The sequence below is a fragment of the Streptomyces sp. NPDC051987 genome (assembly GCF_040680735.1).
GTDB lineage: Bacteria > Actinomycetota > Actinomycetes > Streptomycetales > Streptomycetaceae > Streptomyces.
This window is the reverse complement of sequence record NZ_JBFAXI010000008.1, coordinates 1-56400: the sequence shown is the minus strand read 5'-3', so window position 1 is coordinate 56400 and position 56400 is coordinate 1. Positions and strand designations below refer to the sequence as shown.

Sequence of the window (56400 nt, the reverse complement as noted above, 5' to 3'; positions counted from 1 at the left end):
TGCCCACGTATGCGGCGCACAGCGCTCGGGCATCGCCGGTGGCAATCGGCCGCAATATCACGCCCGGGACGAGCAGGCTTTCTTTAATCTTTTCGAGAATCATGCGCGCACCCTAGCGCGGGTGTTATGCGGGGGCGAGAGTCATGCCGAAAGCAGGGAAGGATCTTTCTTCCACTTGAGGATCTTGTCGAAGCTGACCACGGTCCCGCCGCGGCCCGGCTTGTTGCCGATGTGGACGTGGTCCGCGAGTTCTCGGATGAGACAGAGGCCTCTCCCGTGCTCGGCGTCGGGACGGGCGGGCCTGATGTCCTGGGTGCGGGCGAACCCAGGCCCCAGCCCCGGCCCCGAATCGGCCACCTCGATACGGCACTTCTCGCCGTCCAGGTAGGCGGTGACCCGGTACGCCTCCGAGGTGCGGCCCGCCCCGCCGTGCTCGACGGCGTTCGCACAGGCCTCACTGAGGGCGACGGACAGGTCGTAGGAGATGTCGGGGTCGACGCCCGCCGTCTCCATCGTGCCGATCAGCAGCCGGCGGGCAAGCGGCACGCTCGCGGCCTCACGCCGCAGATGGAGTGACCACCAGATGCTCATGCTCCAGCCTCCTGGCCGCGGCTCGACATACCGATACCTATTGCCAGCCGTGCGCGGGTGTAAGCACTCCGTTCATGTGAGAACGCCCATCCGGGGGATGCGCGGTGGGAGGTTTCGGTGTATGAGCGGGTGGTTCGGTACAAGATTGATCTTTCGGTTCTTTCCCGCGATCACCTTCTGCAACCCACTGCGCCCTTTCCTGTTTCCGCACGTACCGGAATCTTCTGAACCTGCCGTCAAGCGGGTGCGGGTCCAGTGCGATGATGAGCGCGCCATGACTGCCCCCCACCCGCGCGCGGCGCGCACCGGAAGCGGACTGCGGCTCCTGCGGGCCGCGGTGTTCGCCGCGCTCTGCGTCGTGCTGGCCGCGGCGGGGCACACCTTCGCCTCCTGCGCGACCGTCCCGCTGTGGACGCTCGGCGCGGGCTTCCTGGGCACCCTGGTGCTCGTCGCCCCGCTGGCCGGCCGAGCCCGCTCGCTGCCGGGGATCGTGGCCCTGCTGGCGGTGGCGCAGACCGTGCTCCACACACTGTTCGAACTCGGCCAGCACAGTGGCTCCGCGCTGACCGGCGGCTCGACGTCGATGTCCTCGATGTCCTCGATGTCCGCGATGCCGTCCGCGTTGTCGACGTCTCCGGGGGACGCGTCGCTGGTGGAGCGGGCCGCGCGGCTGATGTGCGGAGCAGGGACGGCGCAGATCAGTCCGGCCCGCGCCTACAAGATCCTCACGGACGCGCATCTCAGTGCCTCCGCCCCGTCCACCGGCGCGAGCGGGGCGGCCCACACCGCGGACGCCACCGGAGCCTCCGGCTCACTGCTGCCCTCCGTGCCCATGCTGCTCGGGCACCTCCTCGCGGCCGTGGCGACCGGGTGGCTGCTGCGCCGGGGCGATCTGGCGCTGCTACGGCTGATCGAGCTGTCGGCCGACTCGGCGCACGGGGTCGCCGAGGGGGCGCTCGTTCGTTCCCTGCACAGGGCGCTCGCGCTGGCGTGCGCCCTGTGCGCCGGGCTGGTGGCCGTACCGGAGGCGCCCGCGCCCGGCCGTCGGAGCGCCTGGGGCATTCGGGTCGCCCCACGTACCGTTGCCCTCCAGCACTCCGTGATTCGGCGCGGGCCGCCCGCGGCCGCCGCCGTACTCGTTCTCGCCGCCTGACACGGCGCGACCAGCGCACTCCCCGGGATCTGCCCGGACCGGAGGGGGCCGGCCGCCGCCGTACGGCACGCGCGTGCGCTTTCCGATGACCACCATCGCTTTTCGACTGCCGTCTTTCGGCTGTCAGCTTCCCGCTGCCGGCTTATGGCTTTCGGCTTTCGACCTGCGGTTTTCGACCCGCAGCTGTCGGCAGTCGGCCATCGGCAGTCGCTCTCGGCCATCGGATTGCCCCGCGCCCCTCGACGACAGAACTCACTCGGAGTGGAGTGCTCCCTGCCATGAAGGCTTCCGCCATGTCCGCCAAGTCCGCCGTGCCTGCCGCGCCTGCCCTGCCCGTCGTGCGTGCCCGCAAGGCCTCGCGCGTCGCCGCCGTCACCGCCGTCGCGGGTACGGCCGTACTGGCCGTCTGCTCGCCCGCGTTCGCGCACGTCAGCGTGCAGCCCGAGGGCACCGCCGCCAAGGGCGGTTACGCGGTCATCGACTTCAAGGTGCCCAACGAGCGTGACGACGCCTCGACCACCAGGGTCGAGGTCGACTTCCCGGCCGACCACCCGATCGCGTCCGTGATGCCGCAGCCGATGGCCGGCTGGAAGATCGAGGTCACCAAGTCCAAGCTGGCCAAGCCGTTGGAGATGCACGGCCAGAAGTACGACCAGGCGGTCACCAAGGTCACCTGGACCGCCGAGGACAAGGGCATCGAGCCGGGCTACTTCCAGAAGTTCCCGCTCTCCGTGGGCACCCTGCCCGAGAACACGGACGAACTGGTCTTCAAGGCGATCCAGACATACTCCAACAAGGAGATCGTCCGCTGGATCGAGGTCCCGCAGAAGGGCCAGGACGAGCCGGAGAACCCGGCCCCGGTCCTCGCGCTGTCCGCCGCCACCGACGACCACCACGGGTCCGCCACGGCCCAGGGCACCGCCGAGGACGCCGCCGAGGAGACCTCCGCCAAGACCGAGACCACCGCGTCCGACGACTCCGGCGCCGCGGACGGCAGTGACACCACCGCCCGCGTCCTCGGCGTCGTCGGCATCGTCGTCGGCGCGGCCGGGGTCGCCTACGGCGTCCTCGCCGGCCGCCGCCGGTCCACCACCGGTACCGAGGCCTGAGTTCCGCGTCCGCTGCGCGCACAGGGGCCGTGCGAGGCTGTCGTACTCCCCCGTCCGTCGTACGACCCCGGTGCGCGCCGGATCTCTCACATCTGGGACATTTTCCTATGCGCAAGAAGACGTTCGCCGCGGCCGCGCTGCTCGCCGCCGCCTCCCTGACCCTCTCCGCCTGCGGCAGCGGCGACGACGCGAAGTCACCGGTCACCGTGGTCGCCGGGGACACCTCGAACAAGGCCGCGACCATCCTCGACACGCCCTTCGAGAAGCCGGACCTGGTGCTCACCGACACCCAGGGCAAGAAGTACGACCTGCGCGCGGAGACCAAGGGCAGGCCGACGCTGATCTACTTCGGCTACACGCACTGCCCCGACGTCTGCCCGCTGACCATGAACAACCTCGCGGTCGCCAAGAAGGCGCTGTCCAAGGCCGACCAGGCGAAGCTGCGAGTCGTGTTCGTGACCACCGACCCGGCCCGCGACACCCCGTCCGAGCTCGGCAAGTGGCTCAAGGGCATCGACCCGAGCTTCGTCGGGCTGACCGGCGACTTCGCCACCATCCAGGCGGGCGCCCGCACCCTCGGCATCTCCATCGAGCCGACCCACAAGGACAAGAAGACCGGCAAGGTCGTCTCGGTGCACGGCACCCAGGTCATCGCGTTCTCGCCGAAGACCGACGGCGGATACGTGCTCTACGGCGAGGACGCCACCGTCGACGACTACACCAAGGACCTCCCCAAGCTGATCAAGGGGGAGAACCCGTGAAACGCCTCGCCGTGACCGGGGCCGCGATAGCGGGGGCCCTGGCCCTCGCGGGCTGCGGCACGTCGAACGCCTCGAAGGCCTCGGACTCCGCCGGCGCCTCGCGCGCCGAGCTGTCCGTCGGCGCCTCCTACATGCCGCAGCCGGTCTCCGCCGACATGGCCGCCGGATTCCTGACGATCACCAACAGGGGCGGCACGAAGGACGAGCTGACCTCGGTCACCAGCGACTCCGCCGGTGAGATCACCATGCACGAGACCAAGGGCGGGGCCATGGAGGAGGTCGACTCCTTCGAGGTGCCCGCGCACGGTCAACTCGTGTTCAAAAGTGGTGGCAACCATCTGATGTTCGAGAAGCTGAAGCGCCGCCCGGAACAGGGCGACACCATCACCTTGAAACTCAAGTTCGCCGAATCCGGTCCGCTCACCGTCGAGATGCCGGTGAAGTCCGCCACGTACAACCCTTCGACCGGACACTGAGGGAGGGACCGACCTTGACGCGGACCATCACCCCCCGCCTGCGCACGCTGGTGCTGCTGTTCCTCGCCGTCACCGGCGCGCTGCTGGCCGGGGCCGGGCCGGCCTCGGCGCACGCCGCGCTGACCGGCAGCGATCCCGCCCAGGGGGTGGTGGTCCCCAAGGCACCCGACCAGGTCGCGCTGACGTTCTCCGAGAACGTGTCGCTGAACGACAACTCGATCCGGGTCCTGGACCCCAAGGGCAAGCGGGTCGACCTGGCCAAGCCGGACAACCTGAGCGGCACGACCTACGGCGTGCAGCTCAAGAGCGGGCTGAGCAAGGGCACGTACACCGTCGCCTGGCAGGTCGTCTCGGCGGACAGCCATCCCGTCGCCGGTGCCTTCACCTTCTCCGTGGGCACGCCCTCCAAGACCGTCGCCTCGGTCGGGGACCAGGACGTCGGCGGCGGCGTCGTCGGCTGGCTGTACGGGTTCGGGCGGTACATGTCCTACGCCGGGTACATCGTGCTCGTCGGCGGCGCCGCCTTCGTCCTCGCCTGCTGGCAGCGCGGCTCCGGGGTGCGGGCCATGCAGCGCCTCGTCGTCGGCGGCTGGCTGACGCTCACCGCCGCCACCCTCTGGCTGCTGCTCCTGCGCGGCTCCTACACGACGTCCGGCAGCGTCGGTGACATCTTCGACCTGAACCTCCTCGGCCAGGTCCTGCAGACCAAGGCCGGCGCCGCTCTGGTCTCCCGGTTGCTGCTGCTCGCTGCGGGCGCGCTGTTCATCGCCGTCCTCTTCGGCGCCTACGACAAGCGCGAGGATGAGGAGAAGCGCGACCTGACCTTCGGGCTCGCCATCGGCGGCACTGTGGTGGCCGCCGGGCTCGCGGCGAGCTGGGCCATGGCCGAGCACGCGTCCACCGGGCTCCAGCCGGGCATCGCGATGCCGGTCGACGTGGTCCACCTGCTCGCCGTCGCCACCTGGCTGGGCGGCCTCACCGCCCTGTTGGTCGCCCTCTACCGGGCGCCCGCCGACACCCCGGTCGAGTCCGCCGCCGTACGCCGCTTCTCCCGCGTCGCCTTCGGGTCCGTGCTCGCCCTGGTCGCCACCGGCGTCTACCAGTCCTGGCGCCAGCTCGGCTCCTGGTCGGCGTTCACCGACACCACGTACGGCGAGCTGCTGCTGGTCAAGATCGGGCTCGTGGCGCTGCTCGTCGGCATCGCGTCCATCTCCCGACGGTGGACGGGGCGGCTCGCGGACACGGCGGTGGCGGCGACCGAGGCAGAGGCGGAGACAGCGGACAAGAAGGAGAAGAAGGAGGCGGTGAAGGAGACAGTCAAGGCGTCCGCCGCCACCCAGGAGGCAGCCGCGAGGTCGGGCCCGTCCGTCTCCGGCGTCTCCGGCAAGGTCGGCGCCCCCGGCGAGGCCGGGTCCGCGGAGGACGACCCTGAGCGTGCCGCGCAGCTGGCCCGGCAGCAGTCCGCCATGGACACCGCCCGGCAGAAGCGCGTCCGGGACGCCGACCCCCACCGCTTCGGGCTGCGCCGCTCGGTGCTCGCCGAGGCCGGGGTCGCCGTCGTCCTGCTCGCCGTCACGACCGTGCTGACGCAGACCGAGCCCAGCCGTACCGAACTGGACGCCAAGGCCGCCTCCTCGTCGTCCTCGTCGTCCTCGTCCTCCTCGGCTTCGGACTCGTCCTCGGGCGCGCTGACCCTCGACATGTCCTTCGACACCGGCGGCAAGGACGGCAAGGGCGTGGTCCGCGTCGACCTCGACCCCGCGACCGTGGGCAGCAACGAGATGCACGTCTACGTCCAGCGGCCCAACGGCCGCGCCTTCGACATCCCCGAGGTGAAGGTCGCCTTCACTCTCGCCGCGAAGAAGATCGGGCCGCTTCCGGTGGCCCCCGACCACATCACCACCGGGCACTGGGCCGCGAACGGCGTGCAGATCCCCATGGCGGGCGACTGGCAGGTCTCCGTCACCGTGCGGACCTCCGACATCGACCAGGTGACCGTCTCCAAGAGCGCGCAGATCGGCTGAACCGCACCATGCCCGAACAGTCCCAGTCCCTCACCGAGTCCCGTACCGCAGCCGCCGAGGCACCCCCGGCCGGGGGCGTCAGCCGACGGGCGCTGCTCGGCACCGCCGGGGCCACCGGGCTCGTGCTCGGCGCGGCGGGCGCGGGCGTCGGCTACGCGTCCGCCCCCGCCCAGGGCACCCCGCTCAGCTCCGTGGGCTCCGACCGGGCGATGTTTCACGGGAAACATCAGCCAGGCATCATCGAGGGCCTCCAGGCGCGCGGCCATCTCGTCGCCTTCGACCTGGCGGCGGGTGCGGGCCGCACGGAGGCCGCCGCACTGCTGCGGCGCTGGTCCGCGACGGCCGAGCGGCTGATGGCGGGCGAGCCGATGACCCAGGACGACACGGATGTGGCCCGGGACGCCGGGCCCTCGTCACTGACCATCACCTTCGGCTTCGGCAACAGCTTCTTCGGCCGTACCGGCCTGGAGAAGCAGCGGCCGTCATCGCTGGATCCGCTGCCCGACTTCTCCTCCGACCACCTCGACAGGTCGCGCAGCAACGGCGACCTGTGGGTGCAGATCGGCGCTGACGACGCCCTGGTCGCCTTCCACGCCCTGCGCGCGATCCAGAAGGACGCGGGCGGCGCGGCCAAGGTGCGCTGGCAGATGAACGGCTTCAACCGCACCCCGGGCGCCACCGCCCACCCCATGACGGCCCGCAACCTCATGGGCCAGCTGGACGGCACGCGCAATCCGAAGCCGACGGACTCCGACTTCGACCAGCGGATCTTCGTGCCGGCGAGCGGTTCGAGCGATCCGGCGTGGATGGCGAACGGCTCCTATGCCGTCGTGCGCCGGATCCGCATGCTTCTCGACGACTGGGAGAAGTTGTCGCTCACGGCCCAGGAGAACGTGATCGGGCGGAGGAAGTCGAACGGTGCGCCGCTGTCCGGTGGCACCGAGACGACGCCGATGGACCTGGAGAAGGCCAAGGCGGACGGGGAGTACGTGGTCCCGGTCAACGCCCATGCCCGGATCACGCGGCCCGACCAGAACGGGGGCGCGGCGATCCTGCGGCGCCCGTTCTCGTACCACGACGGCATCGACGCGGACGGCACGCCGGACGCGGGGCTGCTGTTCGTCTGCTGGCAGGCCGATCCGCTGCGCGGTTTCGTGCCGCTGCAGCGGAAGCTGGACCGCGGAGACGCGCTGTCGCAGTACATCCGGCACGAGGCGAGCGGCCTCTTCGCGGTGCCGGGCGGCGCGGCCGCCGGGGAGTATGTGGGCCAGCGGCTGCTGGAGGGCTGATATGCGGTGGTCGCAGCGTTACCACAGTGGTTTCTGATCACTATTGGCGCGTTTTCGAGTTTCAAACCACACGGTCGAGTGGATCCGATGAGACAAGCGAGCCGCGCCTCCCTGCGCCCATTAGGGTGAGGGACATGCCCGCCAGCTATGCGTATCTCGGTCCTGAAGGCACCTTCACCGAAGTCGCCCTGCGCACTCTTCCGGAGACCGCCACCCGGGAGCTGGTCCCGTACGTCTCCGTGCAGTCGGCGCTGGACGCCGTGCGGGTCGGCGAGGCCGAGGCCGCGTTCGTCCCGATCGAGAACTCCGTCGAGGGCGGCATCACCACCACCCTGGACGAGTTGGTCGCCGGCGAGCCGCTGATGATCTACCGCGAGGTGCTGCTGTCGATCACCTTCGCGCTGCTGGTCCGGCCCGGCACCAAGCTCTCCGACATCAAGACGGTCACCGCCCACCCGGCCGCTCAGCCGCAGGTCCGCAACTGGCTGCGGGCCCACCTCCCGGAGGCCGTCTGGGAGTCCGCCGCCTCCAACGCGGACGGCGCCCGCCTGGTCCAGGAGGGCCGGTACGACGCCGCCTTCGCCGGGGAGTTCGCGGCCGCGCGCTACGGCCTGGAGGCCCTGGAGACCGAGATCCACGACGCGGAGAACGCGCAGACCAGGTTCGTGCTGGTGGGCCGCCCGGCCCGGCCCGCCGCCCCGACCGGCGCGGACAAGACCTCGGTCGTGCTCTGGCAGAACGACGACCATCCCGGTGGGCTGCGCGATCTGCTGGGCGAGTTCGCTGCCCGGGGCATCAACCTCATGCTGCTCCAGTCCCGGCCGACCGGGGCCGGCATCGGCAACTACTGCTTCTGCATCGACGCCGAGGGGCACATCTCCGACCGGCGGGTGGCGGAGGCCCTGATGGGGCTGAAGCGGATCTGCCGCCAGGTGCGGTTCCTCGGCTCCTACCCGCGGGCGGACGTCAGGCCGGGCGAGGTCGCGGAGCCCACCCTGCCGGGGACGTCGGACGAGGAGTTCGTGGCGGCCTCGGACTGGGTGACGCGCTGCCAGGACGGCCGTTTCTAGCCGGTCCTACCCTCGTATCTTCGTTATCCACAGGAGTTATCCACAGGTCCTCATCTCGACCTGGGGACAAGTCGACAGTGACGCATGAGCCTGTCGACAAATCGCCCTACAGTACCCGGATGCCGCCCCGCGCCGCCGCATCACCCTTCGTCCACTCGTTTCCCTTGGTTCATCTTTTGGAGCGACGCCTTTCCACTCGAAAGAGGGTGTTGTACCGGTTTGGGGCGGGAATTCCTCTCTCTGTTCATCACTTACGGAGTGATCAATTCCGAAGTCCACACCCCATCCACACACCCTGTGGATAACTCTCGGCGGGGCAGGGATTCCTGTGGACAACCGCACCCCCAAGTGCCGTTCTCCACAAGGAAATCCAGTCAACCGCAGGCCGCACGCGTGCCCCGTCCCGAGGGGTGAGACACTTTTTGTTGACACGCTCGGCATTTACCCCATAACGGAACGTAAGCCGCGATTCGGAACGCGTGTCCATAGTGATTCGTGGGGGGCAACCCCGCACCGGTAGCCTTGGCTCCGTGATTGACCTTCGCCTGCTCCGTGAGGACCCCGACCGTGTGCGCGCGTCCCAGCGCGCCCGTGGAGAGGACGTCGCGCTCGTCGACGCCCTCCTCTCTGCCGACGAGCGGCGCAGGTCCTCCGGCGTCCGCTTCGACGAGCTGCGCAACGAGCAGAAGTCGCTCGGCAAGCTCATCCCCAAGGCCTCCGGCGACGAGAAGGCCGAGCTGCTGAAGAAGGCCGGTCAGCTCGCCGCCGACGTCAAGGCCGCCGACGCCGAGCGCGACGCGGCCGACGCCGAGACTCAGGAGCTGCTGCTCAGGCTCGGCAACCTCGTCCACCCCGACGTGCCGGTGGGAGGCGAGGAGGACTTCGTCACCCTGGAGGAGCACGGCACGATCCGCGACTTCGGCGCCGAGGGCTTCGAGCCCAAGGACCACCTGGAGCTGGGCCAGCTCCTCGGAGCGATCGACGTCGAGCGCGGTGCCAAGGTGTCCGGCTCCCGCTTCTACTTCCTGACCGGTGTCGGCGCCCTGCTGGAGCTGGCGCTCGTCAACGCGGCGATCGCCCAGGCCACCGAGGCCGGCTTCACGCCGATGCTGACCCCGGCGCTGGTCCGCCCGCAGTCCATGGCGGGCACCGGCTTCCTCGGCCAGGCGGCCCAGGACGTCTACCACCTGGACAAGGACGACCTCTACCTGGTCGGCACCTCCGAGGTGCCGCTCGCCGCGTACCACATGGACGAGATCATCGAGGCGGAGCGCCTGCCGCTCCGCTACGCCGGATTCTCGCCCTGCTTCCGCCGCGAGGCAGGTTCGCACGGCAAGGACACCAAGGGCATCTTCCGCGTCCACCAGTTCGACAAGGTGGAGATGTTCTCCTACGTCGCCCCCGAGGACTCGGAGGCGGAGCACCAGCGCCTGCTGGCCTGGGAGAAGCAGTGGCTGACCTCGCTGGAGCTGCCGTTCCGGGTGATCGACGTCGCCACCGGTGACCTCGGCGCCTCGGCCGCCCGCAAGTTCGACTGCGAGGCGTGGATCCCGACGCAGGGCAAGTACCGCGAGCTGACGTCGACGTCGGACTGCACCGAGTTCCAGTCCCGCCGGCTGTCGATCCGGGTCCGTGACGGCAAGCAGGTCAGGCCGCTGGCCACGCTCAACGGCACGCTGTGCGCCGTACCGCGCACCATCGTGGCGATCCTGGAGAACCACCAGCAGGCCGACGGTTCGGTGTACGTGCCCGAGGTGCTGCGCCCGTACCTGGGCGGCCGGGAGGTCCTGGAGCCGGTGTCCCGGTGAGCTTCCCCTACGGGCTCATCGCCACGGACCTCGACGGGACGCTGCTGCGCTCCGACGAGTCGGTCTCCCAGCGCACCCGTGACGCGCTCGCCGCGGCCACCGCGGCGGGCGCCGCGCACATCGTCGTCACCGGCCGCGGAGTCCCGTGGACCCGGCACATCCTCGATGACCTCAGCTACGACGGCCTCGCCGTCTGCGGCCAGGGCGCGCAGGTGTACGACGCCGGAGCGCACCGCCTCCTCACCTCCGTGACGCTGGACCGGCAGCTGGCCGGGGTGGCCCTCGCGAAGATCGAGGCGGAGGTCGGCCCGCTGTACCTCGCGGCGAGCCGCGACGGTCTCGACGGGGACGTGCTGGTGGGGCCGGGGTACGCGGTGAGGGGTCATCTTCCGTCGATCCCCTTCACCGACGCCGCCGATCTCTGGTCGGCGCCGCTGAACAAGATCTACATACAGCATCCGGAGCTGTCCGACGACGAGCTGGCGGAAGCGGCCCGGCAGGCGGCCGGGGGGTTCGTCGGTGTCGCCATGGCGGGCGAGGGCATCGTGGAGCTGCTCCCGCTCGGTCTCTCGAAGGCGACGGGCCTGTCCCTGGCCGCGCGTCGGCTGGGTCTCAGGTCCGCCGACACGATCGCCTTCGGCGACATGCCGAACGACATCCCGATGTTCGCCTGGGCGGCTCGGGGGGTGGCCATGGCCAATGCTCATGAGCAGCTGAAGGCTGTGGCGGGCGAGGTGACGTCCTCCAACGACGAGGACGGCATTGCGGTGGTCGTGGAGCGTCTGCTCGGCTGAGCTTGTCGATGTGCCGCGGGTCCGGTGGGGGCCGGTCGCGCAGTTCCCCGCGCCCCTGAGTGGGACCACTCAGGGGCGCTTGCAAGTTCGGCTCAGTCACAGTGACACCGTCTGCGGAGGATGCACGGATCGAACGTGCGCGGGCTTTCCAGGCCCGACCATGGCTTAGCAAGCCAGTGCCTTACCACTCGGCCAATCCTCCGGGTGGGCGGCCCACGCGAGAGCGACCATCGCGTGCTCGAAGCGGCCGCCCCGGGCAGCTACACGGCGATCCTCCGACGGCTGCCCTGACGGGAGCGGGACGTACTGTCGTGCAGGGACACCGTCCGGCTCCTCTCCCAGCTGGTGGGGTGACACAACCACTGTGCCTGTGAGCCGAGTTGGGTGCCAATCAATTAACGCGAGGCGGGCGTCCCAAGGGGTCCCCGAACCCTCACCGGCGCCACCACTTGCGCCGCCCCTTGCTGAAGAACCACCCGGCCGGCGGCTCGTCCGACCGCCACGGCTGCGGTTCCGGCGACTCCGCGCGCCAGCGCGCGGCCAGCATCCGCGCCCGCGCGGACGGCTCGGACGTCTCCGCGGACCGTATGAACTCCTCGTCCAGCGCGACACCGTCCCAGTCGGCGTCTCCGAAACCCTCAGCCATCCCCGTTCCTCTCCACGGAACATCCCCTTTGCCCAGTGTGCCCGGACCCGGGTGAAGCCCCCGTCAATAAAGCGGGTGTCTACTCCTCGCCCGCCAGCGTCAGCGAGCGCAGCTTCTGGCCGGCGTACCAGGTGGCCAGGACGGTCACCACGACCAGCAGCACCGTGCCCGTCGTCAGAGACACGTCGGACGTGACCAACTCGCCGCCGGTCACCTTGTGGGCGACGGCCAGGGACCACTGCTGGACGCTCAGCGTCCGCGCCCCCGGGACCAGGGAGCCGAACAGGGCCTCCCAGACCAGGGCGTAGACGAGCCCGAAGACCACCGCGTGCCGGGAGACCGTCCCGAGGAGCAGGAAGAGCGCGGCGTAGGCGATGGAGGCGACGAGCGCGGCGACCGTGTAGGCGACGGCGATCTGCTGGCCGTTGCCGTTGAGGACGAAGCCCGCGATCAGGGTCGGCAGGGCCGAGAAGACCATGGTCACGGCGATCGCCACGATCAGCTTGGTGACGATGATCGTCGGCCGTTTGATCGGCTTGGACAGCAGGTACACCACGGAGCCGTCGTCGATCTCCGGACCGATGGCGCCGGTGCCGGCGATGACGCCGATGATCGGCACCATGGTCGCGAGGGCGAGTCCGCCGAGCAGGTCGGAGGCGGTCTGGTCGTCGGCACCGGCGAGGCCGCGGACGACGACGGAGATCGCGATCAGCAGTACGGGCAGCGCGCCCAGGATGAGGGCACGGCGTCGGCCGAGCAGAGCCCGGTAGGTGAGCCGGGCGACTGTGGGGTCGTACATCTTCGGCCTCCTACGCCGCGACCAGATACGAGAACACGGATTCGAGGGACTCGTCGGACGGCGAGACCGTGAGCAGCCGGATGCCCTGGTCGCGGGCGACCTTGGGCAGCAGGGCGGTGAAGCGGCCGAAGTCCACGGCCTGGATGCGCAAGGCGCCCTCGGTGAGGTCCACCTCGATGCCCGAGGTGGACGGGTCGGCGATGAGGGCGGCCGCGAGGGCGCGGTCGTCGCTGGAGCGGACCAGGTAGCGGTGCGGGCGGTCGGTCATCAGGCGGCGGATCTTGCGGAAGTCGCCGCTGGCCGCGTGCCGGCCGGCTACCACGACCTCGATGTGCCAGGCGAGCTGCTCGACCTCCTCGAGGATGTGGGAGGAGAACAGGACGGTGCGGCCCTCGTCGCCCATGCGCCGCAGCAGTTCCATGAGCTGCATGCGCTGACGCGGGTCCATGCCGTTGAAGGGTTCGTCGAGGAGGAGCAGGGACGGCTCGTGGACGAGGGCGGACGCCATCTTCACGCGCTGGCGCATGCCCTTGGAGTACGTCGAGATCTTGCGGTCCTGCGCGTACTCCATCTCGACCGTGGCGAGGGCCTTCTGCGCGGCCTTGGCTCCGAGGCCCTGCAACTCGGCGTTGGCGACGACGAATTCGCGGCCGGTGAGGAAGTCGTACATCGCCTCGCGCTCGGGGACGATGCCGATGTGCTTGTAGATGGCCTCGTTCCGCCAGGTCGGCTGCCCGTCGAGAGTGACGGTGCCGGTGGAGGGGGCGAGGAAGCCGCCCATCATGTTGATGAGGGTGGACTTCCCGGCGCCGTTGGGGCCGAGGAGGCCGGTGACGCCGGGACCGATGGTCATGGTGACGTCGTTGACGGCGACCACGTTGCCGAACCAGCGGGAGACGTGGTCGATGGAGAGCGTGGTCACAGTCCCACCTTCTTGTAGCGGCGCAGCAGAAGGCCGTAGCAGGCGGCGATGAGGCCGACGATGACAAGCAGGTACACCGCGCCCTGGGCGTGCGAGGGTCCGTCGCCGCCCGGGAAGGTGTTGGTGCCGCCGAGCAGGGCGGTGCTCACCCCGCCGATCAGGGTGACCGGCGAGAACAGGCCGATCCACGGGATGGCGCCGGCGCTGCCCTGGGAGTCGGCGATGGCCTGGAGGGTGGAGACCGCGCCGTAGGAGATGGTCAGGACGGCGATCACGGCGGCGATACCGAAGCCGCGGCGCGGGGTGACCGCGGCGATGACCAGGCCGATGCCGGCGAAGAGGAGGGACAGCAGGGCCACCGAGAGCAGTCCCTCACCGAACCCCTTGGTCTGGTGGGCGAAGTCCATCTTGGAGAGCAGTGCGCCGAGGTACAGCACGACCAGCGGGGCGCCGGTGAGGATGAACAGCGCGGAGGCCAGGGCCGCGAACTTGGCCTGGACGTAGTCGGCGGTCTCGATGGGCCGCGAGAAGTACAGCGGGATGGTCTTGAAACGCAGGTCGCGGGAGACGGCCTGGGGGGCCTGGGAGGCGACGTACAGGCTGATGACGGCCTGCATGATGATCGCGTACCGCGTGTAGGACACCGGCAGGTCGTGAGCCTTGGTGGCGACGGCGACGGCGACCATGATGGCCGCCGGCACGCAGATCACCGCGAAGAGCAGCATCGGCAGCACCTTGGACTTCACCGACCGGCCGAGGCCGTAGGAGCCGCGCAGGGTCTGCGAGTACAGGGACAGGCGGGCGTACGAGCGGCCCAGGCGCGGGCCGTCGTAGCCGCGGTAGCCGATGTCGTGGATTCTGGACTGGTCGCCCGTGGGAGTGGCCAGGGGGTGCTCAACCGCCATGGACGGTCGCCTCCTTCCGCTGCTCGTCGCCGTTGGTGAAGACCTCGGAGATGTGGTGCCGGCGCTGCTCCATGCGCACCAGGCCGAGGCCGAGGTCGGCGACGACGTCACGGACGAGGTCGTAGGTCTCCTCGCCCTGCGCGGTGAGCAGCAGGATGTGGCCGGCGCCGGGGAGACCGCCGCCCTCGTTGTCGGTCTCCACCCCGCGCGCGTGGAGCGCGTCGCGCACCGCGCGGGTGCCGTCCGGGTGCTCGTCGCTGTCGGTGACCTCGATGGCGAGGGTGGTCGTGGTCTGCGTGAAGTCGGTGGTGGAGCTGGAGCGCAGCAGCTTCCCGCCGTCGACGACGACCACGTGGTCGCAGGTGCGCTCCAGTTCGCCGAGCAGGTGCGAGGTGACCAGGACCGAGATGCCGAAGTCGGTGTGGATGCGGCGGATCAGGCCGAGCATCTCGTCGCGGCCGACCGGGTCGAGGCCGTTGGTCGGCTCGTCGAGGAAGACCAGCTGAGGGTCGTGCACCAGGGCCTGGGCGAGCTTCACGCGCTGCTTCATGCCGGTCGAGTAGCCGCCGATGGGGCGGTACCGCTCCTCGTAGAGGCCGACGTGGCGCAGCGTGTCGGCGGTGCGCTCGCGGGCGGCGGTGGGCGGCAGGCCGGACATGCGGGCCATGTGCACGACGAACTCGGTGGCCGAGACGTCGGGCGGCAGGCAGTCGTGCTCCGGCATGTAGCCCACGCGCTCGCGGATGGCGGCGCCCTTGGTCGCGACGTCGAGGCCGAGCACTTCGGCGCGGCCCTCGGTAGCGGGGGACAGACCCAGCAGGATCTTGATCAAGGTGGACTTGCCGGCGCCGTTGGCTCCGACGAGGCCGGTCACACCGGGTCCGATGTCCACGGACAGCCGGTCGAGCGCGGTCACCCGGGGGAACCGCTTGCTCAGGCTTTCGGTCGCGATCACAGTCACGCCATAGAAGGTAGTGACCCGGGCCACTGCGGTCGTCAGACCTCGGAGCCGTCTTCTCGTCAGCCTCCAGTATTACGGGGCCCTAGGGGATCCCCCTCCTTGAGAGCTACCCGGAGTTGTCCACAGGCCTCACCACCCCTGTTGACGTCACCTCTAACAACTGTCACATTCACCTTGTCACGTTACGGGCACGTACCGCAGTCGACGGGGGTGGAGCGGATGACGACAACAGTGGCACCGAAGGAAGAACGCGCCGCGCGGCTCCAGAGTTTCCGGCGGGTCCGGCGGTTCGCGTACGAGTCCGCGGCGAGCCTCGTGGCCGACGGCTCCCGGGATCCCGAGCAGAGCGCCTTCGGGCCGGACGACGATCTGCCGCACGCGCGGCGCGGAGCGGAGGACAGGTGACGGGCATCGACGGCGCGCGCGAGCGGCGGGTGCGCACGGGGGGAGTCGACCTGTGCGTGGCGGAGCTGGGCGACCCGGCCGCCCCGACCGTCGTGCTCGTCCACGGCTACCCGGACAGCAAGGAAGTGTGGTCCGAGGTCGCGACCCGTCTCGCCGGCCGCTTCCACGTCGTCCTGTACGACGTCCGCGGCCACGGCCGCTCCACCGCCCCGAAGCCCCTGCGCGGCGGCTTCACCCTCGCCAAGCTCACGGACGACTTCCTGGCGGTGATCGACGCGGTCAGCCCGGACCGCCCGGTGCACCTCGTCGGCCACGACTGGGGCTCGGTGCAGTCCTGGGAGTTCGTCACGGTGGCGCGTACCGAGGGCCGTGTCGCCTCCTTCACGTCGATGTCCGGGCCGTCCCTTGACCACTTCGGGCACTGGATCGACGCGCGCGTGCGGCGACCCACACCCCGCCAGGCGGCCCAGCTCATCGGCCAGGGCGCCAAGTCCTGGTACGTGTACCTGCTGCACACCCCCGCCCTGCCGGAACTGGCCTGGCGCGGCCCCCTCGGCAAGGCGTGGCCGAGGATCCTGCGACGGGCCGAGGGACTCTCCGGCGGGGACTACCCGACCTCCTCGCTGCCCTCCGACGCAGCCCACGGCGCCTGGTTGTACCGCGACAACGTGCGGGCCCGGCTCCGCCGCCCGCGCGAGGACGAGTTCGCGCACGCGCCCGTCCAGCTCATCACGCCCCTCGGCGACGCGTTCCTCTCCGAGCGTCTCTACGACGACCTGGAGCGCTGGGTTCCCCGGCTGACCCGCCGCACCCTGCCCGACCGGCACTGGGTCCCGCGCACCCGGCCGGACCAGGTGTCGTCCTGGATCGAGGAGTTCGTGGTGTCGGTCGAGGACGGGCGGGAGGCGCCCTCCCGTGCCGACCGTCATGCCCAGCGGTTCGGCGGCCAGTTGGTCCTCGTCACCGGAGCGGGCAGCGGTATCGGCCGCGCGACGGCGTGCGCGTTCGCGGAGGCGGGCGCGCGGGTGGTGGCGGTGGACCTGGACACGGAGGCGGCAGCCCGCACCGCCGAGCTGTCCCGGCTGGCCGGCGCGGCGGACGCGTGGGCCGAGACCGCCGACGTCTCCGACGAGCAGGCCATGGAGAAGCTCGCGGAGAAGGTCCACCGCGAGTACGGCGTGGTCGACGTGCTGGTCAACAACGCGGGCATCGGCCTGGCGGGGTCCTTCTTCACGACCACGGCGGAGGACTGGCGGCGCGTCCTGGACGTGAACCTCTGGGGTGTGATCCACGGTTGTCGTCTCTTCGGGGCCCGGATGGCCGAACGCGCCCAGGGCGGCCACATCGTCAACGTCGCCTCGGCCGCCGCCTACCAGCCCTCCCGCGCCCTGCCGGCCTACAGCACCTCCAAGGCGGCTGTCCTGATGCTGTCCGAGTGCCTGCGCGCCGAACTCGCCTCCCAGCGCATCGGGGTGACGGCGATCTGCCCCGGCATCGTCAACACCAACATCACGTCCACGGCCCGCTTCACCGGAGTCGACGAGGAGGAACAGCACCGACGGCGACAGCGCTCCGCACGGCTCTACGGCCTGCGCAACTACCCGCCGGAGAAGGTCGCTTCGGCAATCCTGGAGGCGGTGGAACACAACCGAGCGGTGGTACCGGTGACCCCGGAGGCGCGGACGGCGCGAGTGCTGTCTCGGCTGGCACCGGGGATTCTGGGCCGACTCGCGCGCGTGGAACCCAGGTTGTAGCGAGCTGACGTGCAACTGCGGTGTTCTGGCGGATGATCGAGCAAGACACCCGTCCGACCGTGGCAGTTGTGCCGCTGGGGCGGGGCGGCCGGGGTGGACACGCGGGCGGCATCCTGCACGCGCCACTGAGCATCAACCGCCTCGCCCTCACGGTGGACGTCCAACTGGTCTGTGCGATGCGTCTGTTGGTGCGGACGGGCAGCGGCGCTCTCGGGCGGGACACGCTCGACGGAACGGCCCTGCCTGCCGACACGATCCGGGCCGTGCGCAACCCCGTTGGCCAGGACCGCACTGTCGAGTCCACCTCCGTCCCAGCCGAACGCGGTGTGCGCGCACCGTGCTTGGACGACCTCACCACACATCACCTTGCAGTGAACGATCTTGACGAATCACCGTGAACTGACCAGCACTTGTCCACAACTCGGCGAATTCCCTTGTGGATAACCGCACTTGGTTGTGGATCAAACCTCCGGCGAAAAACAACTGCGTGATCCGCGTCTCGCCCGGCACGCTGGTGACATGAACGCGCGACACAACGACGGAGCACAGGACGAGCGGCGCACCGTGAAGGTGTCGAAGTACCTCTCCAAACACCTGCGCCACCAGCCCGAACGCATCGGTCTTCAACTGGACGACGCCGGCTGGGTGGAGATCGACACGCTCCTCGCGGCAGTGGCGGCACACGGATTCCCGGTCACCCGCGAGGAACTGGACCACGTCGTCGCCACCAACGACAAGCAGCGGTTCGCGATCGAAGGCACCCGGATCCGCGCCAGCCAGGGCCACACCATCGACGTCGACCTAGGACTGCCTCCGGCGACCCCGCCGCCGTACCTCTACCACGGGACCGTCGCACGGAACCTGGACGCGATCCGGAGCGAGGGACTCAGGCCGATGAACAGGCACGACGTGCATCTGTCGGCGGACCGGGAGACCGCCACGCGGGTCGGCGCCCGGCGCGGGCGCCCGATCGTGCTGGCGGTCGACGCGGGCGCGATGCACAGGGACGGACACGTCTTCCACCTCAGCGCGAACGGGGTGTGGCTGACGCAGGCCGTACCACCGCGCTACCTGCGCTTCCCCGATCCGCACTGACCTGGGCGCCGGTGCACTGCCGCACGGGGCGTTCGCCGAGTTCGGCGCCCTGCCGGGGAGTGAGCGCACGTCGGCCGGGCAGCCGCGCACGGTGACCGCCTGATCCGCTGCCGGTGAACGTTTCGTCCCCTGTCAGGGGGTCCCCTTAGTCTCGGACCCATGAGTCTGCGTCTGAGCACCGTGATCCTCCCGTACCGCCGCTGGAGCGAGGGCGGCCGTTCCGCCTGGACACGCGCGGAGGAGCTGGGCTTCCACACCGCGTACACCTACGACCACCTGTCCTGGCGCACCTTCCGGGACGGCCCGTGGTTCGGCGCGATACCGACGCTGACCGCCGCCGCCTCCGTGACCGACCGGATGCGGCTGGGCACGCTGGTCACCTCGCCGAACTTCCGCCATCCGGTGACGCTGGCCAAGGAGCTGATCTCCCTCGACGACGTCTCCGGCGGCCGGGTGACGCTCGGCATCGGTGCGGGCGGCACCGGCTTCGACGCCACCGCGCTGGGCCAGGAGCCGTGGGCCCCGCGAGAGCGGGCCGACCGGTTCGCGGAGTTCGTGGCGCTGCTCGACCAGCTCCTCACCGAGGACGCCGTGACCCACGAGGGCGCGTTCTACTCGGCCACCGAGGCGCGCAACATCCCGGGCTGTGTGCAGCGGCCCCGGCTGCCCTTCGCGGTGGCCGCCACCGGCCCGCGCGGGCTGAGGCTGGCCGCGCGGCACGGCCAGGCGTGGGTGACCACCGGCGATCCCAAACTGTACGAGTCGGGCACCCCCGAGCAGTCCTTCGAGGCACTGCGCGGACAGCTGCGCAAGCTCGTCGACACCTGCGCGGCGACCGGCCGGGACGCGGCGGAGCTGGACAAGGTCCTGCTCACCGGGTTCACCCCGGACCGCGGCCGTCCGCTGGAGTCCCTGGACGCCTTCGTGGACTTCGCCGGCCGTTGCCAGGAGCTGGGCTTCACCGAGCTGGTGATCCACTGGCCCGTCCCCGACTCGATGTTCGCCGCCGAGGAGAAGGTCTTCGAGCTGATCGCCATGGAGGCCCTGGCCCAGCTGGACTGAGCGGGGAGTCGTCTGTGTCTCATCTGGGCGCCCGCCCGGTCGGCCGTGCGGGCATATGCGCGAGAATGGGCCGGTGACCTCAGCGACCCGACAGCCCGAGACCCCTGCCTTCGCGACCCCGCCCCGGCTGATCGCCACCGATCTCGACGGCACCCTGCTGCGCGACGACAAGTCGGTCTCCCCGAGGACGGTCGCCGCGCTGGCCGCCGCCGAGGAGGCGGGTGTCGAGGTCTTCTTCGTCACCGGCCGCCCGGCCCGCTGGATGGACGTCGTCAGCGACCACGTGCACGGCCACGGCCTGGCGATCTGCGGGAACGGCGCGGCCGTGGTCGACCTGCACGGCGGCCCCGGCGCCCACCGCTTCGTGAAGGTGCGCGACCTGGCCCGGCATAACGCGCTGGACGCCGTGCGGCTGCTGCGCGAGGCCGCGCCCGGCACGGTGTACGCGGTCGAGCAGACGTACGGCTTCCACCAGGAGCCCGCCTATCCCAAGCTGCACCTGGAGATACCGGACCATCTGCTGCCGGCCGAGGAGATCCTCGCGACCGACGGTCCGAGCGCCGGTGAGCCCGTCCTCAAGATCCTCGCCTACCACCCCGATCTCGACCCGGACGCCTTCCTCACCCTCGCCCGCCTCGCCATCGGCGACCGCGCCACCGTCACCCGGTCCAGCCCCAGTGCCCTGCTGGAGATCAGCGGCCCGGGGGTCTCCAAGGCCAGCACGCTCGCCCTGGAGTGTGCCGAGCGCGGCATCTCGCACGAGGAGGTCGTGGCCTTCGGCGACATGCCCAACGACGTCGAGATGCTGACCTGGGCAGGTCAGTCCTACGCCATGGGCAACGCCCACCCCGCCGCCGTCGCCGCCGCCTCGGGCCGTACGGTCGCCAACAACGAGGACGGGGTGGCCGTCGTGATCGAGAAGCTGCTGTCCGCCCGCGCCTGAGGCCGCCCGCCGCGCCCGGCTACCCCGCTGCCACCAGCGCCCCCGCCGCAGCCTCCCGTCGCGCCATGTCGCGCAGCGGTCCGGCCGCGGCGGCCAGTTCCGCGTAGCTGCCGCGCTGCACCACGCGGCCCGCGTCGAGGACGATCACCTCGTCCACGGCCTCCAGGCCCGCGAGCCGGTGCGTGATGAGCAGCGTCGTACGGCCCTCGGTGGCGGCCAGCAGATCCGCGGTGAGCGCGTCCGCCGTGGGCAGGTCGAGGTGCTCGGCGGGTTCGTCCAGCACGAGCACCGGGAAGTCGGCGAGCAGCGCCCGGGCGAGCGCCAGCCGCTGTCGCTGCCCCCCGGACAACCGCGCCCCGTGCTCACCCACCAGGGTGTCCAGCCCGTCGGGCAGCCCGTCCACCCAGTCGAGCAGCCGGGCCCGGCCCAGCGCGTCCCGCAGCTCCTCCTCGGTGGCGCCTCTCCGCGCGAGCAGCAGGTTCTCGCGTACCGAGCTGTCGAAGAGGTGCGCGTCCTGGGCGCACAGCCCGACCAGCCGCCGTACGTCGTCGCTGTCCATGCCGTACGCGTCCACACCGGCGAGCGTGTAAGAGCCCGCACCAGGGTCGAGGAACCGCAGCAGGACCTGCGCGAGGGTCGACTTGCCGGCGCCGGACGCGCCGACCACGGCGACCCTGCGCCCTTCGGGCAGGGCAAGGTCCACCCCGTCGAGCGCGTCCCTGGCCTGTCCTGGATACCGAGCCGTCAGACCCTTCAGGACGACGGGGAAGGGCGTCGCAGGCGCCTGCCGCGGCCGCTCCGGCTCGCGCACCGGCTCCGGAGCGTCCAGGACCTCGTAGATGCGCTCGGCGCTCCTGCGCACCCGCTGACGGTGCCGGACGGCCGACGGCAGCCCGACTACGGCCTCGAAGGCGGCCAGCGGCGTCAGGACGACGACCGCCATCGCCACCCCGCTCAGCCGGCCGTCGGCGACCGCCTGGGCGCCCAGCAGCGCGGTGCCGACGACGGTCAGGCCGGTCAGCAGCGCGGTCAGTCCGTCCCCGAGTGCGGTGGCCGTGGCTCCCCGCGAGGCGATCCGGGTGAGCGTGCCGTCGGCCCGCCGGGCCTCGTCGGCACGGGCGGGCAGCGCGCCGGCAACCGTCAGCTCGGCGGTGCCGGTGAGCAGGTCGGTCACCCGGGTCGCGAGCAGCCCACGGGCCGGCGCCAGCCGGTGTTCGGCTCGTCGGGCCACGGCGGAGGTCACCAGGGGAACACCCGCACCGGCCGCCAGCAGCCCCACGGCGAGTGCGGCCCCGGCTCCTGGCAGCAACCAGGTGGTGAACGCCACGGACCCCGCGGAGACGACCACCGCGACCCCGGCCGGCAGCAGCCACCGCAGCCAGTAGTCCTGCAGAGCGTCCACATCGGCGACCAGCCGGCTGAGCAGGTCGCCCCGCCTGGTCGTCCGCAGCCCGGCGGGCGCGAGCCGCTCCAGCCGCCGGTAGACGGCGACCCGGGTCTCGGCCAGCATGCGCAGCACGGCGTCGTGCGACACCAGCCGCTCGCCGTAACGGAACACGGCGCGGCCGATCCCGAAGGCCCGCGTGGCCGTCACGGCGACCATCAGATACAGCACCGGCGGCTCCTGCGAGGCCCGCGAGATCAACCACCCGGAGGTCGCCATCAGCCCCACCGCGCTCCCGAGCGCGAGCGCCCCGAGCACCAGCGCAAGCGACAACCGCCCTCGCTGGGCGCCGGACGCGGCACGAACCCGCCGGAGAACACCCCGCCGTCCCTCGGACAACGCATCCCCGTGACGCCCCACAGCCGGCCCGAGCCCCCGCACGGCCTCGCCTTCCCCTTGGCCCGGTCGCTCCGTGACCTCACCGTCCCGCTCACCTGGCCGGGCGGTTGGTACGCTCAGGTTCTCGGAGTCCAGGGGGCGGAGCCCTCCGGGGACCTCACTGCCGGAGAGCCGCACGACGCGGGACGCCACCGAGAGCAACGCCGGCCGGTGGACCACCAGGAGCACGGTCCGCCCCTCGGAGAGCCGCCGTACCGCAGCCACCACCTCTGCCTCGGTCCCCCCGTCCAACGCGGCCGTCGGCTCATCCAGCAACAGCACGGGCCGGTCGGCAAGGAACGCCCGCGCCAACGCCAGCCGCTGCCGCTGCCCGGCGGAGAGCCCGGCCCCGTCCTCGCCGAGAACCGTCTCCGTCCCCTCCGGCAACGCGTCCACGAACTCCAGCGCCCCGGAATCCCGCAAGGCCTCCCGAACGGCGTCGTCGTCCGCGTCGGGGCGCGCCAGCCGTACGTTCTCGGCGATCGTGCCGGCGTACAGATGCGGCCGCTGCGGCACCCACGCGATCCGCGACCGCCACTCTTCCAGGTCGAGGCCGGCAAGATCGGCACCCCCGACCCGCACCCGCCCCTCCGCTGGCGGCACGAAACCCAGCAGCACGCTCAGCAGCGTCGACTTGCCCACGCCGCTCGGGCCGACCAGCGCGACCGTCTCACCGGGTTCGACGGTGAACGAGACGTCGGTGACCGCGTCGGCCGACCGGCCCGGATAGCGGACCGTCACCCCCTCGAAGGCCAGCGAGGCGTCAGAAGGCACCGCACCCGCCCCGGACACCGGCACCGGAGTCTCCAGCACCGCGAAGATCTCCTCCGCCGCCGCCACTCCCTCCGCTGCCGCGTGGAACTGGGCTCCCACCTGGCGCAACGGCAGATAGGCCTCGGGGGCCAGCACCAGGATGACCAACCCGGTGTAGAGGTCCATGTCACCGTGCACGAGCCGCATGCCGATGGTCACGGCCACCAGCGCCACCGACAGCGTGGCGAGCAGCTCCAAGGCGAAGGAGGAGAGGAAGGCGATCCGCAGGGTCCGCATGGTCGCCTGCCGGTACTCGCCGGTGATCCGGCGGATGGACTCGGCCTGCGCCTTGGCGCGGCCGAACACCTTCAGCGTGGGCAGCCCGGCAACCACGTCCAGAAAGTGGCCGGAGAGCCGGGAGAGCAGCCGCCACTGCCGGTCCATCCGGGACTGGGTGGCCCAGCCGATCAACACCATGAAGAGCGGAATCAGGGGCAGCGTCCCGACGATGATCGCCGCGGACACCCAGTCCTCGGTGACGATCCGCGCCAGCACCGCGACGGGGACGACCACCGCGAGACCCATCTGCGGTAGGTAGCGCGAGAAATAGTCGTCGAGGGCGTCGACGCCGCGCGTGGCGAGGGTGACCAGCGACCCGGTCCGCTGGTCGCTCAGCCAGCCCGGGCCGAGCGCCACCGCCCGGTCGAGCAGCCGGCCTCGCAACTCGGACTTGACCGCCGCGCTCGCCCGGTGTGCGGCGAGCTCGGTGAGCCAGGAGACCAGCGCCCGGCCGACCGCCACGACCGCCAACAGCAGCAGAGGCGTACGGAGTTCGGAGGCCGAGTGACCGTGCTGGAAGGCACCCACCACCACTTCGGCGATGAGCATGGCCTGAGCGATGACCAGCCCGGCACCGACGGCACCGAGGGCGACGACGGCTACCAGGAAGAAGCGAGTGGCACGGGCGTAGCGCAGCAGACGGGGATCGATTGGTTTCACGTGAAACATGCCCTTCGGCCCGGAGAGGGTGTTTCACGTGAAACACCCTCTCCTCGGACTCAGTGCGCGGCTTCGGTCGCTATGTGCTGCGTACCGATCCGCTTACGGAACACCCAGTAGGTCCATCCCTGGTAGAGCAGGACGAGCGGTGTGGCGATCGCGGCCAGCCACGTCATGATCTTCAGGGTGTACGGGCTCGACGAGGCGTTGGTGACCGTGAGGTTCCAGTCCTCGTTGAGCGACGACGGCATGACATTCGGGAAGAGCGACAGGAAGAGCATCGCCACGGCGGCCACGATGGTCACGCCGGACAGCGCGAACGCCCACCCTTCGCGGCCCCGCAGGTTGGCCCCGAGCGCGCCCAGCAGAGCGGCAACCGCCACGACCAGCGCGACAAGGCTCTTGACGTCACCGCTGTCGATCTGGGTCCACAGCAGGAAAACCAGCGCCAGTGCGGCAGTGAGGGCACCGACCTTGGTCGCCAGCTTCCGCGCCCGTACCCGTATGTCGCCCACCGTCTTGAGCGCGGTGAAGACCGACCCGTGGAAAGTGAACAGGGTCAGCGTCACCAGTCCGCCGAGCAGGGCATACGGGTTGAGCAGGTTCCAGACGGTGCCGACGTACTCGAAGTTCCGGTCGATCTTCACGCCGTGCACGATGTTCCCGAAGGCCACGCCCCACAGGAACGCCGGGACCAGCGAGGTCCAGAAGATCGCGGTCTCCCAGTTGCGCTGCCAGTTCTCCTCGGGCCGCTTCGCCCGGTACTCGAAGGCGACGCCCCGGACGATCAGGCAGACCAGGATGACCAGCAGGGGCAGGTAGAAGCCGGAGAAGAGCGTCGCGTACCACTCGGGGAAGGCGGCGAAGGTCGCGCCGCCCGCGGTGAGCAGCCAGACCTCGTTGCCGTCCCAGACCGGACCGATCGTGTTGATCAGCACTCGCTTCTCCAGGCGGTCCCGGGCGAGCAGCTTGGTGAGGATGCCGACTCCGAAGTCGAAGCCCTCCAGGAAGAAGTAGCCGGTCCACAGGACGGCGATCAGTACGAACCAGACGTCGTGAAGTTCCATGACTGCGTCTCCCTCGGCCTAGTACGAGAAGGCCATCGGCTTGTCGGCGTCACGGGTCTCGCCGCCGATCTTCGTGGGCGGGTTGAGATCGTCCTCGGTGAGCTCCGGCGGTCCGGCCTTCACGTACTTCACGAGCAGCTTGACCTCGACGACGGCGAGGACGGCGTACAGCGCGGTGAAGGTGATCATCGATATGAGGATCTCCGCCTGGGAGACACCGGGGGAGACCGCCGCGCTGGTCCTCAGGACGCCGTAGACGACCCAGGGCTGGCGGCCCATCTCGGTGAAGATCCAGCCCCAGGAGTTGGCGATCAGGGGGAAGCCGAGCGTCCAGATCGCCACCAGCCAGTAGAGCCTGCCGAGCTTGGGGCTGAGGGCCTTGCTCTTGAAGAGCACCAGATGCGGCACCTCGTCGTCACCGACCCTCAGGTGCTGGGGCAGCATGAACTTCTTGCGCGTCAGCCAGAGGCCGGCCAGACCGATGACGAAGGACGCCATGCCGAAGCCGATCATCCAGCGGAACGCCCAGAACGTGACGGGGATGATCGGCCGGTAGTCACCGGCACCGTACTTCTGCTGCTCGGCCTTGTTGGTGTCGTTGATGCCGGGGACGTACGAGTTGAAGTCATCGTCGGCGAGGAAGGACAGCAGGCCGGGAACCGACAGTTCGACGGAGTTGTGGCCCTTGCTGACGTCGCCGTAGGCGAAGATCGAGAAGGGCGCCGAGTCCTGGCCGTCCCACAGGGCCTCGGCGGCGGCCATCTTCATCGGCTGCTGCTTGAACATGACCTTGCCGAGGGTGTCACCGCTGATCGCGGTCAGCATGCCGGCGATGACGACGGTGATCAGACCGAGCCGCAGCGAGGTCTTCATCACGGTGATGTGCTTCTTGCGGAACAGGTGGAAGGCGGCGATGCCGACCATGAAGGCGCCACCGGTCAGGAAGGACGCGGACAGCGTGTGGAAGACCTGGGCCAGCGCGGTGTTCTGGCTGAGCACGGACCAGAAGTCGGTGAGCTCGGCCCGCCCCTTCACCTTGTCGATCTTGTAACCGACGGGATGCTGCATCCACGAGTTGGCCGCGAGGATGAAGTACGCGGACAGGATCGTGCCGATGGAGACCATCCATATGCAGGCCAGGTGGATCTTCTTGGGCAGCTTGTCCCATCCGAAGATCCACAGCCCGATGAAGGTGGACTCGAAGAAGAAGGCGATCAGCGCCTCGAAGGCGAGCGGGGCACCGAAGATGTCACCGACGAACCGCGAGTAGTCGGACCAGTTCATGCCGAACTGGAACTCCTGCACGATGCCGGTGACCACACCCATCGCAATGTTGATCAAAAAGAGCTTGCCCCAGAACTTGGTCGCCCTGAGGTACTTCTCCTTCTCCGTGCGCACCCAGGCGGTCTGCAGGCCGGCCGTGAGGGCGGCGAGCGAGATCGTCAGCGGGACGAACAGGAAGTGGTAGACGGTGGTGATGCCGAACTGCCAGCGCGCCAGTGTCTCCGGCGCCAAAGCCAGGTACACGTCGTCAGTCTCCTTACGTCGCCGTGATCCAGCGACACTCTGCCCCTTTTGTCGCGTGCATCACGGGACCAATGGGACACGCTTGTGAATGCATTCACATTCACAAGCCATTATGACGCACCGATTGTCGAAGTTCGAAGGGGGGTCGCACTTGGGCCGTTCGGCACCTTCTTGACATGCGCGCGGGGCCGCCCGGCCCTGATGTCGGCCGTGCGACCCCGCACGTGTGGATCTCCTGGTCCGCGGGAGCCTCCGCTCGCCCCGGAGGCGCTACAGCTCCTTGCGGAACGCCTCCGCCGCCTTCAGGAAGATGTCGTTCGCCTCGGTCTCGCCGACCGTCACCCGCACACCCTCGCCCGGGAACGGCCGGACGACCACGCCGTGCGCCTCACAGAGCTGCGCGAAGGCGGTCGTGCGCTCCCCCAGCCGCAGCCACACGAAGTTGGCCTGGCTCTCGGGCACCGTCCAGTCCTGGCCGCGCAGCCCCTCGACGACGCGCTGCCGCTCGCACACCAGCGAGCCGACCCGGCCGAGCAGTTCGTCCTCGGCCCGCAGCGAGGCGATCGCCGCCTCCTGGGCGAGCTGGCTCACGCCGAACGGGACCGCGGTCTTGCGCAGCGCCGCCGCCACCGGCTCATGACCGATCGCGAAGCCGACGCGCAGCCCGGCGAGGCCGTAGGCCTTGGAGAAGGTCCGCAGCACGCAGACGTTCGGCCGCTCACGGTAGATCTCGACACCGTCGGGCACCTCGGGGTCACGGATGAACTCCCGGTAGGCCTCGTCGAGGACCACCAGCACATCACTGGGCACCCGGTCCAGGAACCGCTCCAGCTCGGCCCGCTTCACGACCGTGCCGGTCGGGTTGTTGGGGTTGCAGACGAAGATCAGGCGGGTGCGGTCGGTGACGGCGTCGGCCATCGCGTCCAGGTCGTGCACATCACCGGCCGTGAGGGGCACCTGGACCGACCGGGCGCCGCTGATCTGCGTGATGATCGGATAGGCCTCGAAGGACCGCCAGGCGTAGATCACCTCGTCACCGGGGCCGCTGGTGGCCTGGATCAGCTGCTGGGCGACACCGACCGACCCGGTGCCGGTGGCGAGGTGGGCGAGCGGGACACCGAAGCGGTCCGAGAGCTCGTTCATCAGCCCCGTGCACGCCATGTCCGGGTAGCGGTTGAAGGAGGCGGCTGCCGCGGTGACGGACTCCATCACGCCGGGAAGCGGGGGATAGGGGTTCTCGTTGGAGGAAAGCTTGTACGCGACGGAACCGTCGGCCGCCGCCGGCTTGCCCGGCTTGTAGGTGGGGATACCCTCCAGCTCGGCGCGCAGCTTGGGGCTCGTCTCGCTCACCGCAGTCCTCCTCGCGACCTCCGGCGGACCGTCCGCACCGCCGGCATCCAATACTGCTCACCTTAAGAGGATTGGGCCCCGCCGCGTCCAGCGGAAGAGCGGGCGGGGCAGCGGCGGCGGCATCACGGGCATCACCACACGAAGGCGCATTTATCGGGGGCGCGCCCTACATATATCTACGCGCCGGTGGCTCACGCCGTAGCGCGCATCACCCGTGCAGGTGAGTTGAGACCTCTTCGAGACATCGGGCACTTGGCAGGCCCATGCGTGCAGACACGTCACGTCTCACCATTGGATCGTTCAACTGACTTTCTTTCTAAGGTAGTTGACCCCAATTGGCCTTGCAGAAACGTGCCTGTCAACGCGTGCATATGCGTCCGCACTACCCCACCGCATGAGCCCTACTATCGGCTCGCCATGACAGCAGCAGGGAAGCACCAGGTGAGCCGCGCGGAAACCTCTCGGCGAGGCAGCCGGCCGGGCCGGGCGGGCATCAGAGACGTGGCCGCCGCCGCCGGAGTCTCCATCACGACCGTCTCCGACGCCCTGAACGGCAAGGGCAGGCTCCCGGATGCCACCCGGCGCCATGTCCGCGAGGTCGCCGACCGGCTGGGGTACCGCCCCTCGGCCGCCGCCCGCACGCTCCGTACCGGCAAGTCGGGACTCATCGGCCTGACCGTGACGACGTACGGGGATGAACCTTTCACCTTCACCGAGTTCGCGTACTTCGCCGAGATGGCGCGGGCCGCCACCTCGGCCGCGCTCGCCCGCGGCTACGCCCTGGTGATCCTGCCCGCGACCTCACGCCACGACGTGTGGTCGAACGTCGCCCTGGACGGCACGGTCGTCATCGACCCCTCCGACCAGGACCCGGTGGTCAGCGAACTGGTCCGGCAGGGTCTCCCGGTGGTCTCCGACGGCCGCCCGGCGGGCGCGCTCCCGGTCACCGCCTGGGTGGACAACGACCACGAGGCCGCCGTCCTCGGCATCCTCGACCATCTCGCCGACGCGGGCGCCCGCCGGATCGGCCTGCTCACCGGCACCACGACGGACACGTACACGCACCTGTCGACCAGCGCCTACCTGCGCTGGTGCGAGCGCGTCGGCCAGGACCCGGTCTACGAGGCGTACCCGGCGCACGACCCGTGCGCCGGCGCCGTCGCCGCCGACCGGCTGCTCGCCCGGCCGGACCGCCCCGACGCCGTCTACGGCCTCTTCGACCCCAACGGCACCGATCTGCTCGCCGCCGCCCGTCGCTACGGGCTGCGTGTCCCGGACGATCTGCTCCTGGTGTGCTGCAGCGAGTCGACGGTGTACGCCAACACCGAACCGCCCATCACCACGCTCTCCCTGAAGCCCCGCCGTATCGGCACCGCGGTGGTGCAGCTGCTCATCGACGCGATCGAGGGAGTGGAGTCGGACCAGCCGGTCGAGCAGGTGATACCGACCGAACTGATCGTGCGTACCTCCTCCCAGCGACGCCCGCAGCGCACCACGGTCAGTCCGCCGCGGGCACCGGAGGAGGAGTAGCACGAGCACGCGGAGAGCGGGGCGGCCCGGCCGCCGGGCGTCGTCCGACGGCCGACGGCAGCCGAACCACGGGCGGTCGAACCCCTGCCCAACCGGGGCGAATGCCACGCTGAACTGGAGTCCTGCCCGGATTCACCACCCCTGGGTCATCACACGGCGCGACGGGCGTTCCTATGATGGGCCCACGACACCGCGGGCCGCTGCGACCAGGCAGTCCGAAGCGGTGCAGATGCGGCGCGATGGTGGAGGGGTCTGATGACTCAGGGGGCCGGTCAGGGACCCGAGACGGAGCGGACGGCGACGTTGCGCGACTTCCGGGTACCCGGATACGTCAACGACACCGGTCCGTACGCCCCCAGCACCCATCCCGGCGACGCCGTCCCGCCACTCGACGACATGTACCCCGAGGGGTATCCCGACGGGTACACGCCCACGCAGCGGGACCTGCCTGTCATCCACCGGGGCGACACGCTCCAGACGCCCGTCGAACCGGCCGCCGGTCCGGGCGCGCAGCCCGGAAACGGCCCCGGCCCGCTGTACGTCGTCGGTGACGTGCACGGCTATCTCGACGAGCTGGTCGCCGCACTGCGGGAGCAGGGCCTGGTCGACGCGGACGGCCACTGGTGTGCGGGCAGCGCCCGGCTGTGGTTCCTCGGCGACTTCACCGACCGGGGGCCGGACGGCATCGGCGTCATCGACCTGGTGATGCGGCTGTCCGCCGAGGCGGCCGCGGCCGGCGGCTACTGCAAGGCGCTCATGGGCAACCACGAGCTGCTGCTGCTCGGCGCCAAACGGTTCGGCGACACGCCCGTCAACTCCGGTGCGGGCACCGCCACCTTCCAGGCCGCCTGGCTGCTCAACGGCGGCCAGAAGACCGACATGGACCGGCTCCAGGACCACCACCTCCAGTGGATGGCCCGCCTGGACGCCGTCGAGCAGGTCGACGGATATCTGCTGGTCCACTCCGACACCACCGCCTACCTCGACTACGGCGACTCGATCGAGGCGGTCAACGACACGGTCCGCGAGACCATCACGCGCAATGACGCGGACGAGGTCTGGGACCTGTTCCGCAAATTCACCAAGCGCTTCTCCTTCCGCGACGAGGGGGGTGCAGACGCCGTCCGTTCCCTTCTCGATACGTACGGCGGTACCCGCATCGTTCACGGACACAGCCCGATTCCCTATCTGCTGGGCGAAGTCGGCTCCGAGGAGGGCGAAGAGGGCACCGGCCCGGTCGTGGAGGAGCCGCACGTCTACGCCGACGGGCTGGCCATCGCCATGGACGGCGGCGTGACCATGGCCGGAAAGCTGCTGGTGAGGCAACTTCCGCTGGACGTCTGAGGGTTCGCCCGGCTGTTTCATCCTCCCGACGTCACACGCGGGCCACCCCCAATTTCCGGCAACCCCCTGTCACCGCGTGCCGTAACGGCTCTACCATCGGTTTATCCGTAGCAGGCTCCCCTCCGTTTCTGCCCGACGGCTCGCCGGCGTGCGAGCACAAGCCCTACGGAGCATCGGGGGATGCACATGAACAGCGTTCCGCAGCACCTGCACAGCGAGGACCGCCAGGAATACGAGCGGATCCTCGATGAGGCGCTGCGCTCCGCCCAGTACCGTCCCGAACTGGCCGGTATAGGCCAGCGTCTGAACACCGAACAGCTGCGCACCATGGCGCTCAACGCCACCGCACTGATCACGGCGGCCGCGGCGACCGAGTACCAGCATTATGTGAAGGTCCGCGAGGAACTGCGCAATCCGGCGCGGTCCACCCCGGCCACCGTCCAGGACTCCGGCTCCGTGGAGCCGGGCACGGGCGGCTCGTTGGGGCTCGCCACCACCCTCGGCGAGGCGGCCGAGACGACCGGCGCCGGGGGCTTCGCCCTCGCCCTGGTCCTGGCGCCCGTGCTCGCCGGCACCGCCGCGGCGATATTCCTCCTCGTCGGCTACGTCCTGAAGATGCTGGACCCGGCCCCGGCGTTCGCCGAGACCATGCTCACGGCCGGCTGGGTGTTCGGCGCCGTGACCGCGGCCACCATCGTCATGGCCGGCACGGGGCTGCTGCTCACCGCACTGCGCAACAGTCCTTCGCTGGAGGCCGGAGCCTACGGCGAGCCCGACGGAGAGGTGGCCAAGGCCCGGGAGGCCTGGCGGGACGCCCTGCTGGAGCGCGGCATCCTGCCCTTCCTGCGGGAAGCGCTGGCCACCGACACCGGCACGGCCGGGCTGCGCAGTACGGCTCCGACGGGCCCAGCGGGCCGGATGCCGCGGCTCGGTTACGACCGTCCCGGCTTCAGCACCGACGACGGGGCCGCCCCGGCCTCTCGCCCGAGCTTCACCAGCCCGGACTACACCAGCCCGGACTTCGGAGGCCCGGAGCACCAGCCGGAATGACCCGGCCTGCGCCCCCTGGCCGGGGGCGCAGGCCGGACACCCGGCCCACGAGACCGCACCGGAGGACTGCCGGGAGACCCGCCCGCAGCACTCCGCCCGCGGCGGCCGTCAGTCCGCGATCGGCAGGTACACCCGGTTGCCGCCCGCCGCGAACTCCTTCGACTTCTGCAACATCCCCTCCGCGACCTCCTCGGGAGACGCCTCGTCGGCCGGCGCGCCGCCGAACCGCTCCGTGATGGTCTGGCTGATCTTCATCGAGCAGAACTTCGGCCCGCACATCGAGCAGAAGTGGGCCGTCTTCGCCGGTTCCGCCGGAAGCGTCTCGTCGTGGAACCCGCGGGCCGTGTCCGGGTCCAGGGCGAGGTTGAACTGGTCCTCCCAGCGGAACTCGAACCGGGCGTCGGACAGCGCGTCGTCCCACTCCTGCGCGCCCGGGTGGCCCTTGGCCAGGTCGGCCGCGTGGGCTGCGATCTTGTAGGTGATGACGCCGGTCTTGACGTCGTCCCGGTTGGGCAGGCCCAGGTGCTCCTTCGGCGTGACGTAGCAGAGCATCGCCGTACCCCACCAGGCGATCATCGCGGCACCAATGCCGGAGGTGATGTGGTCGTACGCCGGCGCGACGTCCGTGGTCAGCGGGCCGAGCGTATAGAACGGAGCTTCATCGCAGATCTCCTGCTGAAGGTCGATGTTCTCCTTGATCTTGTGCATCGGGACGTGACCCGGGCCTTCGATCATGGTCTGAACATGGAAACGCCTGGCGATCCGGTTGAGTTCCCCGAGCGTGCGCAGTTCCGCGAACTGGGCCTCGTCGTTGGCGTCCGCGATGGAGCCGGGGCGCAGCCCGTCCCCCAGGGAGTAGGTGACGTCGTAGGCGGCGAGGATCTCGCAGAGTTCCTCGAAGTTCTCGTACAGGAACGATTCCTTGTGGTGGGCGAGGCACCAGGCCGCCATGATCGAGCCGCCGCGCGAGACGATGCCGGTCTTGCGGTTGGCGGTGAGCGGCACGTACGGCAGGCGCACGCCCGCGTGGACGGTCATGTAGTCCACGCCCTGCTCGGCCTGTTCGACGACCGTGTCCTTGTAGATCTCCCAGGTCAGTTCCTCGGCCCTGCCGTCGACCTTCTCCAGGGCCTGGTAGAGCGGCACCGTGCCGATGGGGACAGGGGAGTTGCGCAGCACCCACTCGCGGGTGGTGTGGATGTTGCGACCGGTGGACAGGTCCATGACCGTGTCGGCGCCCCAGCGGGTCGCCCAGGTCATCTTCTCGACCTCCTCCTCGATGGAGGAGGTGACTGCCGAGTTCCCGATGTTGGCGTTGACCTTCACCAGGAACCGCTTGCCGATGATCATCGGCTCGATCTCCGGGTGGTTGACGTTGGCGGGCAGTACGGCCCTGCCTGCCGCTATCTCCTCGCGGACCACCTCGGGAGAAACGTTCTCGCGGATGGCCACGTACTCCATCTCCGGGGTGATCTCGCCCCGGCGTGCGTACGCGAGCTGCGTCACCGCCTCGCCGTTCCGGCCGCGCCGCGGCTGGCGTGGCCGGCCCGGGAAGACCGCGTCCAGGTTGCGCAGACCTCCGCGGGGCGAGGTGTGCTTGATCCCGTCGTCCTCGGGACGGACGGGACGGCCCGCGTACTCCTCGGTGTCGCCGCGGCCGACGATCCAGTTCTCCCGCAGCGGCGGCAGGCCCCTGCGGACGTCGGTCTCGACGAGCGGATCGGTGTACGGGCCTGAGGTGTCGTAGAGCGTCACCGACTGCCCGTTGCTGAGATGCACCTGACGGACCGGCACCCGCAGATCAGGGCGGGAGCCCTCGACATATCCCTTGTGCCAGCCGATGGACTTCCCGGCCTCCGGGTGAGTTTCCCCCGTGATGGGCTGTTCGTCCTGACTGGAGGCAGGCGTGCGTACGTCCTTGTTGGTCATGAGACCTACTCCCTACGCCGGCATTACCCGGTAACAGGTTCGGCGGTCGACGCAGCGGCTTCCGTCGGGCGGCGTTCCCTGTGAAACATCATTCGTTCCACGTGAAACATCGCAAATACGGAGGTCAGCGCCCTCTCAGCCCGGTGCTCCGAGCTCCCGCGTGTGCAAAGGTGCCTCCACGCTAGCGTCAATTCGGGCGCGGTGAACAGGGGGCCCTTGCCGTTCTTGCGATGATCGGGCGGTGACCTCGACACAGCAGCACCCTTACCCGCCCTCCGAGCCGCAGCGCGGCAACGGCGCCTCGCAGGGCGGCGGAACCGGCCACGGGGGCCATGGTGCCGGTGACGGCCACATCCACAGACAGGCCGAGCCGTACGACCACCACCAGGCTGCCGGCCACGCCCACGGCCCCGGCCAGAGCGGCCACGCGCACGGGCACAGCCACAGCCACGGGCCCGCCGCGCCCGTCTCCAAGCATCTACGCAAGGTCATCGCGGCGATCCTGATCCCCTTCACCGCCGCGGTCGTGGTCGGCCTGGTGCTGCTGTGGCCCGGCGGTGCCCCGCCGCACGAGCGCACCGGGGTGGGCTTCGACCGCCAGACCCAGGCGGCGACGGTCACCAAGGTCCTCTCGGTGAGCTGCAAGTCGGTCAACGCCTCAGGAGGCGGCTCGACGGACGACGCCTCCACCGCCGACGGCACGTCCTCGAAGCGGGAGGACGGCGGCACCTGCAAGAAGGCCACGGTCCGGGTCGACACCGGCAAGGACAAGGGCCGTACCTTCACCGAGATCGTGCAGCCCGACCAGTCACGGCAGTTGCACGAAGGCGAGAAGGTCGTGGCGGCGTACGAACCCTCCGCGCCCAAGGACCTGCAGTACTCGGTCACCGACGTGAACCGGAAGTTCCCGATGGCGCTGCTGGCCGGGATCTTCGCGCTCGCCGTCGTGGTGGTGGGCCGACTGCGTGGTGTGATGGCGCTGGTCGCGCTGGCCGTCAGCTTCCTGGTCCTGACCCTGTTCATCCTCCCGGCGGTCCTGCAGGGCTCCAATCCGCTGCTGGTGGCGGTGGTCGGGTCGAGTGCCATCATGCTGATCGCCCTGTACATGTGTCACGGGCTGTCCGCCCGGACCTCGGTGGCGGTGCTCGGCACGCTGGTCTCGCTGTGCCTGATCGGCCTGCTGGGCTCGGAGTTCATCGACTGGGCCGCACTCACCGGCAACACCGATGACAGCACCGGTCTGATCCACGGCCTGTATCCGTCGATCGACATGAGCGGTCTGCTGCTGGCCGGTGTCATCATCGGTTCGCTGGGTGTCCTGGACGATGTGACGGTGACACAGACCTCGGCGGTCTGGGAGCTGCACGAGGCCAACCCGACGATGGGCTGGCGCGGGCTGTACCGGGCTGGTATCCGCATCGGCCGCGACCACATCGCCTCGGTCGTCAACACCCTCGTACTGGCCTACGCGGGTGCCGCGCTGCCGCTGCTGCTGCTCTTCTCGATCGCGCAGAGCAGTGTGGCCACGGTCGCCAACAGCGAGCTGGTGGCCGAGGAGGTCGTGCGCACGCTGGTCGGCTCGATCGGCCTGGTCGCCTCGGTGCCGGTCACCACGCTGCTCGCGGCCCTGGTCGTGTCGGCCGACCGGGCGGGCACGGGAACGGCCGCGGCCATGGAGGCAGCGTCAGCCGGGCCGACCGCACCGCCGGCCCCGACGCACGGTGGCCGGGGGCGGCGCCGGAAACGGTGAGGCCGGCGCAGCGCGGCCGGGCCAGCGCGGCCGGGACACGGACATCGGTGATGCGGAGAGGTGTCGCGACTGACGTCGTGGACACGCAGAAGCGTTCCTGCGCGTCCGCACACGGCTCGACGGAGCGACGTGCGCCCCGTGCGGTACCTCTTCAGCCGGCGCTCTGCTCCTCGGCCAGGATGCGGTCGAGGGCCTCGTCGAGGTGCGCGTCGAAGTCGGCGAGCGAGCCCTCCTGGCCGAGCGGCACCAGTTTGTCCGTACGGTCGAGGAACGCCACCAGCGGCGGCGCGGAGGACCGGAACATCGCCTGGTCGCCACCGACCTGAAGCCGGATCAGGACCTCGCCCAGCACCTCGGCATCGGCGGGCGCGATGTGCACATCTCCCTCGCCGCACGGCCGTCCCACCCCGTCGATCAGCAGCTCCCGGCCGAAGGCCCAGGTGACCGGTGCGTCCCCGGGCAGATGGAAGGTGAGCCGGACGGCATAGGGATCACACGTCTCGTAGCGCAACTCCACGGGGATGCGGAAGGAGAGCTCCTCCGACACGAGAAAGCTCATCATGACTTCTGCTTGTACGGACTCGCGCATTGCCTACCCCGTCATATGACACCGACTGGCCGGGATTAATCCCTTGATGGTGGTCAAATCTTGCTGAACGTACACGTGAGATCACAAGGAGTGAGTTTTCAGATACTGATAGCGAGTGCCAGGGATCCCAGATGCCGGCCCACCTCGGCCTGCAACTGACGGACAGCGGGCAGCAGCCGGTCGGCCTGGTGCAGGGGCAGGGAGATGGCGATCGTGGCGGCGGTGGTGCCGACGGTCAGAGGAATGGCGGCACAGACGGTCCCCAGCGCGTACTCCTGGCGTTCCACCACCGGGGCCATCCGCCGCGTCCGCTCCAGCCGGCGCAGCAGCATCTGGCCGTCACGGACGGTGTAAGGAGTGATGGGCCGCACGGGATAGCGGCTCAGATGGTCACGGCGGACGTCGTCGTCCAGCTGGGAGAGAAGACACTGACCGATGGCGTGCGCGTGTCCGGTCTCGCGGAAGTCGGCCCACTCCTCCACCGCCGGAGCACCTGGGGAGTCGGCGACGCACATGACCTCGATCTCACCGTCCCGGTACATGGCGTAGTACACCGGGACACCGATCGAATCCCGCCAGTGAGCGAGGGTGTCGACGACCGCGCTGCGACGTTTCTGCTCTGCTCCGCTGCTGCTCAGTCGCTCCGCTGCCTCACCGAGGAAGAACAACCCCTTGTCCCGGCGCAGATAGCCCTCGTGGACCAGGGTGCGCAGCAGATGGTAGGCGGTGGGGAGGGCGAGGCCGGTCTCTCGGGCCAGTTGTTTGGCGGGGGCGCCGTGCGCGTGTCGGGCGACGCACTCAAGCAGGCGCATCGCGCGTTGCACGGAGCCGATGAGAGTGGCCGAGTGGGGCTGTGCGGGGACGGCGGGGGCGGCCGGCCGCTGCACGGGCGGTGTGCCGGAACGGCGTTGGGTCGGGGGTGGGGGATGTTCCGTGGGTACGGGGGCGGCGTCAAGCGTGGCCAAGGGTCACTCCCGGAGCGCGAGGGGTCAGCGACTCTAACCGTCCGGCGACGCTCCAGGTCGGCCCGCGCGGGAAACTTCCCTCCCCCGAGGGAACCGGTGAATCCTGTTACCGGCCACCGATTCCCGCGGACCTCACCAGTCGCTCTTCGACGAGGAGTTCGACATGAACTTCCGCACGATGTAGATCAGTCCGCCGACCAGGGCCACGAAGATCAGCAGCTTGAAGAGCAGGAAGACCACCCAGCTGATCACGGCCGTGATGAGACCGCCGAACACCACCAGCGCGATGACCGGCACCGCGATCCACTTCACCCACCACGGCAGCCCCGTGAAGATCTCCCGCATTGCCCTGTCCTCCGCCTTCTCGTGCACTCCGGCACGTACGGTCTCGTGCGTCCCGCACGATGCGTTGTCCTGCACTCGATGCTAGAGCCGCGAAGGGGCCGTACGGGGGCCCCGCATCCCTTGTCCTCCCCTGACCCTTCCCTTAGGGAACCCCGAGAGCGAGGTCAGGCCTCGGGGGGAGAGAAGACGACCAGAACCCGCAGATCCTCGCTGATGTGATGGAACTTGTGGGCCACCCCGGCCGGCACGTAGACCACGCTGCCCCGTGCCACCTGAGTGGTCTCCAGACCGACGGTGATCGCCGCGCGGCCGCTGACGACGAAGTAGACCTCGTCCTGGTTGTGCGGCTGCTGTGGGTCGTGCGAGCCCGCGTCGAGGGCGTAGAGGCCTACCGACATGTTCCGCTCCCGCAGGAACTGCAGGTAGGCCCCGTCGTTGGCGGCGCGCTCCGCCTCCAGTTCGTCCAGCCGGAATGCCTTCATCGCCGTTGTCGCCCTCGCCCCACTGCTCGTACCCGATCTCGTCTGCCACGATCAGACACATGATGAATTTCGTAGTCAAGACGATCGCCAACGCGGGCGCCCTGGCGGTCGCCGTATGGCTGCTCGACAAGATCACCCTGACCGGCGACAGCACCGCCAAGAAGGTCTGGACGCTGATCCTGGTGGCCCTGGTCTTCGGCCTGGTGAACTTCCTGGTCAAGCCGCTCGTCAAGATCCTGACCTTTCCGCTGTTCATCCTCACCCTGGGCCTGATCACCCTGGTGGTCAACGCGCTGATGCTGCTGCTGACGTCGTGGGTGTGCGGCAAGCTCGACCTGAGCTTCCATGTGGAGGGGTTCTGGACGGCCGTCCTGGGCGGTCTGATCATCTCCATCGTGTCCTGGGCCCTGAACATGATCCTTCCCGACACGGACTGAGCACCTGATGACCTATCGCGTCTGCTTCGTCTGCACCGGCAACATCTGCCGTTCCCCGATGGCCGAATCCGTCTTCCGTGCTCGCGTGGCCGAGGCCGGGCTCGACGACCGTGTCGAGGTCGACAGCGCCGGCACCGGTGGCTGGCACGAGGGCGACGGCGCCGACCCACGCACCGTCCGCGTCCTCAGGGAACACGGTTACGACGGCGACCACACCGCCCGCCAGTTCCATGCGTCCTGGTTCGCGCGCCTCGACCTCGTGGTCGCGCTCGACTCCGGCCATCTCAAGGCGCTGCGCCGCCTGGCCCCCACCGAGGAGGACGCCCGCAAGGTGCGCCTGCTGCGCTCCTACGACCCGGCCGCGGGTGACGAGGCGGACGTACCGGATCCGTATTACGGCGGTCTGGACGGCTTCGAGGAATGTCTTGAGATGGTGGAGGCGGCGAGCGAGGGCCTGCTCGCCGCCGTGCGGGACGAAGTGGAGGGTAGGACGGCATGAGCGAGGCGACCATGGGCGAGGGCACGCGCGCGGTGCGCGCGGGGCTGCCCGAGCCGGTCAAGAACGAGCCGACCCTGCCCGGGCCGGTCTTCGCGGCGCATTTCCATCTGCCGGGCGACGTGAGCGGGCCGTACGCCTACGGGCGTGAGGAGAACCCGACCTGGACCCATCTGGAACGGGCCATCGGCGAGCTGGAGGCACCCGGTGAAGAGGTCGAGACGCTGGTGTTCGCCTCCGGGGTGGCGGCCATCTCGGCGGTGCTCTTCTCGCAGCTGAGCGCCGGGGACGCGGTCGTCCTGCCGTCAGACGGCTACCAGGTGCTGCCCCTGGTCCGCGCCCAGCTGGAGGCGTACGGCATCGAGGTGCGCACCGCTCCCACGGCCGGCGACGCCCAGCTCGACGTCCTTGACGGGGCGAAGCTGCTGCTGATCGAGTCTCCGTGCAACCCCGGGCTCGACGTCTGCGACATCCGGCGCCTCACCGGGGCGGCGCACGCGCGTGGTGCCCTCGTCGCCGTCGACAACACGCTCGCCACCCCGCTCGGCCAGCGCCCGCTGGCGCTGGGCGCCGACTTCTCCCTGGCCAGCGGCACCAAGCAGCTCACCGGCCACGGGGACGTGCTGCTGGGCTACGTCAGCGGGCGCGATGCGGCGGCGATGGCGGCCGTACGCCGCTGGCGCAAGATCATCGGGGCGATCGCCGGCCCCATGGAGGCCTGGCTGGCGCATCGCTCGCTGGCCACCCTCCAGTTGCGGGTGGACAGGCAGAACGCGACGGCCCAGCTGCTGGCGGAGGCGTTGCGCGAGCGGCCCGAGGTGAGCGGGCTGCGCTACCCGGGGCTTTCCGACGACCCCGCGCACAAGATCGCCGCACAGCAGATGCGCCGCTACGGCTCGGTGATCTCCTTCACGCTGTCCACGCGCGCGCGTGCCGAGCGTTTCCTTGGGGCCCTGCGGCTGGTCGATGACGCGACGAGCTTCGGCGGGGTGCGCTCCACGGCCGAGCGGCGGCGGCGTTGGGGCGGGGACGACGTGCCGGAGGGCTTTATCCGACTGTCGGTCGGGGCCGAGGATCCCGATGATCTGGTGGCCGATGTGCTGCGCGCGTTGGACGAGTCGGATCAGTGACCGGATTACGGACGACTCCACGGATCCGGTCGCACCTATCGGACGGTCCGAGCCTCCCCCCTCGTGGCTCGGACCGTCCCGGTTCCCGCGCGCCAAGAACCGCGCGACCAAGGCTAGTTGACTCTGCGTCAGTGTCCAATCACTGTAGCGGCAGAGACCTATCGACTTATTTATAGTTGGGAACCTGCCCAAGGGCCGGAAAGGGGCAAGGCGAAAAGGGAGGGTGTGCGATGGATCTGGCCTTGCTGCGCACCTTCGTCACCGTTCACCGGGCCGGCTCGTTCACGCGTGCCGCCGCTCTGCTCGGTCTCTCCCAGCCGGCCGTGACCTCCCAGATCCGGACCCTGGAGCGACAACTGGGGCGCCCGCTCTTCCTGCGCCAGGCCCGCGGGGTGACTCCCACGAGCATCGGCGACGAACTCGCCCACAAAGCCGCACCGCACCTCGACGCTCTCGTGGAGATAGCGGAACACGGCCTCGACGACGAGTCCTCGACACGCACCCTGCACCTCGCCGGGCCGCCCGAGTTCACCGCGGAGCGCGCCCTCCCCGCTCTCACGGAGCTCACCGGCGACGACGGCCGGCGCTTCGCGCTGCGCGCCTCGTTCGGGAACGCGGAGGAGACCCTGGAAGGACTCTCCGCCGGCCACCATGACCTGGCCATCAGTACGGTCCGGCCGCGTGGCGCCCTGCTCACCGCCAGCGCGCTCTGCGACGAGGAGCACGTACTGGTCGCCGCTCCGCGCTGGGCCGAGGAGACAGGCGCCGACAAGGTGTGCGGCAAGGGCGCGGCCGCCCTGGAGAACCTGCCGGTCGTCGAGGTCCATGAGTCGCTGCCGTTCGTCTCACGCTACTGGGGTTCCGTCTTCGACACGCGTCCCGCCGCCTCGGGTACCGTCGTGGCACCCGATCTGCGTGCGGTCCTCGCGTGCACGGTCGCGGGCGCCGGCCTCGCGGTGCTGCCCCGGTATCTGTGCACCGCCGCCCTGGACCGCGGTGAGGTCGTGGCACTGCATGATCCCGCGGTACCTCCGCTGCGGACGTACTTCCTCGTGGTGCGCACCGGCACGCTCGCCCTGCCGCATGTCGCGCGAGCGCACGACTGGCTCCAGCGCGCGGCCGCGGACTGGGACTGACCGTGGAGCGGGGCGCAGGCACGCAGGACGGGCGGGGCGCAGGGGGAGCGCGTTCGGCGGGGTTGACGCAGCGTCTCCGTGCCGTGGCACTTCGCGATGTTTCACGTGGAACCAGCTGGGCCACATTTCTCCCATGACCGTCCGACCCGTGGTCAAGCGCACCGCCCGTGCCGTTCTACTCGACGGCGACGACCTGATCCTGATCAAGCGCACCAAGCCTGGTGTCGATCCCTACTGGGTCACCCCCGGTGGCGGAGTCGAGCCTGAGGACAGCACCGTCGTCGACGCCCTGCACCGCGAGGTGGACGAGGAGCTCGGCGCCAAGATCACCGACGTGGTGCCCTGCTTCGTCGACACCGTGGAGCACATCGGCGAGAGCGGCAGTGCGACTGGCGTGAAGGTGCAGCACTTCTTCGTCTGTCGGCTGGAGTCCATGGACCCCGCCCTGCGGCACGGCCCCGAAGTCGATGAGCCCGCCGGCGAGTACGAGATCGTCCGAGTCCCCTTCACCCGCGTGGGGATCGCCTCCGTGCACCTCGTACCGCTGTCACTGCGGCACTACTTGGACGGCAACATCGAAGGCGTGCGGGCGATGCACGCTCCGGACCTCGGCTGACGGTCAGTCGCCGGGTGCGACCATTTCCGCTGGCGAGTCGTGCCGGATGCGGTGCGCGGGGATGCCGACGTTCCGCAACGCGGTGATCCCGTTGCGGATCATCCCCGGCGGCCCGGAGAGACAGGCGTCGTGCTCGGTCCACGGGCCGTATTCGCGGACGGCGTCGGGGAGCTGCACGTGCGCCCGCTGGTCGACGACCGCGCGGACCGTGAGCCAGGGATGGTTCTGCTGGAGCCGAAGCAAGGTTTCCATGTCATACAGCTCGTGGTCGGTACGGGCGCCGTAGAACACGTCCACCGGGCGGCGCGAGCCGCGTTCGGCGAGGTCTTCGACCATTGCCTTGATGGGCGCGATGCCCGTGCCACCGCCCAGGCAGAGCAGTCCGTTGTCCTTGGTGTGGTCGACGGTCATCGAACCACCGGGCGGACCGAGACGAAGGACGTCGCCGGGACGGGCCCGGTGCACCAGCGAGTTGGAGGCCCAGCCTGCCGGGACGGCCTTCACATGGAACGTGAGCAGACCGTCCGAGCGGGGTGCGGAGGCGAAGGAGTAATGCCGCCACACCCGCGGCCACCAGGGTGTCTCCAGGCTCGTGTACTGCCCGGCAACGAAGGGATAGGGGTGGTCCGGACGGACGGTGAGCACGGCGACGTCCGAGGTCCTGAGCTCGTGAGCGACGATCTCCGCGTGCCACCATGCCGGGGCGCGCAAGTCGTCCGTGGCCGCCGCGTCGATCATCACCTGCGACATCGTCGTGTACGTCCGTACCCAGGCCGCCTCCGTCTCGCGGTCCCAGATGCCTGTGGCGTACGTGCTGAGTGCGCCGATCAGACACTCGCCGACGGCCGGGTAGTGCTCGGGCCGGGTCCCGTACTTGCGGTGGCCGCGGCCCAGGTTCTGGAGGTACTCGACCAGGGCGGGTGTGTGGTCGATGCGCTCGGCCGCGGTGAGCAGCGCCTTGAACAACCGGTCCCGCTGGGTGTCCATGGCCGCTGGGAACAGCGAGCGCAGTTCGGGATGGCGGACGAAGAGCAGAGCGTAGAAGTACGAGGTGACTTTGTCGGCGATCGGTCCGACCTCGGCCATGGTGCTGCGGATACGGATAGCGTCCGAGGAAGCGGTCTGCGGCTGCGGCCCGTCCGACGGGGCCTGAGTGGCTCCCTGACGGCGGGCGGGCGCTGCGGAGGAGGCGACCGCGGGCCTGTCGTGGGACACGAACCAGCCGCCTCCACCGGCCCCGTCGTCGTTCGCCGACGTAGTGGTCGGAGCGTCCATGCTGTGCCCTCGCCTCGAACGTCTTGCGGTCGGTCTGCGCACTTCACTCGGCAGGTGGTGACATTCCCCTGTTGACGGTGGCTCTCCCGCTCAGGCCCCGTGGCCGATACGGCCACATTGAACCCGCGATTCCCCCGCCTACTGACAAGTAGGGCGAGAGTGTGACTTGGGCCGCAATACTCGCGACAGAGCGCACCGCCCCGGACATGAACCGGAGCCGACCCTATCGGCCGTCGCCATGCGCACACGTCCCCGCCTTTCTCGGGAAACCCGCGGCGGGCGACCATCCGTGCTCTCATGATCGACCACCCGTGGCCAAAAGCGCGTGCGTCTGCCCTGAAAGCGCTGGACGCCGGGGGCGTCGGTCGGCGAGCCTGACCTTCGTGTCCACTCGCCCCGACGCCGCTCCGCCCATTCGCCGACTGACGCCACGCGATCTCAGCGCCTGCGCCGACTTGTCCGAGGATCGGGGGTGGCCCCGCGAGGAACACAAGTGGCGCTTGCTGCTCACTGCCGGAAAGGGATACGGCATCGACGACCCCGCCGGAGGCCTGGTCGCCGCCTGTGTCATCACGGAGTACGGCCCCAGGGAACGGCCTCACCTCGGCGCGGTCGGCATGGTCCTGGTCGCCGAACGCCACGCTCGACAGGGCATCGGGCGCCGGCTGATGCGGCACGTCGTCTCGGTGATGGGAACGACTCCCCTGACCCTGTACGCCACCCCGAACGGCCGTCCGCTCTACGAGGAGCTGGGATTCAAGGTCACCGGACATGCGGAGATGCTGTCCGGTCCCTTCACCCCGGGTGGGCCGAAGCCCCGGGTGGCGACTCGGGCGGCCACCGCGGAGGACCTCGGTTCCATCCTCAGGCTGGACGAGGAGGTGTTCGGCGCCGACCGCACCCTCCTCATCACTCGGCTGCCGGCGTTCTCGGACCTGCTGCATGTCGCCGTGGACGACGGGCGGATCGTCGGGTACGCGGCCGCCTGGCCCAACATGGACACCCATGTCGTCGGTCCCTTGATCGCGCGTGACACCGAGACGGCGAAAGCCCTGGTGACGTCGCTCGCCAGGCACAGTGATCGCCCACTCCGTACCGACATCGACGTCCGGCACGAAGAGCTGCTGGCCTGGGCGAAGGCACGGGGGCTGGTGTCCGTCGCCATGAACTCCGTCATGACCTACGGCATCACCGAGTCGCCCGGAGACTGGACCCGACGGTTCGCCCCCCTGACGGTCGCGGCGGGCTGAAGCCTTCGGCACGGCGACATGCCGGCTCCCGCCACAGGGGGCGGCATTCCACGTCCGGCGCACCGGCCGTCAGTGGTCGACAGATGCCCGCTGTTCCGCGGGCGTGGCCCCGGAGATCACCGCGCTCGGGGAGCTGCCGCGGCGCTCCAAGGCGGCTGAGAGAAGGGCGAGGACCAGGGCGGCGGCGGCGAGGGCGGCGCCCACCCAGTTGGGTGAGGTGTAGCCGAGTCCTGCGGCGATCACGAGGCCGCCCAGCCAGGCGGACAGGGCGTTGCCGAGGTTGAACGCGCCGATGTTCACGGCGGAGGCCAGGGTGGGGGCGCCGTGGGCGTGGTCGAGGACCCGCTTCTGGAGCGGCGGGACGGTGGCGAAGCCCAGGGCACCGATCAGGGCGACGGTCACAGCAGCCGCCACCTTGTTGTGCGCGGTGAGCGTGAAGAGCGCGAGGACCACGGCCAGGGCGCTCAGGGACACGTACAGCATGGGCATCAGGGCGCGGTCGGCGAACCTGCCACCGACGAGGTTGCCGCCCACCATGCCGAGGCCGAAGAGGACCAGCAGCCAGGTCACGGAGCCATCGGCGAAGCCGGCGACACGGGTCATCATCGGCGCGATGTAGGTGATGGCCGCGAAGACACCGCCGAAGCCGAGGACGGTCATCGCCATGGCGAGCAGGACCTGGGCGTTCTTGAACGCGGCCAGCTCGTGCCGCAGGTGCACGCCTTGAGGCCTGGGCAGTTCGGGGACCAGCTTGGCGATACCGGCCAGACCGACGACACCGAGAGCGGCGACGACGGCGAAGGTGACGCGCCAGCCGACGTGCTGCCCCACCAGGGTGCCGAGCGGGACGCCGACGACATTGGCGACGGTGAGGCCGGTGAACATCATCGCGATGGCCCCAGCCTTCCTGCTGGGGGCGACCAGCTCGGCCGCGACGACAGAGCCGATGCCGAAGAAGGCACCGTGGGCGAGGGAGGCGACCACACGGCCGATCAGCATGACGGAGAAGGTGGGAGCCACGGCGGACAGCAGATTCCCGGCGATGAACAGCCCCATCAGCAGCATCAGCATTCGCTTGCGCGGGACCTTGGTGCCCAGGACGGTCATCAGCGGGGCGCCGATGACCACACCGAGCGCGTAGCCCGTCACCAGCAGACCGGCGGTGGGGATGGAGACTCCGAAGTCACCGGCGACTTCCGGCAGCAGACCCATGATCACGAATTCCGTCGTTCCTATTCCGAAGGCCCCGATCGCGAGGGCCAGGAGCGCGAGTGGCATGGGGTTCGACCTTCCAAGTGATTGCACATGCATTTTACGAGCGTCCACAATAATTGCATACGCTGGATATATGCAAACGCGGGCTATCGCGAAGGTGCTCTATCCTGACTGCAGCCGCTCCGGGACGGAGGAACCGCCAATGACAGCGACAGACCCCGCGCCCACCGCCCTCGCCCAGGGGTGGTGCGCCCTCTCTCTCCTGCACGGGAGGATCGAAGCTCACATCGAGCGCGCCCTTCAGGCCGGACACGACCTGAGCGTGCGCGAGTACTCCCTGCTCGACGTCCTCAGCCGGCAGCACGACGGCGAAGGGGGCCATCTGCAGATGAAGCAGGTCGCCGACGCAGTCGTGCTCAGCCAGAGCGCCACCACGCGGCTGGTCACACGCTTGGAGGAGCGCGGCCTTCTGGAGCGCTATCTGTGCCCGACCGATCGCCGTGGCATTTACACGAACGTCACCGAGGCGGGTCTTCTGCTGCTGGAAGAGGCTCGCCCCACCAACGACACGGCGCTGCGCGAGGCCCTCGACGAGGCGGCCAGGAACCCGGAGCTGGCCCCGCTGGTCCATGCCGTGGAGTCGCTGCACGTGTCCGCATAGGCTGCGGGTATGGGAGACCTTGACATACGCGCCGCGGTCGCCGACGACATCCCGGCAATCGTAGGCATGCTCGCCGACGACCCGCTGGGCGCAGAACGCGAATCACCGGACGACCTGACGCCCTATTTCAGCGCCCTGGACCGGCTCAGCGCCGACCCCAACCAGCAGTTGGTCGTCGCCGTCCGTGAGGGCCGTGTCGTCGGTACCCTCCAACTCACGGTCATTCCCGGGCTGTCGAGACGCGGAGCCACCCGGTCCATCATCGAAGCCGTGCGCATCCACGCCGACGAGCGCGGCAGCGGGTTGGGGACCCGCTTCATCGAGTGGGCGATCGACGAATCCCGTCGCCAGGGATGCCGATTGGTCCAGCTGACCTCGGACGCGTCACGGATCGACGCCCATCGCTTCTACGAGCGGCTCGGCTTCACCGCCTCACACGTGGGCTTCAAGCTCAACATCTGAACCCCAGCGGTGTGCGGGCGGTGTTTCACGTGAAACACCGCTCTGCTCTCTCGTCCGCTAACGGATCCCCCGCCATCCCTCGGGGTCCACTCCACCGGGAACGGGAGCGGCCTCGTCGTACGGCTGACGCGTGAACACGAACGACCCGAGGTCCAGGTGGGTCACGGCGCCTTCCGGGCTCCGTACGGGACGGAGCAGCTCCCCGGCGTAGTAACCCTCCAACCCGGTCCATGTGCCGTCGCCGTTGGCACAGAGACGGGTTCGGCGCCCGGCACCGGTCAACGGCCCGAGCGAGATGAGCCCGTCGGCCGTCACCCGCAGCACGAAGGCGTGCGTGCCCCAGTACCACGGGCCCGCCAACTCAAGTACCGAGGGCTCGACTCGGGTCAGAGGCCGCCACGGCTCGGGGATACGCGGCTCGGCCTCCGCGACGATACGGACGAGGTCGGCTCCGGTGGCCGCCAACAGCGGGCCCGAAGTGCAGTTGGCCAGCACCACGGCCGCAACGTCGTCCTCCACGCTGATGGTCAGGTTGGCCAGGAAACCGGGCAGCGAGCCGGAGTGTCCGACGAGCAGCCTGCCGTCACGGCGCTGGATCTGCAGGCCAAGTCCATAGGTGGCGCCGTCCAGTACGTCGGCCGGCTCGGAGGGGGCAGCCGGGGTGCGCATCTCCCGCACCGACTCGGCGCTGAGCACTCGATCGTCCCCGGCCGCCAAGAACACGGCGAAGCGTGCCAGATCGCCGGTGGTCGACCAGAGCTGCCCGGCCGGTGCCATCCGGCCGAGGTCCTCCGAGGGTTCAGGGAGCATGGCATCGGCCCAGGGGTGCACCGCCCAGCCACCGGCGTGCGGCGCCCGCGGCTGGGTGCTCGTGCGCGCGAGGCCGAGGGGTTCGAGGACCTCCCGCCGCAGCACATCCTCCCAGGGGACACCGCGGACTTCCTCGACCAGTGCACCGAGCAAGGTGTAGCCGGGGTTCGAATAGTGGTGCCGCCGCCCGACCGGGTGCAGTTGGGGCTGCTCGCCGAGGACATCACTCAGCTCCGGCCGCAGCGAGCCCGGGGTGCGTTCCCACCACGGGGCCGGTGACTCCGCTGCCAGACCTCCGGTATGGGCGAGGAGTTCGGCGATGGTGGCCTCCCCCGCGCCGGTGCCCGGAAGGTGTTTCTCCAAGGCGTCCCCGAGGTCGAGCAGCCCTTCGTCACGAAGCCTCAGGACCAGAACGGCCGTGAAGGTCTTGGTGATCGAACCGATCCGGTACTGCACGTCCTCGTCCGGCCCATGGCCGTCCACCGAAGTCCGCGCCCCGTGCCAGACGGTCCGGCCGTCCCGCACCACGGCCGCAACGAGTGACGGCGCCCTGCCCTCGGACTGGGCCACGGCGATCCGATGCAGCAGCGCCCGCCGAGTGGCGGGGAGCAGGTCTTCCTGGAATGTCGTCATGAGCCCAGTCCACCTGGTGGGCGGGCCGACGTCGAGTCCGTGTGGGGTGACTCCGCTCAGTCAGCGACGTCCCCGGCGGGAATCACGTCTGTGCCATGTCCACGAAGCGGGAGTAGTGGCCCTGGAAGGCCACGGTGATCGTCGCCGTAGGACCGTTTCGGTGCTTGCCGACGATGATGTCCGCCTCGCCCGCGCGCGGCGACTCCTTCTCGTAGGCATCCTCGCGGTGGAGCAGGATGACCATGTCGGCGTCCTGCTCGATGGATCCCGACTCACGCAGGTCGGACACCATCGGCTTCTTGTCCGTACGCTGCTCGGGGCCACGGTTGAGCTGTGAGAGCGCGATCACCGGGACCTCCAGCTCCTTCGCCAGCAGCTTCAGGTTTCGGGACATGTCCGAGACCTCCTGCTGGCGGCTCTCGGAGCGCTTGCCACCGGACTGCATCAACTGGAGATAGTCGATGATCACCAGCTTGATGTCGTTGCGCTGCTTGAGCCGGCGGCACTTCGCGCGGATCTCCATCATCGACAGGTTCGGGGAGTCGTCGATGTACAGGGGCGCGGCCGAGACGTCGGGCATCCGGCGGGCCAGCCGGGTCCAGTCCTCGTCCGTCATCGTGCCGGACCGCATGTGGTGCAGGGCGACCCGGGCCTCCGCGGACAGCAGACGCATCGCGATCTCGTTGCGGCCCATTTCGAGGGAGAAGATGACGCTGGGCAGATTGTGCTTGATCGACGCGGCCCGCGCGAAGTCCAGCGCGAGGGTGGACTTGCCCATGGCGGGACGGGCGGCGATGACGATCATCTGGCCGGGATGCAGGCCGTTGGTGAGCGAGTCCAGGTCGGTGAAGCCGGTCGGGACACCGGTCATCTCGCCGGTACGGGAGCCGATCGCCTCGATCTCGTCGAGTGCGCCCTCCATGATGTCGCCGAGCGGCAGGTAGTCCTCGCTGGTCCGCTGCTCGGTGACCGCGTAGATCTCGGCCTGGGCACTGTTGACGATCTCGTCGATGTCACCGTCGGCCGCGTATCCCATCTGGGTGATGCGCGTCCCGGCCTCGACCAAGCGGCGCAGTACGGCCCGCTCATGGACGATCTCCGCGTAGTACTCGGCATTCGCCGCCGTCGGCACCGTCTGGACGAGGGTGTGCAGATAGGAGGCGCCACCGACCTTGTTGATCTCACCCCGCTTGGTGAGCTCGGCGGCGATGGTGATGGGGTCGGCCGGCTCGCCCTTCGCGTAGACGTCGAGGATCGCCTGGTAGATCGTCTCGTGGGCGGGCTTGTAGAAGTCGTGGCCCTTGAGGATCTCGACGACGTCGGCGATGGCGTCCTTGGAGAGCAGCATGCCGCCGAGCACGGACTGCTCGGCGTCCAGGTCCTGCGGGGGGACCCGCTCGAAGGTGGTACCACCACCGTCCCAGTCCCCGCTGTCCCGGCCCCGGTCGTGCCGGTCGTCCCGACCACGGCCGCCGTCACCCCGTCGGCGGGAGGCGGGCAGACGATCACCGGGACCGGCGTCGGCCCACGGGTCGTCCAAGGGCTCGGAAATGCTCACCGAGCCACCTCCTCCCGTCCGCACCGCGGACCTCGCCACGCCCTCTTTTGTACGGCACGGCACTGACAACTGAGACGCCCGATTCCGGTTCTGGACGCGTCGGTTTTGTGAGGTTTCCGAGGCCGCGACAAGGAGCGGGTGCCGGACCACCGTAGGCCCGCGGGCACCGTCAGCCAATCTGGTTATCCACAGGCCATGTGGACGACCGCCCGTATGCTGTGGAGAACCCGCCAAAACCTGTGCACGACGCGGTGGACAGCCCTGTGAACAAGCCCTCGATCTCTGTCCACAACCCGTTCTGAACTGCGGCTTTCCCATCCACCGGCTGTGCAGAAGAAAAACTTTCCCAGTCGGACCAAGATCGCCTCGAACAGTGCGCGACAACGTGGACAACACAGCCATCAGTAAGGGATGCGAGCACGTTGCATCTATTACCTGTGGACGATTAGATTGGCGCCCATGTCACAGGCTCCCGCGATCCCCAAGGCCACTCGACGGCGGCACGACCGAGAGATCGTCGCACTGGCCGTCCCGGCCTTCGGCGCACTCGTCGCCGAGCCGCTTTTCGTCATGGCCGACAGTGCGATCGTCGGTCATCTCGGCACCGCACAGCTCGCCGGTCTCGGGGTTGCCTCGGCCCTGCTCACCACCGCTGTGAGCGTCTTCGTCTTCCTCGCCTACGCCACCACGGCCGCCGTCGCCCGCAGGGTGGGCGCCGGCGATCTCCAGGCAGCGGTCCGACAGGGCATGGACGGCATCTGGCTGGCCCTCCTGCTCGGCGCCGCGGTCATCGCCGTGGTTCTGCCCCTCGCACCAGGCATCGTGGATGCCTTCGGCACCTCGGTCACCGCAACCCCCTACGCGACCGCTTACCTGAGGATTTCCTCCCTCGGTATCCCGGCCATGCTGGTCGTGCTCGCCGCCACTGGCGTCCTGCGCGGCCTCCAGGACACCCGCACGCCGCTGTACGTCGCCGTGGCGGGGTTCGTCGCGAACGCCGGGCTCAACGCCGCGCTCGTCTACGGTGCCGGCCTGGGCATCGCCGGCTCCGCCTGGGGCACGGTCATCGCCCAGTGCGGGATGGCGACGGTCTATCTGACCGTCGTCGTGCGTGGCGCGCGCAGACACGGGGCGTCGTTGCGTCCCGACGTTGCCGGGATACGGGCCTCGGCACAGGCCGGCGCACCGCTGCTCATCCGAACGCTCTCGCTGCGGGCGATTCTCATGATTGCCACCGCCGTGGCGGCCCGGTTGGGAGACGCAGACATCGCCGCCCATCAGATCGTGCTGTCCTTGTGGAGCCTGCTGGCTTTCGCCCTGGACGCGATCGCGATTGCGGGACAGGCCGTCATCGGCCGCTATCTGGGAGCGGGTGACGCGGTCGGCGCCCGCGAGGCCTGCCGTCGCATGGTGCAGTGGGGCATCGTCACCGGAGCAGCCCTGGGCCTGCTGGTGATCGCGGCCCGGCCGCTTTTCCTTCCCTTGTTCACCGGTGACCCCGGTGTGAAGGACGCCGCCCTGCCCGCGCTGCTCATCGTGGCGTTCTCCCAGCCGGTTTCCGGAGTGGTCTTCGTTCTCGACGGCGTACTGATGGGTGCCGGAGACGGGCGGTATCTCGCCGGGGCCATGGTCCTGACTCTTGTGGTCTTCACGCCCGTGGCGCTGCTGGTGCCCACCTTCGGCGGCGATCTCACGGCGCTCTGGGGAGCCATGACGCTGATGATGACCGTGCGGATGCTCACCCTCTGGCTGCGCGCCCGCTCCGGCCGCTGGATGGTGACCGGCGCGACGCGATGAGCGCCGTTTCGACGCCGGTTTCACGTGAAACACAGGCCCCCAGCACCAAACCAACGGGGCCGCACCCTCACGGGTGCGGCCCCTTTCAGCTACTGCTCAGACCGAGCGCAGCGTCAGGCCGCGACGACCTCGATGTTGACCTTGGCGTCAACCTCGGGGTGCAGACGCACGGACGTCTCGTGGGCGCCCAGGGTCTTGATCGGCGAACCGACCTCGATACGGCGCTTGTCGACCTCGGGGCCACCGGCAGCCTTGATCGCCGAAGCGATGTCGGCCTGGGTGACGGAACCGAAGAGGCGACCGGCGTCGCCGGCACGGACGGCCAGGCGGACCTTGACGCCCTCAAGCTGGGCCTTCACCTGGTTGGCCTGCTCGATGGTCTGGATCTCGTGGATCTTGCGAGCACGACGGATCTGCTCGACGTCCTTCTCGCCGCCCTTGGTCCAGCGGATAGCGAACTTCCGCGGGATCAGGTAGTTGCGAGCGTAGCCGTCCTTGACGTCGACGACGTCGCCGGCAGCACCGAGGCCAGAGACCTCGTGGGTGAGGATGATCTTCATGAGTCGGTCACCCTTCCCTTAGCGCGCGGTGGACGTGTAGGGCAGCAGCGCCATCTCACGGCTGTTCTTGACGGCCGTGGCGACGTCACGCTGGTGCTGCGTGCAGTTGCCGGTCACGCGGCGGGCACGGATCTTGCCGCGGTCGGAAATGAACTTCCGCAGCATGTTCGTGTCCTTGTAGTCCACGTACGTGACCTTGTCCTTGCAGAAAGCGCAGACCTTCTTCTTCGGCTTGCGCACAGGCGGCTTCGCCATGGTGTTTCTCCTGTGTGATCAAGAAGTGGGGATGCGAGCCTTCGGCCCTTAGAAGGGAGGCTCGTCCGAGTAGCCGCCACCGCCGCCGGAGCCGCCGCCCCAGCCGCCGCCACCCTGGTTGCCGCCACCGGCCGGAGCGCCGGAAGCCCAGGGGTCGTCGTTGGGAGCGCCGCCCTGCTGGCCGCCGCCGGAGCCGCCGCCCCAGCCGCCGCCACCCTGGCCGCCACCGCCGCCGTAACCGCCCTGGCCACCGCGGCCGGCACCGCCGGCGGTCTTGGTGACCTTGGCCGTGGCGCTCCGCAGGCTGGCGCCGACTTCCTCGACGTCCAGCTCGTAGACCGTGCGCTTGACACCCTCACGGTCCTCGTAGGACCGCTGCTTCAGTCGGCCCTGCACGATGACGCGCATGCCTCGCTGAAGCGACTCCGCGACGTTCTCCGCCGCCTGACGCCAGACCGAGCAGGTCAGGAACAGGCTCTCGCCGTCCTTCCACTCGTTCGTCTGCCGGTCGAAGGTGCGGGGGGTGGACGCGACACGGAACTTCGCGACCGCCGCACCGGAGGGGGTGAAGCGCAGCTCGGGGTCATCGACAAGATTGCCGACGACCGTGATGACGGTCTCGCCTGCCATGGGGGAACCTCTCGGCGGGTTTGCTGCTGGCTGCTTGTGCTGCTACTCGAAATCCCGAGATCGGCTGAGCGGTGAGCTCAGTGGGTCTCGGGACGGAGGACCTTGGTCCGGAGGACCGACTCGTTCAGGTTCATCTGGCGGTCGAGCTCCTTGACGACCGCAGGCTCGGCCTGCAGGTCGATGACCGAGTAGATGCCCTCGGGCTTCTTCTTGATCTCGTACGAGAGACGACGACGGCCCCAGGTGTCGACCTTCTCGACCTTTCCGTTGCCCTCACGGACGACGGAGAGGAAGTTCTCGATCAGGGGGGCGACGGCGCGCTCCTCCAGATCGGGGTCGAGGATGACCATCACCTCGTAGTGACGCATGTGGAACCCACCTCCTTTGGACTCAGCGGCCACGGTCGTTCCGTGGCAGGAGGGTTGTGATGCGTGCGCAACGGTAGCCGCCGCCACTGACATTCGGGGGTTTCCCGCTGGGATCCCCGTCAGGGCATGGGCAGACACCGGTGCAGACGGTACAGAGTACCCGCACACCCGCTTCCGGTTGAAATCAGGCCGCCGGGCCCCTCAATCTGTACACATCGGGTGTGTACGGCGCTACGATGCGCCGCTCTTCCGCAGGAGGTGCCCTATGGCACAGGCATTGCGACCCAACACCGCCGGATCCCTGTTCGCCACCGACGGCAAAACCCATCCGCTCCAGGACTCGCTGATGGCAGCGACGTTGGCGCTCGGGCTGATCGCCTTCATCACGTCGTTCTTCCACAGCCTGCACCTGCTCAGCTCCTGGACCGGCCTGATCGGTATCTTCACCGGTCTGTACGGACAGTGGATCTCGATCACCACGCGCGAGCGCTTCGGTCTGATCCTGGGTCTCGGTGCCTCGGGCATCGGCTTCTTCATCGGCATGGCGAACGGCGGCCTGTTCGGCTGAGCCAGGCACCCGCACACCACCCTGGAACGCCCCGGCCGGACAGGAGCCGGGGCGTAGGTGGCGTACGCCCAGTCAGGCCATGGGCAAGGCGCAGTAGGCTTCGGCGCGTGAGCCGGAGCCCCTGAACCCATGGGGACACACCAGCCCGAGGAGCGCCCCGACATGAGCCTGACCCTGAGGACCATCAGCCGCGAACAGCATCTGGCGTACATCCAGAGCCTGCAGGCGGCGAGCCACATGCAGGTCCCGGCCTGGGCCGATGTCAAGGCGGAATGGCGATCGGAGAACCTCGGCTGGTTCGACGACCGCACCGGTGAGATGGTCGGCGCGGGCCTGGTGCTGTACCGCCAGCTGCCCAAGATCAAGCGCTACCTCGCCTACCTTCCCGAGGGACCGGTCATCAACTGGTTCGCGCCGAACCTCGACGAGTGGCTCCAGCCGATGCTGGCCCATCTGAAGCAGCAGGGCGCGTTCTCGGTGAAGATGGGCCCGCCGGTGATCATCCGGCGCTGGGAGGCCAACTCCATCAAGCAGGGCATCCAGGACCAGGACGTGAAGCGCCTGCGCGACATCGAGGCCGACTTCATCGAGCCGCGCGCCTTCGAGGTGGCGGACAAGCTGCGCCGGATGGGCTGGCAGCAGGGCGAGGACGGCGGCGCCGGCTTCGGTGACGTGCAGCCCCGCTACGTCTTCCAGGTGCCGTTGGCGAACCGTTCCCTGGAAGAGGTCCACAAGAACTTCAACCAGTTGTGGCGGCGCAACATCAAGAAGGCCGAGAAGGCCGGCGTCGAGGTCGTGCAGGGCGGCTACCAGGACCTCGCGGAGTGGCAGCGGCTGTACGAGATCACGGCGGTGCGCGACCACTTCCGGCCGCGCCCGCTGTCGTACTTCCAGCGCATGTGGACGGCCCTCAACACCGAGGACCCGAACCGGATGCGGCTGTACTTCGCCCGGCACAACGGGGTCAACCTGTCGGCGGCGACCATGCTGATCGTCGGCGGGCACGTCTGGTACTCCTACGGCGCGTCCGACAACATCGGCCGTGAGGTGCGGCCCTCGAACGCCATGCAGTGGCGGATGCTGCGCGACGCCTACGCGCTCGGCGCCACCGTCTACGACCTGCGCGGCATCTCCGACTCGCTGGACGAGACGGACCACCTGTTCGGCCTGATCCAGTTCAAGGTGGGCACCGGTGGCGAGGCTGCCGAATACCTCGGCGAATGGGACTTCCCGCTGAACAAGCTGCTCCACAAGGCGCTCGACATCTACATGTCGCGCCGCTGATGTCACGCTCCGTGCTTCTATAGCCCTGAACACACGTGGTCCTCTGCCACACCCCAGCCACCCAGAAAGGTTCCAGGTCCGGCCATGGCGCTCACGCTCTACGTCGACACCGCGCGCTGGCGGGCGCACCACAAGCACGTGCAGGAGCAGTTCCCGGGCCTGGTCCCGGTCTGCAAGGGCAACGGCTACGGCTTCGGGCACGAGCGGCTGGCGGAGGAGGCCACGCGGCTCGGCTCGGACATCCTCGCCGTCGGCACGACGTACGAGGCCGCGCGCATCAAGGACTGGTTCGGCGGCGACCTGCTGGTGCTGACGCCCTACCGGCGCGGTGAGGAGCCGGTGCCGCTGCCCGACCGGGTCATCCGCTCGGTTTCGTCCATCGACGGTGTGTACGGCCTGGTGGGCGCGCGGGTGGTCATCGAGGTGATGTCCACGATGAAGCGGCACGGCATCAGCGAGCAGGACCTGCCGCAGCTCCACTCGGCCATTGAGAACGTCCGGCTGGAGGGCTTCGCCATCCATCTGCCGCTGGACCGTACCGACGGCTCGGACGCCGTCGAGGAGGTCATCGGCTGGATGGACCGGCTGCGCGCGGCGCGGCTGCCGTTGCACACGATGTTCGTCAGCCACCTCAAGGCCGACGAACTCGCCAGGCTGCAGCAACAGTTCCCGCAGACCCGGTTCCGGGCCCGGATCGGCACTCGGCTGTGGCTGGGGGACCACGACGCCACCGAGTACCGCGGGGCGGTCCTGGACGTCACCCGTGTCACCAAGGGCGACCGATTCGGTTACCGGCAGCAGAAGGCGGCCTCGGACGGCTTCCTGGTGGTCGTGGCGGGCGGTACGTCGCACGGAGTGGGCCTGGAGGCTCCCAAGGCCCTGCACGGCGTCATGCCGCGCGCCAAGGGCGTCGCACGGGCCGGCCTGGCCACGGTGAACCGGAACCTTTCCCCGTTCGTCTGGGGCGGCAAGCAGCGCTGGTTCGCGGAGCCGCCGCACATGCAGGTGTCGATCCTGTTCGTGCCGTCGGACGCCCCGGAGCCGAAGGTCGGCGAGGAGCTGGTGGCCCACCTGCGGCACACCACGACCCAGTTCGACCGTCTCGTGGACCGCTGACCGTCCGCCGGACGTGGGGTCGGGCCCGCGCCCCGGGAGCAGGGGGCGCCCGCCGAGAAGGCCGCCCCCCCCCC

At 69.5% G+C, this 56400-nt stretch carries 55 protein-coding genes, 1 tRNA gene and 1 riboswitch (1 of these 57 only partly in view); of the genes, 31 read left to right on the top strand and 25 right to left on the bottom strand.

Features of this window, described 5'->3' with window-relative positions; all coding sequences use genetic code 11:
- Together AB0M11_RS06740 and AB0M11_RS06735 are read right to left on the bottom strand one after the other, a co-directional pair.
- On the bottom strand, positions 1–103 hold the beginning of the coding sequence (locus tag AB0M11_RS06740; protein ID WP_365702135.1) for a GNAT family protein. The gene continues 473 nt to the left of window position 1, outside the view; the window shows 103 of its 576 coding nt (coding positions 1–103); its start codon is at positions 101–103; the stop codon falls past the left edge of the window.
- Positions 104–141: 38 nt separating this feature from the next.
- The gene (locus AB0M11_RS06735; protein ID WP_234538996.1) at positions 142–591 is read right to left on the bottom strand and encodes an ATP-binding protein; all 450 of its coding nucleotides are present in this window, start codon (positions 589–591) and stop codon (positions 142–144) included.
- A 274-nt stretch (positions 592–865) separates the two neighbouring features.
- On the opposite strand from AB0M11_RS06735, the gene AB0M11_RS06730 reads away from it, so the two are divergent.
- From AB0M11_RS06730 to AB0M11_RS06690, 9 genes are all read left to right on the top strand, one after another.
- Entirely contained in the window at positions 866–1744 is an 879-nt protein-coding gene (locus tag AB0M11_RS06730; protein ID WP_365702132.1) for a hypothetical protein, read from the top strand.
- Between the two features lie 293 nt (positions 1745–2037).
- Positions 2038–2853 (top strand): YcnI family protein, encoded by an 816-nt coding sequence (locus AB0M11_RS06725; RefSeq protein ID WP_365702335.1) that lies wholly within the window; start codon positions 2038–2040, stop codon positions 2851–2853.
- 107 nt (positions 2854–2960) lie between these two features.
- Positions 2961–3614 carry an SCO family protein gene (locus AB0M11_RS06720; RefSeq protein WP_365702130.1) on the top strand — a complete coding sequence of 218 codons (654 nt, stop codon included), beginning with the start codon at positions 2961–2963 and terminating at the stop codon, positions 3612–3614.
- Positions 3611–4090, top strand: a complete 480-nt coding sequence (locus AB0M11_RS06715) for a copper chaperone PCu(A)C (protein ID WP_365702128.1) — start codon at positions 3611–3613, stop codon at positions 4088–4090. Before AB0M11_RS06720 ends, AB0M11_RS06715 begins: the two co-directional genes overlap by 4 nt.
- Before the next feature lie 14 nt (positions 4091–4104).
- Positions 4105–6114, top strand: coding sequence for a copper resistance protein CopC (locus AB0M11_RS06710; protein ID WP_365702126.1), 2010 nt, complete (start codon positions 4105–4107; stop codon positions 6112–6114).
- An 8-nt stretch (positions 6115–6122) separates the two neighbouring features.
- Positions 6123–7403 (top strand): iron uptake transporter deferrochelatase/peroxidase subunit, encoded by a 1281-nt coding sequence (gene efeB, locus AB0M11_RS06705; protein WP_365702124.1) that lies wholly within the window; start codon positions 6123–6125, stop codon positions 7401–7403.
- 134 nt (positions 7404–7537) lie between these two features.
- The gene (gene pheA, locus AB0M11_RS06700; RefSeq protein WP_365702122.1) at positions 7538–8473 is read left to right on the top strand and encodes a prephenate dehydratase; all 936 of its coding nucleotides are present in this window, start codon (positions 7538–7540) and stop codon (positions 8471–8473) included.
- 530 nt (positions 8474–9003) lie between these two features.
- Complete coding sequence (gene serS / locus AB0M11_RS06695) at positions 9004–10281, top strand: serine--tRNA ligase (protein WP_365702120.1); 1278 nt, start codon at positions 9004–9006, stop codon at positions 10279–10281.
- Complete coding sequence (locus AB0M11_RS06690) at positions 10278–11075, top strand: HAD family hydrolase (RefSeq protein WP_365702118.1); 798 nt, start codon at positions 10278–10280, stop codon at positions 11073–11075. Before serS ends, AB0M11_RS06690 begins: the two co-directional genes overlap by 4 nt.
- A 114-nt stretch (positions 11076–11189) precedes the next feature.
- On the opposite strand, the gene AB0M11_RS06685 is transcribed toward AB0M11_RS06690, so the two are convergent.
- From AB0M11_RS06685 to AB0M11_RS06660, 6 genes are all read right to left on the bottom strand, one after another.
- Positions 11190–11277: transfer RNA gene (locus tag AB0M11_RS06685), tRNA-Ser, on the bottom strand.
- A 231-nt stretch (positions 11278–11508) separates the two neighbouring features.
- Entirely contained in the window at positions 11509–11721 is a 213-nt protein-coding gene (locus AB0M11_RS06680) for a hypothetical protein (RefSeq protein ID WP_365702116.1), read from the bottom strand.
- A 79-nt stretch (positions 11722–11800) separates the two neighbouring features.
- Positions 11801–12520: an ABC transporter permease gene (locus AB0M11_RS06675; RefSeq protein WP_365702114.1), complete on the bottom strand. Its 720-nt coding sequence runs from the start codon at positions 12518–12520 to the stop codon at positions 11801–11803.
- A gap of 10 nt (positions 12521–12530) precedes the next feature.
- A complete protein-coding gene (locus AB0M11_RS06670; RefSeq protein ID WP_365702112.1) occupies positions 12531–13442 on the bottom strand; it encodes an ABC transporter ATP-binding protein in 912 nt (303 codons plus the stop codon).
- Positions 13439–14347 carry an ABC transporter permease gene (locus AB0M11_RS06665; RefSeq protein WP_365702110.1) on the bottom strand — a complete coding sequence of 303 codons (909 nt, stop codon included), beginning with the start codon at positions 14345–14347 and terminating at the stop codon, positions 13439–13441. Before AB0M11_RS06665 ends, AB0M11_RS06670 begins: the two co-directional genes overlap by 4 nt.
- Positions 14337–15302, bottom strand: a complete 966-nt coding sequence (locus AB0M11_RS06660; RefSeq protein WP_365702333.1) for an ABC transporter ATP-binding protein — start codon at positions 15300–15302, stop codon at positions 14337–14339. Before AB0M11_RS06660 ends, AB0M11_RS06665 begins: the two co-directional genes overlap by 11 nt.
- A 225-nt stretch (positions 15303–15527) precedes the next feature.
- Here AB0M11_RS06660 and AB0M11_RS06655 point away from each other — a divergent pair, with 225 nt between their 5' ends.
- The 6 genes from AB0M11_RS06655 to AB0M11_RS06630 all read left to right on the top strand — a co-directional run bounded on the left by AB0M11_RS06655 (position 15528) and on the right by AB0M11_RS06630 (position 20567).
- Entirely contained in the window at positions 15528–15713 is a 186-nt protein-coding gene (locus AB0M11_RS06655) for a hypothetical protein (RefSeq protein WP_365702108.1), read from the top strand.
- Positions 15710–17467 carry an SDR family oxidoreductase gene (locus AB0M11_RS06650; RefSeq protein WP_365702106.1) on the top strand — a complete coding sequence of 586 codons (1758 nt, stop codon included), beginning with the start codon at positions 15710–15712 and terminating at the stop codon, positions 17465–17467. Before AB0M11_RS06655 ends, AB0M11_RS06650 begins: the two co-directional genes overlap by 4 nt.
- 32 nt (positions 17468–17499) lie before the next feature.
- Positions 17500–17865: a hypothetical protein gene (locus AB0M11_RS06645; protein ID WP_365702104.1), complete on the top strand. Its 366-nt coding sequence runs from the start codon at positions 17500–17502 to the stop codon at positions 17863–17865.
- Between the two features lie 121 nt (positions 17866–17986).
- Complete coding sequence (locus tag AB0M11_RS06640) at positions 17987–18562, top strand: RNA 2'-phosphotransferase (protein WP_365702102.1); 576 nt, start codon at positions 17987–17989, stop codon at positions 18560–18562.
- Between the two features lie 159 nt (positions 18563–18721).
- Positions 18722–19624 carry an LLM class flavin-dependent oxidoreductase gene (locus AB0M11_RS06635; RefSeq protein ID WP_365702100.1) on the top strand — a complete coding sequence of 301 codons (903 nt, stop codon included), beginning with the start codon at positions 18722–18724 and terminating at the stop codon, positions 19622–19624.
- Positions 19625–19679: 55 nt separating this feature from the next.
- The gene (locus tag AB0M11_RS06630) at positions 19680–20567 is read left to right on the top strand and encodes an HAD hydrolase family protein (RefSeq protein ID WP_365702098.1); all 888 of its coding nucleotides are present in this window, start codon (positions 19680–19682) and stop codon (positions 20565–20567) included.
- 19 nt (positions 20568–20586) lie between these two features.
- Here AB0M11_RS06630 and cydD read toward each other — a convergent pair whose 3' ends face one another.
- From cydD to hisC, 4 genes are all read right to left on the bottom strand, one after another.
- Positions 20587–24141 carry a thiol reductant ABC exporter subunit CydD gene (gene cydD, locus AB0M11_RS06625; protein ID WP_365702096.1) on the bottom strand — a complete coding sequence of 1185 codons (3555 nt, stop codon included), beginning with the start codon at positions 24139–24141 and terminating at the stop codon, positions 20587–20589.
- 59 nt (positions 24142–24200) lie between these two features.
- The gene (cydB, locus tag AB0M11_RS06620) at positions 24201–25208 is read right to left on the bottom strand and encodes a cytochrome d ubiquinol oxidase subunit II (protein ID WP_365702094.1); all 1008 of its coding nucleotides are present in this window, start codon (positions 25206–25208) and stop codon (positions 24201–24203) included.
- A gap of 18 nt (positions 25209–25226) precedes the next feature.
- Positions 25227–26735 (bottom strand): cytochrome ubiquinol oxidase subunit I, encoded by a 1509-nt coding sequence (locus AB0M11_RS06615; RefSeq protein ID WP_365702092.1) that lies wholly within the window; start codon positions 26733–26735, stop codon positions 25227–25229.
- 270 nt (positions 26736–27005) lie between these two features.
- Positions 27006–28085 carry a histidinol-phosphate transaminase gene (gene hisC, locus AB0M11_RS06610; RefSeq protein WP_365702090.1) on the bottom strand — a complete coding sequence of 360 codons (1080 nt, stop codon included), beginning with the start codon at positions 28083–28085 and terminating at the stop codon, positions 27006–27008.
- Positions 28086–28502: 417 nt separating this feature from the next.
- Between hisC and AB0M11_RS06605 the strand changes: the two genes are divergently transcribed.
- The 3 genes from AB0M11_RS06605 to AB0M11_RS06595 all read left to right on the top strand — a co-directional run bounded on the left by AB0M11_RS06605 (position 28503) and on the right by AB0M11_RS06595 (position 32009).
- Positions 28503–29615, top strand: a complete 1113-nt coding sequence (locus AB0M11_RS06605; protein WP_365702088.1) for a LacI family DNA-binding transcriptional regulator — start codon at positions 28503–28505, stop codon at positions 29613–29615.
- 255 nt (positions 29616–29870) lie between these two features.
- Entirely contained in the window at positions 29871–30959 is a 1089-nt protein-coding gene (locus AB0M11_RS06600) for a metallophosphoesterase (RefSeq protein WP_365702086.1), read from the top strand.
- 180 nt (positions 30960–31139) lie between these two features.
- Positions 31140–32009 (top strand): hypothetical protein, encoded by an 870-nt coding sequence (locus tag AB0M11_RS06595; RefSeq protein WP_365702084.1) that lies wholly within the window; start codon positions 31140–31142, stop codon positions 32007–32009.
- A gap of 108 nt (positions 32010–32117) precedes the next feature.
- Here AB0M11_RS06595 and thiC read toward each other — a convergent pair whose 3' ends face one another.
- Complete coding sequence (thiC, locus tag AB0M11_RS06590; RefSeq protein WP_365702082.1) at positions 32118–33938, bottom strand: phosphomethylpyrimidine synthase ThiC; 1821 nt, start codon at positions 33936–33938, stop codon at positions 32118–32120.
- Positions 33931–34108, bottom strand: a riboswitch (TPP riboswitch). Its footprint overlaps the gene before it by 8 nt.
- Before the next feature lie 71 nt (positions 34109–34179).
- Between thiC and AB0M11_RS06585 the strand changes: the two genes are divergently transcribed.
- Entirely contained in the window at positions 34180–35688 is a 1509-nt protein-coding gene (locus AB0M11_RS06585; RefSeq protein WP_365702080.1) for a YibE/F family protein, read from the top strand.
- A 151-nt stretch (positions 35689–35839) separates the two neighbouring features.
- On the opposite strand, the gene AB0M11_RS06580 is transcribed toward AB0M11_RS06585, so the two are convergent.
- From AB0M11_RS06580 to AB0M11_RS06565, 4 genes are all read right to left on the bottom strand, one after another.
- On the bottom strand, positions 35840–36277 hold the full coding sequence (locus tag AB0M11_RS06580) for an SsgA family sporulation/cell division regulator (protein WP_365702077.1): 438 nt from the start codon (positions 36275–36277) through the stop codon (positions 35840–35842).
- Positions 36278–36375: 98 nt separating this feature from the next.
- Complete coding sequence (locus AB0M11_RS06575; RefSeq protein ID WP_365702075.1) at positions 36376–37101, bottom strand: helix-turn-helix domain-containing protein; 726 nt, start codon at positions 37099–37101, stop codon at positions 36376–36378.
- A gap of 273 nt (positions 37102–37374) precedes the next feature.
- Positions 37375–37587 carry a DUF5326 family protein gene (locus tag AB0M11_RS06570; RefSeq protein WP_089100495.1) on the bottom strand — a complete coding sequence of 71 codons (213 nt, stop codon included), beginning with the start codon at positions 37585–37587 and terminating at the stop codon, positions 37375–37377.
- A 164-nt stretch (positions 37588–37751) separates the two neighbouring features.
- Complete coding sequence (locus tag AB0M11_RS06565) at positions 37752–38069, bottom strand: cupin domain-containing protein (RefSeq protein ID WP_181808054.1); 318 nt, start codon at positions 38067–38069, stop codon at positions 37752–37754.
- 59 nt (positions 38070–38128) lie between these two features.
- Here AB0M11_RS06565 and AB0M11_RS06560 point away from each other — a divergent pair, with 59 nt between their 5' ends.
- The 5 genes from AB0M11_RS06560 to AB0M11_RS06540 all read left to right on the top strand — a co-directional run bounded on the left by AB0M11_RS06560 (position 38129) and on the right by AB0M11_RS06540 (position 41884).
- A complete protein-coding gene (locus AB0M11_RS06560; protein ID WP_365702073.1) occupies positions 38129–38506 on the top strand; it encodes a phage holin family protein in 378 nt (125 codons plus the stop codon).
- 7 nt (positions 38507–38513) lie between these two features.
- A complete protein-coding gene (locus AB0M11_RS06555) occupies positions 38514–39005 on the top strand; it encodes a low molecular weight protein-tyrosine-phosphatase (RefSeq protein WP_365702071.1) in 492 nt (163 codons plus the stop codon).
- Complete coding sequence (locus AB0M11_RS06550; RefSeq protein ID WP_365702069.1) at positions 39002–40132, top strand: cystathionine gamma-lyase; 1131 nt, start codon at positions 39002–39004, stop codon at positions 40130–40132. Before AB0M11_RS06555 ends, AB0M11_RS06550 begins: the two co-directional genes overlap by 4 nt.
- A gap of 230 nt (positions 40133–40362) precedes the next feature.
- Positions 40363–41268, top strand: a complete 906-nt coding sequence (locus AB0M11_RS06545; RefSeq protein ID WP_365702067.1) for a LysR family transcriptional regulator — start codon at positions 40363–40365, stop codon at positions 41266–41268.
- A 133-nt stretch (positions 41269–41401) separates the two neighbouring features.
- Complete coding sequence (locus AB0M11_RS06540; protein ID WP_365702065.1) at positions 41402–41884, top strand: NUDIX hydrolase; 483 nt, start codon at positions 41402–41404, stop codon at positions 41882–41884.
- Between the two features lie 3 nt (positions 41885–41887).
- Here the strand turns inward: AB0M11_RS06540 and AB0M11_RS06535 are convergent, their stop codons facing one another.
- Positions 41888–43159 carry a globin domain-containing protein gene (locus AB0M11_RS06535; protein WP_365702063.1) on the bottom strand — a complete coding sequence of 424 codons (1272 nt, stop codon included), beginning with the start codon at positions 43157–43159 and terminating at the stop codon, positions 41888–41890.
- A 383-nt stretch (positions 43160–43542) separates the two neighbouring features.
- Here AB0M11_RS06535 and AB0M11_RS06530 point away from each other — a divergent pair, with 383 nt between their 5' ends.
- The gene (locus AB0M11_RS06530) at positions 43543–44409 is read left to right on the top strand and encodes a GNAT family N-acetyltransferase (RefSeq protein WP_365702061.1); all 867 of its coding nucleotides are present in this window, start codon (positions 43543–43545) and stop codon (positions 44407–44409) included.
- Between the two features lie 69 nt (positions 44410–44478).
- Here AB0M11_RS06530 and AB0M11_RS06525 read toward each other — a convergent pair whose 3' ends face one another.
- Positions 44479–45687 carry an MFS transporter gene (locus AB0M11_RS06525; RefSeq protein ID WP_365702058.1) on the bottom strand — a complete coding sequence of 403 codons (1209 nt, stop codon included), beginning with the start codon at positions 45685–45687 and terminating at the stop codon, positions 44479–44481.
- A gap of 139 nt (positions 45688–45826) precedes the next feature.
- Here AB0M11_RS06525 and AB0M11_RS06520 point away from each other — a divergent pair, with 139 nt between their 5' ends.
- Entirely contained in the window at positions 45827–46285 is a 459-nt protein-coding gene (locus AB0M11_RS06520) for a MarR family transcriptional regulator (RefSeq protein ID WP_365702056.1), read from the top strand.
- A 9-nt stretch (positions 46286–46294) separates the two neighbouring features.
- On the top strand, positions 46295–46747 hold the full coding sequence (locus AB0M11_RS06515) for a GNAT family N-acetyltransferase (protein WP_365702054.1): 453 nt from the start codon (positions 46295–46297) through the stop codon (positions 46745–46747).
- Between the two features lie 57 nt (positions 46748–46804).
- On the opposite strand, the gene AB0M11_RS06510 is transcribed toward AB0M11_RS06515, so the two are convergent.
- Positions 46805–48190, bottom strand: a complete 1386-nt coding sequence (locus tag AB0M11_RS06510; protein ID WP_365702052.1) for a serine hydrolase domain-containing protein — start codon at positions 48188–48190, stop codon at positions 46805–46807.
- Between the two features lie 82 nt (positions 48191–48272).
- Positions 48273–49748, bottom strand: coding sequence for a replicative DNA helicase (gene dnaB, locus AB0M11_RS06505; RefSeq protein WP_365702050.1), 1476 nt, complete (start codon positions 49746–49748; stop codon positions 48273–48275).
- Between the two features lie 459 nt (positions 49749–50207).
- Between dnaB and AB0M11_RS06500 the strand changes: the two genes are divergently transcribed.
- A complete protein-coding gene (locus tag AB0M11_RS06500; protein WP_365702048.1) occupies positions 50208–51545 on the top strand; it encodes an MATE family efflux transporter in 1338 nt (445 codons plus the stop codon).
- 113 nt (positions 51546–51658) lie between these two features.
- Here the strand turns inward: AB0M11_RS06500 and rplI are convergent, their stop codons facing one another.
- From rplI to rpsF, 4 genes are all read right to left on the bottom strand, one after another.
- Complete coding sequence (gene rplI / locus AB0M11_RS06495) at positions 51659–52105, bottom strand: 50S ribosomal protein L9 (RefSeq protein ID WP_365702046.1); 447 nt, start codon at positions 52103–52105, stop codon at positions 51659–51661.
- 18 nt (positions 52106–52123) lie between these two features.
- Positions 52124–52360, bottom strand: coding sequence for a 30S ribosomal protein S18 (rpsR, locus tag AB0M11_RS06490; protein WP_003949403.1), 237 nt, complete (start codon positions 52358–52360; stop codon positions 52124–52126).
- Positions 52361–52408: 48 nt separating this feature from the next.
- A complete protein-coding gene (locus tag AB0M11_RS06485; protein ID WP_365702044.1) occupies positions 52409–52990 on the bottom strand; it encodes a single-stranded DNA-binding protein in 582 nt (193 codons plus the stop codon).
- Positions 52991–53067: 77 nt separating this feature from the next.
- Entirely contained in the window at positions 53068–53358 is a 291-nt protein-coding gene (gene rpsF, locus AB0M11_RS06480; RefSeq protein ID WP_005482942.1) for a 30S ribosomal protein S6, read from the bottom strand.
- A 265-nt stretch (positions 53359–53623) separates the two neighbouring features.
- On the opposite strand from rpsF, the gene AB0M11_RS06475 reads away from it, so the two are divergent.
- The 3 genes from AB0M11_RS06475 (at position 53624) to AB0M11_RS06465 (ending at position 56326) form a co-directional block, all read left to right on the top strand.
- Positions 53624–53926, top strand: a complete 303-nt coding sequence (locus AB0M11_RS06475; protein WP_365702042.1) for a hypothetical protein — start codon at positions 53624–53626, stop codon at positions 53924–53926.
- Between the two features lie 162 nt (positions 53927–54088).
- Positions 54089–55210 (top strand): peptidoglycan bridge formation glycyltransferase FemX, encoded by a 1122-nt coding sequence (gene femX, locus AB0M11_RS06470; protein ID WP_365702040.1) that lies wholly within the window; start codon positions 54089–54091, stop codon positions 55208–55210.
- 84 nt (positions 55211–55294) lie between these two features.
- Complete coding sequence (locus AB0M11_RS06465; protein WP_365702038.1) at positions 55295–56326, top strand: alanine racemase; 1032 nt, start codon at positions 55295–55297, stop codon at positions 56324–56326.
- The last annotated feature ends 74 nt before the right edge of the window (positions 56327–56400 follow it).

Coding starts and splice junctions, on each gene's coding strand:
- AB0M11_RS06735 (WP_234538996.1), bottom strand. CDS start 591: ATGAGCATCTGGTGGTCACTCCATCTGCGGCGTGAGGCCGCGAGCGTG.
- AB0M11_RS06730 (WP_365702132.1), top strand. CDS start 866: ATGACTGCCCCCCACCCGCGCGCGGCGCGCACCGGAAGCGGACTGCGG.
- AB0M11_RS06725 (WP_365702335.1), top strand. CDS start 2,038: ATGTCCGCCAAGTCCGCCGTGCCTGCCGCGCCTGCCCTGCCCGTCGTG.
- AB0M11_RS06720 (WP_365702130.1), top strand. CDS start 2,961: ATGCGCAAGAAGACGTTCGCCGCGGCCGCGCTGCTCGCCGCCGCCTCC.
- efeB (WP_365702124.1), top strand. CDS start 6,123: ATGCCCGAACAGTCCCAGTCCCTCACCGAGTCCCGTACCGCAGCCGCC.
- pheA (WP_365702122.1), top strand. CDS start 7,538: ATGCCCGCCAGCTATGCGTATCTCGGTCCTGAAGGCACCTTCACCGAA.
- AB0M11_RS06680 (WP_365702116.1), bottom strand. CDS start 11,721: ATGGCTGAGGGTTTCGGAGACGCCGACTGGGACGGTGTCGCGCTGGAC.
- AB0M11_RS06675 (WP_365702114.1), bottom strand. CDS start 12,520: ATGTACGACCCCACAGTCGCCCGGCTCACCTACCGGGCTCTGCTCGGC.
- AB0M11_RS06665 (WP_365702110.1), bottom strand. CDS start 14,347: ATGGCGGTTGAGCACCCCCTGGCCACTCCCACGGGCGACCAGTCCAGA.
- AB0M11_RS06655 (WP_365702108.1), top strand. CDS start 15,528: ATGACGACAACAGTGGCACCGAAGGAAGAACGCGCCGCGCGGCTCCAG.
- AB0M11_RS06645 (WP_365702104.1), top strand. CDS start 17,500: ATGATCGAGCAAGACACCCGTCCGACCGTGGCAGTTGTGCCGCTGGGG.
- AB0M11_RS06640 (WP_365702102.1), top strand. CDS start 17,987: ATGAACGCGCGACACAACGACGGAGCACAGGACGAGCGGCGCACCGTG.
- AB0M11_RS06635 (WP_365702100.1), top strand. CDS start 18,722: ATGAGTCTGCGTCTGAGCACCGTGATCCTCCCGTACCGCCGCTGGAGC.
- AB0M11_RS06630 (WP_365702098.1), top strand. CDS start 19,680: ATGCGCGAGAATGGGCCGGTGACCTCAGCGACCCGACAGCCCGAGACC.
- cydB (WP_365702094.1), bottom strand. CDS start 25,208: ATGGAACTTCACGACGTCTGGTTCGTACTGATCGCCGTCCTGTGGACC.
- AB0M11_RS06605 (WP_365702088.1), top strand. CDS start 28,503: ATGACAGCAGCAGGGAAGCACCAGGTGAGCCGCGCGGAAACCTCTCGG.
- AB0M11_RS06600 (WP_365702086.1), top strand. CDS start 29,871: ATGACTCAGGGGGCCGGTCAGGGACCCGAGACGGAGCGGACGGCGACG.
- AB0M11_RS06595 (WP_365702084.1), top strand. CDS start 31,140: ATGCACATGAACAGCGTTCCGCAGCACCTGCACAGCGAGGACCGCCAG.
- thiC (WP_365702082.1), bottom strand. CDS start 33,938: ATGACCAACAAGGACGTACGCACGCCTGCCTCCAGTCAGGACGAACAG.
- AB0M11_RS06580 (WP_365702077.1), bottom strand. CDS start 36,277: ATGCGCGAGTCCGTACAAGCAGAAGTCATGATGAGCTTTCTCGTGTCG.
- AB0M11_RS06570 (WP_089100495.1), bottom strand. CDS start 37,587: ATGCGGGAGATCTTCACGGGGCTGCCGTGGTGGGTGAAGTGGATCGCG.
- AB0M11_RS06565 (WP_181808054.1), bottom strand. CDS start 38,069: ATGAAGGCATTCCGGCTGGACGAACTGGAGGCGGAGCGCGCCGCCAAC.
- AB0M11_RS06560 (WP_365702073.1), top strand. CDS start 38,129: ATGATGAATTTCGTAGTCAAGACGATCGCCAACGCGGGCGCCCTGGCG.
- AB0M11_RS06555 (WP_365702071.1), top strand. CDS start 38,514: ATGACCTATCGCGTCTGCTTCGTCTGCACCGGCAACATCTGCCGTTCC.
- AB0M11_RS06550 (WP_365702069.1), top strand. CDS start 39,002: ATGAGCGAGGCGACCATGGGCGAGGGCACGCGCGCGGTGCGCGCGGGG.
- AB0M11_RS06545 (WP_365702067.1), top strand. CDS start 40,363: ATGGATCTGGCCTTGCTGCGCACCTTCGTCACCGTTCACCGGGCCGGC.
- AB0M11_RS06540 (WP_365702065.1), top strand. CDS start 41,402: ATGACCGTCCGACCCGTGGTCAAGCGCACCGCCCGTGCCGTTCTACTC.
- AB0M11_RS06535 (WP_365702063.1), bottom strand. CDS start 43,159: ATGGACGCTCCGACCACTACGTCGGCGAACGACGACGGGGCCGGTGGA.
- AB0M11_RS06525 (WP_365702058.1), bottom strand. CDS start 45,687: ATGCCACTCGCGCTCCTGGCCCTCGCGATCGGGGCCTTCGGAATAGGA.
- AB0M11_RS06520 (WP_365702056.1), top strand. CDS start 45,827: ATGACAGCGACAGACCCCGCGCCCACCGCCCTCGCCCAGGGGTGGTGC.
- AB0M11_RS06515 (WP_365702054.1), top strand. CDS start 46,295: ATGGGAGACCTTGACATACGCGCCGCGGTCGCCGACGACATCCCGGCA.
- AB0M11_RS06510 (WP_365702052.1), bottom strand. CDS start 48,190: ATGACGACATTCCAGGAAGACCTGCTCCCCGCCACTCGGCGGGCGCTG.
- AB0M11_RS06500 (WP_365702048.1), top strand. CDS start 50,208: ATGTCACAGGCTCCCGCGATCCCCAAGGCCACTCGACGGCGGCACGAC.
- rplI (WP_365702046.1), bottom strand. CDS start 52,105: ATGAAGATCATCCTCACCCACGAGGTCTCTGGCCTCGGTGCTGCCGGC.
- rpsR (WP_003949403.1), bottom strand. CDS start 52,360: ATGGCGAAGCCGCCTGTGCGCAAGCCGAAGAAGAAGGTCTGCGCTTTC.
- AB0M11_RS06485 (WP_365702044.1), bottom strand. CDS start 52,990: ATGGCAGGCGAGACCGTCATCACGGTCGTCGGCAATCTTGTCGATGAC.
- rpsF (WP_005482942.1), bottom strand. CDS start 53,358: ATGCGTCACTACGAGGTGATGGTCATCCTCGACCCCGATCTGGAGGAG.
- AB0M11_RS06475 (WP_365702042.1), top strand. CDS start 53,624: ATGGCACAGGCATTGCGACCCAACACCGCCGGATCCCTGTTCGCCACC.
- femX (WP_365702040.1), top strand. CDS start 54,089: ATGAGCCTGACCCTGAGGACCATCAGCCGCGAACAGCATCTGGCGTAC.
- AB0M11_RS06465 (WP_365702038.1), top strand. CDS start 55,295: ATGGCGCTCACGCTCTACGTCGACACCGCGCGCTGGCGGGCGCACCAC.